49 protein-coding genes and 3 pseudogenes are annotated in these 57,671 nt (G+C 60.6%); 22 read left to right on the forward strand and 30 right to left on the reverse strand.

Going from position 1 to position 57,671, the window contains the following annotated elements:
- Positions 1 to 297 precede the first annotated feature (297 nt).
- The 7 genes from hslV to DK871_RS04750 all read left to right on the forward strand — a co-directional run bounded on the left by hslV (position 298) and on the right by DK871_RS04750 (position 7,948).
- Complete coding sequence (hslV, locus tag DK871_RS04720) at positions 298 to 828, forward strand: ATP-dependent protease subunit HslV (RefSeq protein WP_003171209.1); 531 nt, start codon at positions 298 to 300, stop codon at positions 826 to 828.
- Between the two features lie 37 nt (positions 829 to 865).
- Entirely contained in the window at positions 866 to 2,203 is a 1,338-nt protein-coding gene (gene hslU, locus DK871_RS04725; RefSeq protein ID WP_003187898.1) for an ATP-dependent protease ATPase subunit HslU, read from the forward strand.
- 79 nt (positions 2,204 to 2,282) lie between these two features.
- Positions 2,283 to 2,660 (forward strand): gamma-butyrobetaine hydroxylase-like domain-containing protein, encoded by a 378-nt coding sequence (locus DK871_RS04730; RefSeq protein ID WP_161904166.1) that lies wholly within the window; start codon positions 2,283 to 2,285, stop codon positions 2,658 to 2,660.
- A 249-nt stretch (positions 2,661 to 2,909) separates the two neighbouring features.
- A complete protein-coding gene (gene phaC / locus DK871_RS04735) occupies positions 2,910 to 4,589 on the forward strand; it encodes a class II poly(R)-hydroxyalkanoic acid synthase (RefSeq protein ID WP_161904167.1) in 1,680 nt (559 codons plus the stop codon).
- A gap of 91 nt (positions 4,590 to 4,680) precedes the next feature.
- Positions 4,681 to 5,526 carry a poly(3-hydroxyalkanoate) depolymerase gene (gene phaZ, locus DK871_RS04740; RefSeq protein WP_003171205.1) on the forward strand — a complete coding sequence of 282 codons (846 nt, stop codon included), beginning with the start codon at positions 4,681 to 4,683 and terminating at the stop codon, positions 5,524 to 5,526.
- Positions 5,527 to 5,616: 90 nt separating this feature from the next.
- Positions 5,617 to 7,299, forward strand: coding sequence for a class II poly(R)-hydroxyalkanoic acid synthase (gene phaC / locus DK871_RS04745; protein ID WP_161904168.1), 1,683 nt, complete (start codon positions 5,617 to 5,619; stop codon positions 7,297 to 7,299).
- A gap of 28 nt (positions 7,300 to 7,327) precedes the next feature.
- Positions 7,328 to 7,948 carry a TetR/AcrR family transcriptional regulator gene (locus DK871_RS04750; protein WP_161904169.1) on the forward strand — a complete coding sequence of 207 codons (621 nt, stop codon included), beginning with the start codon at positions 7,328 to 7,330 and terminating at the stop codon, positions 7,946 to 7,948.
- A 187-nt stretch (positions 7,949 to 8,135) separates the two neighbouring features.
- On the opposite strand, the gene DK871_RS04755 is transcribed toward DK871_RS04750, so the two are convergent.
- From DK871_RS04755 to DK871_RS04765, 3 genes are all read right to left on the reverse strand, one after another.
- Positions 8,136 to 9,083 carry a phasin family protein gene (locus tag DK871_RS04755; protein WP_161904170.1) on the reverse strand — a complete coding sequence of 316 codons (948 nt, stop codon included), beginning with the start codon at positions 9,081 to 9,083 and terminating at the stop codon, positions 8,136 to 8,138.
- A 12-nt stretch (positions 9,084 to 9,095) separates the two neighbouring features.
- The gene (locus DK871_RS04760; protein WP_161904171.1) at positions 9,096 to 9,518 is read right to left on the reverse strand and encodes a phasin family protein; all 423 of its coding nucleotides are present in this window, start codon (positions 9,516 to 9,518) and stop codon (positions 9,096 to 9,098) included.
- A 104-nt stretch (positions 9,519 to 9,622) separates the two neighbouring features.
- Complete coding sequence (locus DK871_RS04765; protein ID WP_161904172.1) at positions 9,623 to 9,898, reverse strand: polyhydroxyalkanoic acid system family protein; 276 nt, start codon at positions 9,896 to 9,898, stop codon at positions 9,623 to 9,625.
- Between the two features lie 145 nt (positions 9,899 to 10,043).
- Here DK871_RS04765 and ubiE point away from each other — a divergent pair, with 145 nt between their 5' ends.
- The 12 genes and pseudogenes from ubiE (at position 10,044) to DK871_RS04820 (ending at position 20,207) form a co-directional block, all read left to right on the forward strand.
- Positions 10,044 to 10,814, forward strand: coding sequence for a bifunctional demethylmenaquinone methyltransferase/2-methoxy-6-polyprenyl-1,4-benzoquinol methylase UbiE (ubiE, locus tag DK871_RS04770; protein WP_003171186.1), 771 nt, complete (start codon positions 10,044 to 10,046; stop codon positions 10,812 to 10,814).
- Positions 10,814 to 11,437, forward strand: a complete 624-nt coding sequence (locus tag DK871_RS04775) for an SCP2 domain-containing protein (protein WP_161904173.1) — start codon at positions 10,814 to 10,816, stop codon at positions 11,435 to 11,437. Before ubiE ends, DK871_RS04775 begins: the two co-directional genes overlap by 1 nt.
- Positions 11,434 to 13,038, forward strand: a complete 1,605-nt coding sequence (gene ubiB / locus DK871_RS04780) for a ubiquinone biosynthesis regulatory protein kinase UbiB (RefSeq protein ID WP_161904174.1) — start codon at positions 11,434 to 11,436, stop codon at positions 13,036 to 13,038. The genes DK871_RS04775 and ubiB overlap by 4 nt, the downstream gene beginning before the upstream one ends.
- A 41-nt stretch (positions 13,039 to 13,079) precedes the next feature.
- The gene (gene hisI / locus DK871_RS04785; RefSeq protein WP_032893977.1) at positions 13,080 to 13,472 is read left to right on the forward strand and encodes a phosphoribosyl-AMP cyclohydrolase; all 393 of its coding nucleotides are present in this window, start codon (positions 13,080 to 13,082) and stop codon (positions 13,470 to 13,472) included.
- A 2-nt stretch (positions 13,473 to 13,474) separates the two neighbouring features.
- Positions 13,475 to 13,807, forward strand: a complete 333-nt coding sequence (locus tag DK871_RS04790) for a phosphoribosyl-ATP diphosphatase (RefSeq protein WP_003187881.1) — start codon at positions 13,475 to 13,477, stop codon at positions 13,805 to 13,807.
- Between the two features lie 26 nt (positions 13,808 to 13,833).
- Positions 13,834 to 14,112: a twin-arginine translocase TatA/TatE family subunit gene (locus DK871_RS04795; protein ID WP_056782679.1), complete on the forward strand. Its 279-nt coding sequence runs from the start codon at positions 13,834 to 13,836 to the stop codon at positions 14,110 to 14,112.
- A 10-nt stretch (positions 14,113 to 14,122) separates the two neighbouring features.
- Entirely contained in the window at positions 14,123 to 14,530 is a 408-nt protein-coding gene (gene tatB, locus DK871_RS04800) for a Sec-independent protein translocase protein TatB (protein WP_161904175.1), read from the forward strand.
- The gene (gene tatC, locus DK871_RS04805; RefSeq protein WP_003187874.1) at positions 14,527 to 15,318 is read left to right on the forward strand and encodes a twin-arginine translocase subunit TatC; all 792 of its coding nucleotides are present in this window, start codon (positions 14,527 to 14,529) and stop codon (positions 15,316 to 15,318) included. The genes tatB and tatC overlap by 4 nt, the downstream gene beginning before the upstream one ends.
- Entirely contained in the window at positions 15,315 to 16,022 is a 708-nt protein-coding gene (locus DK871_RS04810) for a 16S rRNA (uracil(1498)-N(3))-methyltransferase (protein WP_161904176.1), read from the forward strand. The genes tatC and DK871_RS04810 overlap by 4 nt, the downstream gene beginning before the upstream one ends.
- Before the next feature lie 225 nt (positions 16,023 to 16,247).
- Positions 16,248 to 17,306, forward strand: a pseudogene (locus tag DK871_RS29625) (methyl-accepting chemotaxis protein); the annotation flags it as partial.
- A gap of 144 nt (positions 17,307 to 17,450) precedes the next feature.
- Complete coding sequence (locus DK871_RS29630; protein WP_375139730.1) at positions 17,451 to 18,164, forward strand: methyl-accepting chemotaxis protein; 714 nt, start codon at positions 17,451 to 17,453, stop codon at positions 18,162 to 18,164.
- A 135-nt stretch (positions 18,165 to 18,299) separates the two neighbouring features.
- On the forward strand, positions 18,300 to 20,207 hold the full coding sequence (locus tag DK871_RS04820; protein WP_161904178.1) for a methyl-accepting chemotaxis protein: 1,908 nt from the start codon (positions 18,300 to 18,302) through the stop codon (positions 20,205 to 20,207).
- A gap of 113 nt (positions 20,208 to 20,320) precedes the next feature.
- Here DK871_RS04820 and DK871_RS04825 read toward each other — a convergent pair whose 3' ends face one another.
- From DK871_RS04825 to hutC, 21 genes and pseudogenes are all read right to left on the reverse strand, one after another.
- Entirely contained in the window at positions 20,321 to 21,055 is a 735-nt protein-coding gene (locus tag DK871_RS04825) for an amino acid ABC transporter ATP-binding protein (protein WP_116666169.1), read from the reverse strand.
- Positions 21,048 to 22,007, reverse strand: coding sequence for an amino acid ABC transporter permease (locus DK871_RS04830; RefSeq protein WP_161904179.1), 960 nt, complete (start codon positions 22,005 to 22,007; stop codon positions 21,048 to 21,050). Before DK871_RS04830 ends, DK871_RS04825 begins: the two co-directional genes overlap by 8 nt.
- A 130-nt stretch (positions 22,008 to 22,137) precedes the next feature.
- A complete protein-coding gene (locus DK871_RS04835) occupies positions 22,138 to 22,935 on the reverse strand; it encodes a transporter substrate-binding domain-containing protein (RefSeq protein ID WP_161904180.1) in 798 nt (265 codons plus the stop codon).
- Positions 22,936 to 23,154: 219 nt separating this feature from the next.
- On the reverse strand, positions 23,155 to 23,955 hold the full coding sequence (locus DK871_RS04840) for a transporter substrate-binding domain-containing protein (RefSeq protein ID WP_161904181.1): 801 nt from the start codon (positions 23,953 to 23,955) through the stop codon (positions 23,155 to 23,157).
- A gap of 179 nt (positions 23,956 to 24,134) precedes the next feature.
- A pseudogene (mdoH, locus tag DK871_RS04845) lies at positions 24,135 to 26,713 on the reverse strand (glucans biosynthesis glucosyltransferase MdoH); the annotation flags it as partial.
- Positions 26,706 to 28,442, reverse strand: a complete 1,737-nt coding sequence (locus tag DK871_RS04850) for a glucan biosynthesis protein G (protein ID WP_161904183.1) — start codon at positions 28,440 to 28,442, stop codon at positions 26,706 to 26,708. The pseudogene mdoH and the gene DK871_RS04850, both read right to left, overlap by 8 nt.
- A 267-nt stretch (positions 28,443 to 28,709) precedes the next feature.
- Positions 28,710 to 29,147: a D-aminoacyl-tRNA deacylase gene (dtd, locus tag DK871_RS04855; protein ID WP_003187854.1), complete on the reverse strand. Its 438-nt coding sequence runs from the start codon at positions 29,145 to 29,147 to the stop codon at positions 28,710 to 28,712.
- Positions 29,144 to 30,115 carry a prolyl aminopeptidase gene (pip, locus tag DK871_RS04860; RefSeq protein ID WP_014716544.1) on the reverse strand — a complete coding sequence of 324 codons (972 nt, stop codon included), beginning with the start codon at positions 30,113 to 30,115 and terminating at the stop codon, positions 29,144 to 29,146. Before pip ends, dtd begins: the two co-directional genes overlap by 4 nt.
- A gap of 103 nt (positions 30,116 to 30,218) precedes the next feature.
- Positions 30,219 to 30,323 (reverse strand): annotated as a pseudogene (locus DK871_RS28955) (alpha/beta hydrolase); the annotation flags it as partial.
- A 279-nt stretch (positions 30,324 to 30,602) separates the two neighbouring features.
- The gene (gene hutG, locus DK871_RS04865; protein ID WP_161904184.1) at positions 30,603 to 31,403 is read right to left on the reverse strand and encodes an N-formylglutamate deformylase; all 801 of its coding nucleotides are present in this window, start codon (positions 31,401 to 31,403) and stop codon (positions 30,603 to 30,605) included.
- Between the two features lie 12 nt (positions 31,404 to 31,415).
- On the reverse strand, positions 31,416 to 32,621 hold the full coding sequence (hutI, locus tag DK871_RS04870; protein ID WP_161904185.1) for an imidazolonepropionase: 1,206 nt from the start codon (positions 32,619 to 32,621) through the stop codon (positions 31,416 to 31,418).
- A 15-nt stretch (positions 32,622 to 32,636) separates the two neighbouring features.
- Entirely contained in the window at positions 32,637 to 34,046 is a 1,410-nt protein-coding gene (locus DK871_RS04875) for an amino acid permease (protein ID WP_014716540.1), read from the reverse strand.
- Between the two features lie 162 nt (positions 34,047 to 34,208).
- Positions 34,209 to 35,747, reverse strand: coding sequence for a histidine ammonia-lyase (gene hutH / locus DK871_RS04880; RefSeq protein WP_161904186.1), 1,539 nt, complete (start codon positions 35,745 to 35,747; stop codon positions 34,209 to 34,211).
- 26 nt (positions 35,748 to 35,773) lie between these two features.
- Complete coding sequence (hutH, locus tag DK871_RS04885; RefSeq protein ID WP_161904187.1) at positions 35,774 to 37,282, reverse strand: histidine ammonia-lyase; 1,509 nt, start codon at positions 37,280 to 37,282, stop codon at positions 35,774 to 35,776.
- Between the two features lie 143 nt (positions 37,283 to 37,425).
- Positions 37,426 to 38,250, reverse strand: coding sequence for a glycine betaine/L-proline ABC transporter ATP-binding protein (locus tag DK871_RS04890; protein WP_161904188.1), 825 nt, complete (start codon positions 38,248 to 38,250; stop codon positions 37,426 to 37,428).
- The gene (locus tag DK871_RS04895) at positions 38,247 to 39,098 is read right to left on the reverse strand and encodes a proline/glycine betaine ABC transporter permease (RefSeq protein ID WP_003187838.1); all 852 of its coding nucleotides are present in this window, start codon (positions 39,096 to 39,098) and stop codon (positions 38,247 to 38,249) included. The genes DK871_RS04890 and DK871_RS04895 overlap by 4 nt, the downstream gene beginning before the upstream one ends.
- Before the next feature lie 71 nt (positions 39,099 to 39,169).
- Positions 39,170 to 40,135: an ABC transporter substrate-binding protein gene (locus DK871_RS04900; RefSeq protein WP_161904189.1), complete on the reverse strand. Its 966-nt coding sequence runs from the start codon at positions 40,133 to 40,135 to the stop codon at positions 39,170 to 39,172.
- Positions 40,136 to 40,204: 69 nt separating this feature from the next.
- The gene (locus DK871_RS04905; protein ID WP_161904190.1) at positions 40,205 to 41,650 is read right to left on the reverse strand and encodes a cytosine permease; all 1,446 of its coding nucleotides are present in this window, start codon (positions 41,648 to 41,650) and stop codon (positions 40,205 to 40,207) included.
- A gap of 148 nt (positions 41,651 to 41,798) precedes the next feature.
- Positions 41,799 to 43,469 carry a urocanate hydratase gene (gene hutU, locus DK871_RS04910; RefSeq protein ID WP_014716533.1) on the reverse strand — a complete coding sequence of 557 codons (1,671 nt, stop codon included), beginning with the start codon at positions 43,467 to 43,469 and terminating at the stop codon, positions 41,799 to 41,801.
- A gap of 400 nt (positions 43,470 to 43,869) precedes the next feature.
- Positions 43,870 to 44,430: a HutD family protein gene (locus DK871_RS04915; RefSeq protein WP_161904191.1), complete on the reverse strand. Its 561-nt coding sequence runs from the start codon at positions 44,428 to 44,430 to the stop codon at positions 43,870 to 43,872.
- Complete coding sequence (gene hutC, locus DK871_RS04920) at positions 44,427 to 45,137, reverse strand: histidine utilization repressor (protein WP_224796965.1); 711 nt, start codon at positions 45,135 to 45,137, stop codon at positions 44,427 to 44,429. The genes DK871_RS04915 and hutC overlap by 4 nt, the downstream gene beginning before the upstream one ends.
- A 147-nt stretch (positions 45,138 to 45,284) precedes the next feature.
- Between hutC and DK871_RS04925 the strand changes: the two genes are divergently transcribed.
- Complete coding sequence (locus DK871_RS04925) at positions 45,285 to 46,649, forward strand: formimidoylglutamate deiminase (RefSeq protein WP_161904192.1); 1,365 nt, start codon at positions 45,285 to 45,287, stop codon at positions 46,647 to 46,649.
- A 126-nt stretch (positions 46,650 to 46,775) separates the two neighbouring features.
- Here DK871_RS04925 and DK871_RS04930 read toward each other — a convergent pair whose 3' ends face one another.
- From DK871_RS04930 to DK871_RS04945, 4 genes are all read right to left on the reverse strand, one after another.
- Positions 46,776 to 47,345 carry a lipocalin family protein gene (locus tag DK871_RS04930; protein ID WP_161904193.1) on the reverse strand — a complete coding sequence of 190 codons (570 nt, stop codon included), beginning with the start codon at positions 47,343 to 47,345 and terminating at the stop codon, positions 46,776 to 46,778.
- A gap of 30 nt (positions 47,346 to 47,375) precedes the next feature.
- Positions 47,376 to 47,630 (reverse strand): outer membrane protein assembly factor BamE, encoded by a 255-nt coding sequence (locus DK871_RS04935; RefSeq protein WP_161904194.1) that lies wholly within the window; start codon positions 47,628 to 47,630, stop codon positions 47,376 to 47,378.
- Positions 47,631 to 47,807: 177 nt separating this feature from the next.
- On the reverse strand, positions 47,808 to 48,818 hold the full coding sequence (locus DK871_RS04940; RefSeq protein ID WP_003187818.1) for a class 1 fructose-bisphosphatase: 1,011 nt from the start codon (positions 48,816 to 48,818) through the stop codon (positions 47,808 to 47,810).
- A gap of 216 nt (positions 48,819 to 49,034) precedes the next feature.
- Positions 49,035 to 51,485 (reverse strand): glycogen/starch/alpha-glucan phosphorylase, encoded by a 2,451-nt coding sequence (locus tag DK871_RS04945; RefSeq protein ID WP_161904195.1) that lies wholly within the window; start codon positions 51,483 to 51,485, stop codon positions 49,035 to 49,037.
- A gap of 237 nt (positions 51,486 to 51,722) precedes the next feature.
- Between DK871_RS04945 and DK871_RS04950 the strand changes: the two genes are divergently transcribed.
- On the forward strand, positions 51,723 to 52,157 hold the full coding sequence (locus DK871_RS04950; protein WP_003187815.1) for a YkgJ family cysteine cluster protein: 435 nt from the start codon (positions 51,723 to 51,725) through the stop codon (positions 52,155 to 52,157).
- Between the two features lie 192 nt (positions 52,158 to 52,349).
- On the opposite strand, the gene typA is transcribed toward DK871_RS04950, so the two are convergent.
- Together typA and thiI are read right to left on the reverse strand one after the other, a co-directional pair.
- Complete coding sequence (typA, locus tag DK871_RS04955; protein ID WP_003187814.1) at positions 52,350 to 54,170, reverse strand: translational GTPase TypA; 1,821 nt, start codon at positions 54,168 to 54,170, stop codon at positions 52,350 to 52,352.
- A gap of 139 nt (positions 54,171 to 54,309) precedes the next feature.
- Positions 54,310 to 55,764 (reverse strand): tRNA uracil 4-sulfurtransferase ThiI, encoded by a 1,455-nt coding sequence (thiI, locus tag DK871_RS04960; RefSeq protein WP_161904196.1) that lies wholly within the window; start codon positions 55,762 to 55,764, stop codon positions 54,310 to 54,312.
- Positions 55,765 to 56,099: 335 nt separating this feature from the next.
- On the opposite strand from thiI, the gene glnA reads away from it, so the two are divergent.
- Complete coding sequence (glnA, locus tag DK871_RS04965; RefSeq protein WP_003187811.1) at positions 56,100 to 57,506, forward strand: type I glutamate--ammonia ligase; 1,407 nt, start codon at positions 56,100 to 56,102, stop codon at positions 57,504 to 57,506.
- Positions 57,507 to 57,671: the final 165 nt, after the last annotated feature.

A 57,671-nucleotide genomic window follows, 5' to 3' on the forward strand; every position in this document is an offset into this window, starting at 1 on the left:
GTGGGGCAAGAGCGTTTTGCTTACTTTTGCGCTTTTCAAAAGTGAGCCGCTGTCAGAGCGGAACCCTAAGTGGCCGTAACCTAAATAACGGATATGTACCCGGTCCAACTGTGTTGACTATCAGGCCGCTTTCGCAGGCAAGCCAGCTCCCACATTGGTTTGCAGTGTGCTCAAGCAGGTGTCGAAGCCATAAACACCACTCGTCCGCCCTGTCTTCCTACGGTTGAAATCCCCCTCGCCACCCCCATATGAGTTTCCATCAGGGCATTTTCGCCCCGCTGCGTGGAGACTCTCCCCTTGACCACCATCGTTTCAGTACGTCGCCACGGCAAAGTTGTCATGGGCGGCGACGGCCAGGTTTCCCTGGGCAACACCGTGATGAAAGGCAACGCCAAGAAAGTGCGCCGCCTGTACCACGGCCAGGTGCTTGCCGGCTTCGCAGGCGCTACCGCCGACGCCTTTACCCTGTTCGAGCGTTTCGAAGGCCAGCTTGAGAAACACCAGGGCCACCTGGTGCGCGCCGCTGTGGAGCTTGCCAAAGAATGGCGCACCGACCGCTCCCTCAGCCGCCTGGAGGCCATGCTCGCGGTTGCGAACAAAGACGCTTCCTTGATCATCACTGGCAACGGCGACGTGGTTGAACCCGAGCATGGCCTGATCGCCATGGGTTCCGGCGGCGGCTACGCCCAGGCTGCGGCCAGCGCGCTGTTGAAGAAAACCGACCTGTCGGCCCGTGAAATCGTCGAGACCGCCCTGGGTATCGCTGGCGATATCTGCGTGTTCACCAACCACAACCAGACCATTGAGGAGCAGGACCTCGCCGAATAAGCCCTGGGCTTATTCAGGCTTGAGGCCGCCAAACACTATGTCCATGACTCCCCGCGAAATCGTCCATGAACTCAACCGCCATATCATCGGCCAGGACGATGCCAAGCGCGCCGTTGCCATTGCGCTGCGTAACCGCTGGCGCCGGATGCAACTGCCGGAAGAACTGCGCGTTGAAGTAACGCCCAAGAACATCCTGATGATCGGCCCCACCGGCGTCGGTAAAACCGAGATCGCCCGGCGCCTGGCCAAACTGGCCAATGCACCGTTCATCAAGGTCGAAGCGACCAAGTTCACCGAAGTCGGCTATGTGGGCCGTGATGTCGAGTCGATCATTCGTGACCTGGCTGACGCCGCCCTGAAGATGCTGCGCGAACAGGAAGTGACCAAGGTCAGCCACCGCGCCGAAGACGCCGCTGAAGAGCGCATCCTCGACGCCCTGTTGCCACCGGCACGCATGGGTTTCAACGAAGACGCCGCACCGGCTACCGATTCCAACACTCGCCAGCTGTTCCGCAAGCGCCTGCGTGAAGGCCAGCTGGATGACAAGGAAATCGAGATTGAAGTGGCTGAAGTGTCCGGCGTGGACATTTCGGCCCCGCCTGGCATGGAAGAAATGACCAGCCAGTTGCAGAACCTGTTCGCCAACATGGGCAAGGGCAAGAAGAAAAGCCGCAAGCTCAAGGTCAAAGAAGCGCTCAAGCTGGTGCGCGACGAAGAAGCCGGGCGCCTGGTCAATGAGGAAGAACTCAAGGCCAAGGCCCTGGAAGCGGTCGAGCAACATGGCATTGTGTTTATCGACGAGATCGACAAGGTGGCCAAGCGCGGCAACTCCGGCGGCGTGGATGTCTCCCGCGAAGGCGTGCAGCGCGACCTGTTGCCGCTGATCGAAGGCTGCACGGTTAACACCAAGCTGGGCATGGTCAAGACTGACCACATCCTGTTTATCGCCTCCGGTGCCTTCCACCTGAGCAAGCCCAGCGACCTGGTGCCCGAGCTGCAAGGCCGCTTGCCGATTCGGGTGGAACTCAAGGCGCTGACGCCGGGCGACTTCGAACGCATCCTCAGCGAGCCGCATGCCTCGCTCACCGAGCAGTACCGCGAGCTGTTGAAAACCGAAGGGCTGGGTATCGAATTCCAGGCAGACGGGATCAAGCGCCTGGCGGAGATCGCCTGGCAGGTCAACGAGAAGACCGAGAACATCGGTGCCCGTCGCCTGCATACCTTGCTTGAGCGCCTGCTGGAGGAAGTATCGTTCAGTGCCGGCGACATGGCCGGTGCGCAGAATGGCGAAGCGATCAAGATCGATGCTGATTACGTCAACAGCCACCTGGGCGAATTGGCGCAGAACGAAGATCTGTCTCGGTACATTCTGTAAGCCCCAAGCTGTAAGCTACAAGCCGCAAGTTGAGCACATTCAACTTGCAGCTTGTAGCTTGCAGCCCAAGGTGTCCCCAATGCCAAAATTCCCCACTGCTGTTAATTTGCACAAAACCTCCAACACCCTCGGCCTGACCTACGGGCCGGACGAAACCTATCAGTTGCCCGCCGAATTCCTGCGGGTGCACTCCCCTTCCGCCGAGGTCCAGGGCCACGGCAAACCCATCCTGCAATTCGGCAAACTCAATGTCCGGTTGAGCAAGCTGGAACCGGCCGGCCAGTACGCACTGAAATTGACCTTCGATGACGGCCATGACAGCGGGCTGTTCACCTGGGACTACCTCTACCAGTTGGCCGTACGTCAGGACGCTTTGTGGGCGGACTACCTGGCCGAGCTCAAAGCCGCTGGGAAAACCCGCGATCCGAGTGAGTCGGTCGTGCGGCTGATGCTCTAGTCCAAGGGTCTTGCTGTTTAGAGCGCATTTTCTAATTTCATCTGCTTGAATGCCCTGTCGCGTGGCCAACGATTGGCCCGCTTGCGAAAAAAAATAAACTCGGGTAACCAATGGAACTGGCAAGTTCCCTGCATTTGACGATGCGGTATCAACGGTCACCCGAGTCGCAGTACCAGGCTGGTGTCGTGTATCGAAATTGGGTGCGCAGCAATCGCCGGTACTCGTCTTTCGGACAATGGAGCGTCGTAGATGAGTAACAAGAATAACGATGACTTGAAACGCCAGGCCTCGGAAAACACCCTGGGGTTGAACCCGATCATCGCGTTACGCAAAAAGGATTTACTGGCCTCGGCCAAGATGGTGCTGACCCAAGCCATCAAGCAACCGTTGCACAGCGTCAAGCACGTCGCCCACTTTGGCGTTGAATTGAAGAACGTGATGTTCGGCAAATCCGCACTGGCGCCCGAGGGCGACGACCGTCGCTTCAACGACCCGGCCTGGAGCCAGAACCCGCTCTACAAACGTTATTTGCAGACTTACCTGGCGTGGCGCAAGGAACTTCACGACTGGATCGACGACAGCAACCTGTCGGCACAAGACATCAGCCGTGGCCATTTCGTGATCAACCTGATGACCGAAGCCATGGCCCCCACCAACAGCGCGGCCAACCCGGCGGCGGTCAAACGCTTCTTTGAAACCGGCGGCAAAAGTTTGCTCGACGGCCTGTCCCACCTGGCCAAGGACATGGTGCACAACGGCGGCATGCCCAGCCAGGTCAACATGGGCGCCTTTGAAGTCGGCAAGACCCTGGGCACCAGCGAAGGCGCGGTGGTGTTTCGCAACGACGTGCTGGAGCTGATCCAGTACAAGCCCATTACCGAACAGGTACACGAACGCCCGCTGCTGGTGGTACCGCCGCAGATCAACAAGTTCTACGTCTTCGACCTGTGCCCGGATAAAAGCCTGGCGCGCTTCTGCCTGCGCAATGGCCAGCAGACCTTTATCGTCAGCTGGCGCAACCCCACCAAGGCCCAGCGCGAATGGGGGCTGTCCACCTATATCGAGGCGCTCAAGGAAGCGGTGGATGTGGTCACGGCGATTACCGGCAGCAAAGACGTGAATATGCTCGGCGCCTGCTCCGGCGGCATCACCTGCACGGCGCTGTTGGGCCACTATGCGGCGCTGGGGCAGAAGAAGGTCAACGCCCTGACCCTGCTGGTGAGCGTGCTGGATACCACCCTGGACACCCAGGTGGCGCTGTTTGTGGATGAGCAGACCCTGGAAGCGGCCAAGCGCCACTCCTACCAGGCCGGCGTGCTGGAAGGCCGCGACATGGCCAAGGTCTTTGCCTGGATGCGCCCCAACGACCTGATCTGGAACTATTGGGTCAACAACTACCTGCTGGGCAACGAGCCGCCGGTGTTCGACATCCTGTTCTGGAACAACGACACCACACGCTTGCCGGCCGCGTTCCATGGCGACCTGATCGAACTGTTCAAGAACAACCCACTGGTACGCCCCAACGCCCTGGAAGTGTGCGGCACGCCCATCGACCTCAAGCAGGTCACCGCCGATATCTATTCCCTGGCCGGCACCAACGACCACATCACGCCGTGGCAGTCCTGCTACAAGTCAGCACAGTTGTTCGGCGGCAAGGTCGAGTTTGTGCTGTCCAGCAGCGGGCATATCCAGAGCATCCTCAACCCGCCGGGCAACCCCAAGGCGCGCTACCAGACCAGCGAGGGCCTGGCCGGCAGTGCGCTGGAGTGGCAGGAGGATGCGACCAAGCACACTGATTCGTGGTGGCTGCATTGGCAGGTGTGGCAGGCGGAGCGGGCGGGGAAACTGAAAAAAGCCCCGACGACATTAGGCAATAAGACCTATGCCGCTGCCGAAGCGGCGCCGGGGACCTATGTACATGAACGCTAGACACAAGCTGCAAGCCACAAGCTACAAGTTGATCGCACCCAACTTGCAGCTTGTGGCTTAAAGCTACCCCTCCAACCCGAAGGGTTTCCCCATGCCGCAACCGTTCATCTTCCGTACCATCGACCTGGATGGCCAGACCATCCGCACGGCGGTGCGCCCGGGCAAGCCGCACTTGACGCCGCTGCTGATCTTCAACGGCATCGGCGCCAACCTTGAGCTGGTGTTTCCGTTCGTCCAGGCCCTGGACCCGGACCTGGAAGTGATCGCCTTCGACGTGCCCGGCGTGGGCGGTTCCTCGACGCCGAACCGGCCCTATCGGTTCCCCGGCCTGGCCAAGCTCACCGCGCGCATGCTCGACTACCTGGACTACGGCCAAGTGAACGCCGTGGGCGTGTCCTGGGGCGGAGCGCTGGCCCAGCAATTTGCCTATGACTACCCCGAGCGCTGCAAGAAATTGATCCTGGCGGCCACGGCGGCCGGTGCCTTCATGGTGCCGGGCAAACCGAAAGTCTTGTGGCTGATGGCAAGCCCCAGGCGCTATATCCAACCGTCCCATGTGGTGCGCATTGCACCGATGATTTATGGCGGCTCGTTCCGCCGTGACTCCAAACTGGCCGCCGAGCACGCCAGCAAAGTGCGCTCGGCCGGCAAGCTGGGCTACTACTGGCAGCTGTTTGCCGGGTTGGGCTGGACCAGCATTCATTGGCTGCACAAGATCCGCCAGCCCACCCTGGTGCTGGCCGGGGACGATGACCCGCTGATCCCGCTGGTCAACATGCGCATGCTCGCCTGGCGCATCCCCAATGCACAGTTGCACATCATTGATGATGGCCACCTGTTCCTGATCACCCGGGCCGAAGCCGTGGCGCCGATCATCATGAAGTTTCTGGAGGAGGAGCGCCTGCGCGCCGTGATACATCCGCGACCGGCGGTGTGAAGGAACACACCACCGCGCAACTTGCCAGGAACCGACTATGGTTCTGGATTGGCGTGCCTGCTTGATGTCTTGACGAAGGAGTGTTGGCTCATGCGAGAAAGACCCGTGACGAACCCGGCGCCCACCCCCGCTACGTTCATCAACGCACAAAATGCGATCACCGGCCTGCGTGGCCGGGACTTGCTGTCGACCCTGCGTACCGTCGCCGCGCACGGCCTGCGCAACCCGGTGCACACCGCCCGCCACGCCCTGGCCCTGGGCGGCCAGCTGGGCCGCGTGCTGCTGGGTGAGACCGTGCACGAACCCAACCCCAGGGACCATCGCTTCAGCGACCCCACCTGGAAGCTCAACCCGCTGTACCGGCGCAGCTTGCAAGCCTATCTGAGCTGGCAAAAACAGACACGGCAGTGGATCGATGACAGCGCCCTCAGTGACGATGATCGCGCCCGCGCGCAGTTCGCCCTCGCCCTGCTCAACGATGCCGTGTCCCCTTCCAACACCCTGCTCAACCCGCTGGCGATCAAGGAGCTGCTCAACTCCGGCGGCAATAGCGTGGTGCGCGGCGTGAGCAACTTGTTCGAAGACCTGCTGCACAACAACGGTTTGCCGCGCCAGGTCAGCAAGCACGCTTTCGAAGTGGGCAAGACCGTGGCGACCACGCCCGGTTCGGTGGTGTTTCGCAATGAGCTGCTGGAGCTGATCCAATACAAGCCCATGAGCGAAAAACAGTACGCCAAGCCACTGCTGGTGGTGCCGCCGCAAATCAACAAGTACTACATCTTCGACCTGAGCCCGGCCAACAGCTTTGTGCAATACGCGCTCAAAAACGGCCTGCAGACCTTTATGGTCAGCTGGCGTAACCCGGACGTGCGGCATCGCGAATGGGGCCTGTCCACCTACGTGGCGGCGCTGGAGGAAGCGCTCAACGTGTGCCGGGCCATCACTGGCGCCCGCGAGGTCAACCTGATGGGCGCCTGCGCCGGGGGCCTGACCATCGCCGCGCTGCAAGGCCACCTGCAAGCCAAGCGCCAGTTGCGACGCATCTCCAGCGCCAGTTACCTGGTAAGCCTGCTGGACAGCCAGATCGACAGCCCCGCAACCTTGTTCGCCGATGAGCAAACCCTGGAAGCCGCCAAGCGCCGCTCCTACCAGCAAGGCGTGCTGGATGGTCGCGACATGGCCAAGGTGTTTGCCTGGATGCGCCCCAACGACCTGATCTGGAATTACTGGATCAACAATTACCTGCTGGGCAAGGAACCGCCGGCGTTCGACATCCTGTACTGGAACAACGACAACACGCGCCTGCCCGCCGCCTTGCACGGCGACCTGCTGGACTTCTTCAAGCACAACCCCCTGAGCCACCCTGGCGGCCTGGAGGTATGCGGCACGCCCATCGACTTGCGCAAGGTGGCGGTGGACAGCTTCAGCGTGGCCGGCATCAACGACCACATCACCCCGTGGGACGCGGTGTACCGCTCCACGCAACTGCTGGGCGGCGAGCGGCGCTTTGTGCTGTCCAACAGCGGGCATATCCAGAGCATCCTCAACCCACCGGGCAACCCCAAGGCCAACTACGTCGAGAACCCCAAGCTGAGCAGCGACCCGCGCGCCTGGTATTACGACGCCCAGCACGTCGAAGGCAGTTGGTGGCCGCAGTGGCTGGAGTGGGTGCAAAAACGCTCCGGTGTACAACGCGAAACCCTCACCGCCCTGGGCAACCAGAATTACCCACCGATGGAAGCGGCGCCGGGCACTTACGTGCGGGTGCGCTGAGCTCAGCGATCAACTTTAAGAAGACTGGATGAAGACGCGCGACCGTATCCTTGAATGTGCCCTGCAGTTGTTCAACCACAAGGGCGAACCGAACGTGTCGACCATGGAGGTGGCCAATGAAATGGGGATCAGCCCCGGCAACCTCTACTACCACTTCCATGGCAAGGAGCCCTTGGTGCTCGGGCTGTTCGAGCGTTTTCAATGTGAGCTGGCGCCACTGCTGGACCCTCCCGCCGATGCGCAACTGGAGGCCGAGGATTACTGGCTGTTCCTGCACCTGATTGTCGAGCGCATGGCCCACTACCGGTTCCTGTTCCAGGACCTGTCGAACCTGGCCGGGCGCTTGCCCAAGCTGGCCAAGGGGATCCGTCACCTGCTCACGGCGCTCAAGCGCACATTGGCGTCATTGCTTGCGCGGTTGAAGGCGGCTGGGCAGCTGGTCAGTGATACCCAGGCGTTGGGGCAACTGGTGGAGCAGATCACCCTGACGTTGCTGTTTTCCCTGGATTACCAGCGGATCCTGGATCGTGAGGGTGAGGTGCGGGTGGTGGTGTACCAGATCATGATGCTGGTGGCGCCCCATCTGCTGCCGACGGCGCGGCAGGCGACCGAGAAGTTCGCCTTGAAGTACCTGGATGACATCGATTAAACATGTAGGAGCGAGCTTGCTCGCGAAAAAGGTCAACGATAACGGGGGCTTCGTGAATAAACGCGGCGTCTTTGAGTTTTTCGCGAGCAAGCTCGCTCCTACAAAAATGGGGCATGCGGCGTTTCTTAGATCTTCATAAAAAACGCCCGATCTTCGCAGACCGGGCGTTTTTTGTGTCCCGTAGAAATCAGGACTGACTGGATGGCGTCGGGGTGGCCGGCGTTGCAGTCGGGATAGCAGCCGCGTGCGTCGGTGCGGACACCGAATTGGCGGTAGAAGCGGCCGGTGCTGGCGCCGTGGCTGGCTTGGCCGTCGAGGCGGGCTTTGCAGCTGCCGGTTTTTTCGCCACCGCAGGCTTTTTGGCCGCGGCAGGTTTGGCCGCTGGTTTCGCAGCGGCGGGTTTGGCAGCAGGTTTAGCGGCAGCGGTTTTAGCGGCAGGTTTGGCAGCCGGTTTAGCCGCAGGTTTGGCCGCAGGTTTGGCGGCGGTTTTAGCGGCCACTGGCTTAGCGGCAGGCTTGGTAGCCGGTTTGGCCGCAGCGGTTTTAGCCGCTGGCTTGGCCGCAGGTTTCGCAGCGGCTTTGGCTGGCGCTTTTGCAGCGGGTTTTGCAGCCGGCTTGGCGGCGGCTTTAACCAGCGGCTTGGCGGCAGTTTTGGCGGCAGGTTTTGCAGCAGCGGTTTTAGCCGCAGGCTTGGCTGCTGGTTTTGCAGCAGGCTTGGCCGTGGCCGTCTTGGCGGGAGCCGCCTTGGCGCCGGTGAGTTTTTCGATTTGCTTGGTCAAGGTATCGACCTTGCCATGCAGCGCTTTCAACTCAGCCTTGCTCGGTACGCCCAGTCGCGAAATAGCACTGTTGAGGCGTTTGTCGAAAGTCTCTTCCAACTTGCCCCAGGTATCCGAAATGCTCGACTTGGCGGAACCCGCGCTCGCCTTGGCAGCGTCGACTTTTTTACCAACCGTGCTCTTGGTCAACTTCTCGGCCTTCTCGCCGTCTTTAACCAGGGTCTCGAAGAGTTTGCTGCCGTCACTGTCGATCTTCGAGTACACGCCTAAACCAGCGAGCCAGATTTTGCGGGAATATTCTTCAACTTTCCCGACCCACGAGCTGCCTTCTTTCTGAGTAGTCTTTTTAACAGCCATCCCGATGTCTCCTTAGTGTTTACGCGCGACACGTTCGAGCAATGCCGTCAGCTCTTCGAGCTTAGCAGAGAGTGTCTCCACGTCATGTTTAGACGCAATGCCGATCCGATTCAAGGCACTGGCGACACGAGTATCAAAAGCTTTTTCAACTTTATCCAGTTGAACTTCAACCAGGCCTTTGACGCCGGAGACGTTACTCCTTACTTGGTCAATCTGACTGTTGGCGGCATCAAGTTGTTCAACTACAACTTTTTTACCTTTACTTTCAACACGTTGACCGCTTCTAACGAGTTCCTTGAAGTACTCGCCGCCCTCGCTGCCGACCTTGGCGTAGGCACCAAGACCCGCCAGCCAGATCTTGCGGGCATAGCTTTTAACCTCATTCAGGGGGGTGGTCTGAACGTCGATTTTTTTCTTCAAAATAACTTTGGCCATGGTGCACCTCACTCAGGATTGGGTGGCGGACGGCCCGCAAGAGTTGAGGGCTTGGGCACAAAGTAGGGTTTAAAATTAGAATCGGCACCCTAAGCACAGCGATATCAGGCCAGGGCCCTGTCCAGGGCTTTTTCGATTTCGGACTTGATCGTGCCACTCATGGCCGACATCAACAGGCCAAGTTCCACATCAATGCGCAGCGAATCATTGGCCACCCACACCGTGCCTTTAACCCCGGAGCGCTTGAGCTTCAGGGTGTCGCCAGCCCACGAAGACTCCACCCCATATTTATCCTCGAGTTTGCGCGCCAGTTGCTCAGCCTTGGCCCGCGCCTGTTCTTTTCCCAGGGTATGTTCACGCTCAACGGTAATGCGGGCCATTGCAATGACTCCTCTTTATAACGACTCAGAACACCCGCCATGCGGCAAAAGGTCTCGATGAGCGCCTATCTTACCTGCAGCCTTGCCAAGACAAAGCAGGCCTTGGGGATTATCATGTCCCGCATTCTCTTTTGGTGACAGCGATATGACTGATCAGCGCAAAGGCAGCGATGCCGAACCCACCACTCACTTCGGCTTCAAGAACGTCCCGGAAAGCCAAAAGGCGGAAAAAGTCGCTGAGGTGTTCCACTCCGTGGCGGCCAAGTACGACCTGATGAACGACGTGCTCTCCGGCGGCATGCACCGCCTGTGGAAGCGCTTCACCATCGAGTTGTCCGGCGTACGCACCGGCAACCGGGTACTGGACATCGCCGGTGGCACCGGCGACTTGGCGGCCAAGTTCTCCAAGCTGGTTGGCCCCACCGGCCAAGTGGTATTGGCCGATATCAACGGCTCGATGCTCAAGGTTGGCCGCGACCGCCTGCTCGACAAAGGCGTGGCCGGCAATATCGAATTCGTCCAGGCCGACGCTGAGAAGCTGCCGTTCCCCGACAACCATTTCGACTGCGTGACCATCGCCTTCGGCCTGCGTAACGTGACCCACAAGGAAGACGCGATCCGCTCGATGCTGCGCGTGCTCAAGCCAGGTGGCCGCCTGTTGGTGCTGGAGTTCTCCAAGCCGACCAACGCGCTGATGTCCAAGGTCTACGACACGTACTCCTTCGCCTTCATGCCGTTGATGGGCAAGCTGATCACCAACGATGCCGAGAGCTACCGCTACCTGGCCGAGTCGATCCGCATGCACCCGGACCAGGAAACCCTGAAGTCGATGATGGTGGAGGCCGGTTTCGACCGCGTGACCTACCACAACATGACGTCCGGCATCGTCGCCCTGCACCGCGGCATCAAGCCCTGATGCTGCTGCAAGGTCTTCTCGCCAGCGTCGAGCACGGCCTCAACCGTGTACTGCGCCTGGACAGCACCGCCCTGGCGCGGCTCGCGCACCTGACCGGCAAAGTCATTGCCGTCGACTGCCGCAGCCCCGCCTTGCAGCTGTTTATCCTGCCCAGCGATGAAGGCCTGCTGCTCGCCACCCAATGGGCCGCCCAAGCCGATTGCACTTTGCGTGCGCCGGCCTCCAGCCTGTTGCACCTGGCGCTGAGCCGCAACAAGACGGCCATCCTCCACAGCCCCGAGGTGGAACTGGAAGGCGACAGCGCGGTGCTGATGGACCTGGCCGCCGTGCTGCAAGACCTGGAGCTGGACTGGGAATACGAACTGTCGCGCTGGATCGGCCCCGTCGCCACCCAGTTGATCAGCGGACACCTGCGCAGCCGCTCGCGCTGGTACCAGCAAGGGTTCGTCAGCCTCAATCAGAACCTCGCCGAATACCTGAGCGAAGAATCGCGCACCCTGGTCGGGCAACGGGAAGCGCAAGCGCGCTTTCGCGAACTCGACAAGGCCAAAATCGACCTGGAACGCCTCGAGGCCCGCTTCGAGCGCTTGAGCCGTTCCCTTGATCCAAGCGATAACGCATGAAGCTGCTCGCCGTCCGCCGTTTGTTTCGTATCCAGCGCGTCGTAATCCGCTACCGTCTCGATGACCTGCTGTTTGCCCTGCCTTTGCCGTGGTTCCTGCTGGCGGTGCGTTATGTGCTGCCATGGCGCTGGTTCCCGCGCAAACCGTCGCCGTTGAGCCGTGGTGCGAGCCTGCGCCTGGCGTTGCAGGATCTGGGGCCTATCTTCATCAAGTTCGGGCAGATCCTCTCCACCCGCCGCGACCTGTTGCCCGAAGACATCGCCGACGAGCTGATGCTGCTGCAAGACCGCGTGCCGCCGTTCGATTCGCAGCAATCGATGGCGCTGATCGAAGAACAGCTGGGCCAGAAGATCAGCGAGGTGTTCAGCCGCTTCGACGTCGAGCCCCTGGCCTCGGCGTCTGTAGCGCAAGTACACGCCGCACAGCTCAAGACCGGCGAAGAAGTGGTGGTGAAAGTCATTCGCCCAGGCCTCAAGCCGATCATCGGCCAGGACCTGGCGTGGCTGTTTGTCCTTGCCCGCGCGGCCGAACGCTTCTCTGCCGATGCGCGCCTGCTGCACCCGGTGGATGTGGTCGCCGACTACGAAAAAACCATCTACGACGAACTCGACCTGCTGCGCGAAGCGGCCAACGCCAGCCAGTTGCGACGCAACTTCGAAGGCTCGCAACTGCTGTATGTGCCGCAAGTGTATTGGGACTGGTGCCGGCCAAAAGTGCTGGTGATGGAGCGCATCTACGGCGTGCAGGTCACCGACCTTGCGACCCTGGCCGACCAGCGCACCGACATGAAGATGCTGGCCGAGCGCGGTGTGGAGATCTTCTTCACCCAAGTGTTCCGCGACAGTTTCTTCCACGCCGACATGCACCCGGGCAACATCTTCGTCAGCACCGTCAACCCGTGGAGCCCGCAGTACATCGCCATCGATTGCGGCATCGTCGGCAGCCTCACCCCCGAAGACCAGGATTACCTGGCGCGCAACCTGTTCGCCTTCTTCAAGCGCGACTATCGCCGTGTGGCGCAGTTGCACATTGATTCGGGTTGGGTGCCCGCGGAAACCAAACTCAACGAATTCGAAGCGGCGATCCGTACCGTCTGCGAGCCGATCTTTGAAAAACCGTTAAAAGATATTTCCTTCGGCCAGGTGCTGATGCGCCTGTTCCAGACCGCGCGGCGCTTCAATATGGAAGTGCAGCCGCAACTGGTGCTGCTACAAAAGACCCTGCTCAACATCGAAGGCCTGGGCCGCCAGCTGTACCCGGACCTGGACTTGTGGAACACCGCGCAACCCTTCCTGGAACGCTGGATGCGCGAGCGCATGAGCCCCAAAACCATGCTGGGCAACCTGCACAGCCAGTTCGAACAGCTGCCGCACCTGGCCAACATGACCCGCGACCTGCTGGAGCGCATGTCCCAGCCCCATGCCAAGGACCCTGAGCCACCGTGGCGCAAGCGCAAGGACGGTTGGTTCCTGCGCCTGCTCGGCGCCGCGCACCTGGTGGGCGGCGTGATGCTGGCGATCGGTGGGCCCTTGAACCAACTGGGCCACTGGCCAGCCGGCATCATGGTCGCCGTGGGTGTTTATCTGATCGTGCGTCGATAGCCAATCCGGTTATACACTGTCGCAAATTGCCGGAGCCGAACATGAAAGACTGGCTGGATGAGATCAAGTGGGACAGTGACGGCCTGGTGCCGGCCATTGCCCAGGACTACAAGACCGGGCGCGTGCTGATGATGGCCTGGATGAACCGCGAGGCCCTGAGCCTCACCGCCGCTGAGCAGCGCGCCATCTACTGGTCACGTTCGCGTGGCAAACTGTGGCGCAAGGGCGAAGAGTCCGGGCACGTGCAGACCCTGCACGAGCTGCGCCTGGACTGCGATGCCGACGTGGTGATCCTCAAGGTCGAACAGATCGGCGGCATCGCCTGCCACACTGGCCGCCACAGTTGCTTCTATCGCGTGTTCGAGAATGGCGAATGGAAGATTGTGGAGCCGGTGCTCAAAGACCCGCACGCCATCTACCCAGCAGGACACTGAACATGAGCGATACCCTGAACCGTGTGGCCCAGGTGCTGGAAGACCGCAAAGGCGCGGACGCCGACAGCTCCTATGTCGCCAGCCTGTACCACAAGGGTCTGAACAAGATTCTGGAAAAACTCGGCGAAGAATCCGTCGAGACCATCATTGCGGCCAAGGACGCGCAAATCAGCGGTGATTACAGCGATGTAATCTATGAGACCGCAGACTTGTGGTTCCATAGCCTGGTGATGCTCGCCCAACTGGGGCAGCACCCACAGGCCGTGCTGGATGAACTGGACCGTCGCTTCGGCTTGTCCGGGCACGCCGAGAAGGCCTCGCGCCCGTCCGCCTGAATAACTAAGACTTGAGGATTTGAAGCATGGGCATTTTTGACTGGAAACACTGGATCGTCATTCTGGTGGTGGTGGTATTGGTGTTCGGTACCAAGAAACTCAAGAACCTGGGCACCGATGTGGGCGAGTCGATCAAGGGCTTTCGCAAAGCCATGAACGATGATGAAAAGCCAGCCGAGCCAAGCGTCAACCCGGTGCCACCGGCCCAGCCTGTTCACCCGCAGGCCACCCAGCCGATCACCGAGCGCCGTACCTTCGACGTTCAGGCTGAAAAGGTCCAAGAGCCGACCCGCAAAGACTCGTGAGCACTGACTAATGTTTGGTATCAGCTTCTCTGAACTGCTGCTCGTCGGCCTGGTGGCCCTGCTGGTACTGGGGCCGGAACGCCTGCCCGGTGCCGCACGCACCGCCGGCTTGTGGATCGGGCGCCTAAAACGCAGTTTCAACGCGATCAAACAGGAAGTTGAACGGGAAATCGGTGCCGACGAAATCCGCCGGCAATTGCACAACGAACATATCCTCTCGTTGGAGCAGGAAGCCCGCAAGATTCTGTCCCCGGTGCAAGAGCCGGCCAAGCCGGTAACGCCGGTGGCCGAGCACAGCATCGCGCCAGCCCCTGTGGCCGACGTCGCACCGGCTGCGCCCGCCCCTACAACGCCTGCGCCGACGCCCGTTGCGTCGCCCGCGCCCCATGACCCTACATTGCCGCCGCGAGCCCCATGAGCGCTGATAAACCGGAAAACGACCAGCATATGCCGCTGGTCTCGCACCTCACCGAGCTGCGTACCCGCCTGCTGCGTTGCGTGGCGGCGATCTTCATCATCTTTGCCGGGCTGTTCGCCTTTACCCAGCAGATCTACACCTTCGTCTCGACGCCGCTGCGCCAGTACCTGCCGGCTGGCGCGACGATGATCGCCACCGATGTGTCGTCGCCGTTCCTGACGCCCTTGAAGCTGACCATGATGGTCTCGCTGTTCCTGGCGATCCCGGTGATCCTGCATCAGATCTGGGGCTTTATCGCGCCGGGCCTGTACAAGCACGAGAAGCGCATCGCCGTGCCGTTGCTGGTGTCGAGCATCCTGCTGTTCTACACCGGCATGGCCTTCGCCTACTTCCTGGTGTTCCCGCTGATCTTCAAGTTCTTCGCCGCCGCCACCCCGGCCGGCGTGGAAATGATGACCGATATCACCAGCTACCTCGATTTCGTGATGACGCTGTTCTTCGCCTTCGGCGTGGCGTTCGAAATCCCGGTGGCGGTGGTGCTGCTGGTGTGGATCGGCGTGGTCGACGTCAAGTACCTGAAGAAGATCCGCCCGTACGTGATCATCGGCTGCTTCGTCGTCGGCATGATCCTCACGCCGCCGGACATCTTCTCCCAGACCTTGTTGGCGGTGCCGATGTGGATGCTGTTCGAAGTGGGCATCCTGTTCAGCGGCTTGATCAGCAAGCGTGGCGAACACCCGGATGACGCGCCTGTCGACGACGACCAGCCGCCAGCGACCCAGCCGTGAACCTGCTGCTGCTCGAAGAGGTCGACTTTATCGCGGCCGACCGCGTAGTGCTGCGTGATCGGCGCCTGGTGCATATGCAGGAGGTTCACCGTGCCGCCGTCGGTGATTCCCTGCGCGTGGGCCGCATTGGCGGGCTGATGGGCAACGCCCAACTGCTGCGCCTGGAAGCCGCTGAAGCCGAACTGCAAGTGAGCTTCGACCAACCGCCACCGAGCAAACTGCCCCTGACCTTGCTGCTGGCCCTGCCCCGCCCGAAGATGCTGCGCCGGGTGCTGCAAACGGTAGCTGCCATGGGCGTGCCCAAGGTGGTACTGGTCAACAGCTACCGGGTGGAAAAAAGCTTCTGGCAAACCCCGTTCCTGGAGCCGGAAGCGGTGCGCGAGCAACTGATCCTCGGCCTGGAGCAGGCACGGGACACGGTGCTGCCCGAGATCATTATCGAGAAACGCTTCAAGCCGTTTGTCGAAGACCGGCTGCCAGCCATGGCGGCAGGCACCCTGGGCCTGATCGGCCATCCGGGCGATTACCCGGCCTGCCCCCGAGCCCTGGAAGAACCGGTGACCCTGGCGATCGGCCCGGAAGGCGGCTGGATTCCCTATGAAGTGGACCTGCTGGCCAAGACCGGGTTGCAGCCGGTGCAATTGGGTGCACGCATCCTGCGCGTCGAAACCGCCGTAACGGCCCTGCTCGCCCGCCTGTTCTAACCCCTGCAGATCAAACGGTCATCTCGCCTTCTGTAGGAGCGAGCTTGCTCGCGAAAAACTCACAAACGCCGCGTTCATTCAGGAAGCCCTCGTGATCGTTGACGTTTTTCGCGAGCAAGCTCGCTCCTACAGCATTAGCGTTTAGATGTGCATGGCTACAGAAACCCGCGCCCATGCCGATAGCCTTTGAATAAGTCCAAGCCTTGTTCCAGGGGAGTTCGCAGCATGTATCGTTGGTTAGCCGAGAAGTTGGGGAATGTAAGCGTCAACCGCAAGCTGAGTGTGGGCTTTGGCCTGGTGTTGCTCCTGACGCTGTTGATCACCTTTACCGGCTGGACCGGCCTGGGGGAGGTGATCAATCGCGGTGACAAGCTGGGCTTCATTTCCAGCCTCAATGGCCTGAGCAAAGACCTGCGCCTGGCACGCCTTGACTTCGACATGCGCCGTGGCGAGCAAGGCACGAGCACGGTCGACGGCCTGCTCGCCCACCTCGACAGTGGCCTGAAGACCGCCGCCGAGCTAATCGAGCAACCTGACGACAAAGCCCTGGTCGAGCAACAGCAGGAAGCCTTGAACCAATACAAAAAGGCCTTCGCCGCCATGGTCCAGGCGGGCCTCAAGCGTGAGGGCGCGCGCAGCAAACTCGGCGATACTGCCGACAATGCCGTCGCCAAGATCAACGAAATCGAAAAAGCCCTGCTGCAAGGTGACAGCGTCGCCCAGTTCAACAGCGTGGTCGAGCAGAGCAAGCTGATCCAGCAATCGCGCTTCCAGGTACGCGGCTACACCTACAGCGGCAAGGTCGAAGCCGAGCAACCGGCCCTGGATGCCATCGACAACGCCCTGAAGAAAATCACCGAGCTGCAAGGCCAGTTGCCTGCGCAATACCAGGCCAACCTGCAAGAAGCCGGGGCTTCACTGCAAGCCTATCGCGCCGCCGTCAGCCAGTATCGCGATTCCCAGGTGGCCAGCGCGCAAGCGCTGAAAACCATGACCGCCCAAGGCGACATCCTGCTGGGCCACAGTGAAAAACTCACCGTCTCCCAGACCGCCGTGCGTGACGCAGATGCCGCGCAGGCCAAATACCTGTTGCTGCTTGCTACCGTGCTGGCGTTGATCGTCGGCGTCTTCGCGGCCTGGGCCATTACCCGCCAGATCGTCATCCCGCTGAACCAGACCCTCAAGGTCGCCGAGCGCGTGGCCTCCGGCGACCTGAGCCACAACCTGGAATCGGGCCGCCAGGACGAACTGGGCCAATTGCAGCGTGCCATGCAAAGCATGACCGTGGGCCTGCGCGAGTTGATCGGCGGTATCAGCGACGGCGTCACCCAGATCGCCAGCGCCGCCGAACAGTTGTCGGCCGTGACCGAACAAACCAGCGCCGGGGTCAACAGCCAAAAGGTCGAGACCGACCAGGTGGCCACGGCCATGAACGAGATGGCGGCCACCGTGCAAGAAGTGGCGCGCAACGCCGAAGAGGCCTCGGAAGCCGCCGTGGCTGCCGACCAGCAAGCCCGTGAAGGCGACCAGGTGGTGGGTGAAGCCATCGCCCAGATCGGGCGCCTGGCCACCGAAGTGGGTAATTCCACGGTGGCCATGGGTGAACTCAAGCGCGAAAGCGACAAGATCGGCAGTGTGCTCGACGTGATCAAATCCGTGGCCCAGCAAACCAACCTGCTGGCCCTTAACGCCGCCATTGAGGCCGCGCGTGCCGGTGAGGCCGGGCGCGGCTTTGCGGTGGTGGCCGACGAGGTGCGCAGCCTGGCCCAGCGCACGCAGAAGTCCACTGAAGAGATCGAAGAGCTGATCGTCGGCCTGCAAAGTGGTACCCAGCAGGTGGCAACCATCATGGACAACAGCCGCGGGCTCACCGAGAGCAGTGTTGAGCTGACGCGCCGCGCCGGCCACGCGCTAGGCAATATCACCCGCACCGTCTCGACCATCCAGGCGATGAACTCGCAGATCGCCACCGCCGCCGAGCAGCAAAGCGCCGTGGCTGAAGAGATCAACCGCAGCGTGTTGAATGTGCGGGATATCTCCGAGCAAACCTCGTCGGCCAGCGAAGAAACCGCGTCCTCCAGCGCCGAACTGGCGCGCCTGGGGATCTACCTGCAGACCCTGGTCGGGCGCTTTCGAGTCTGAATTACCCTACGCGGCGGCTTACCAAAGCCACCGCATCTTGTGAAATTTCCTACGCAGTTATCAGCCCTCCACGGGCCCGAATCGAATTAGCGTTTCAGGTGTCGCGAAACGCTTTTTCTGATTCGGAGGTTCACCATGTTTCCTCGGCTGACCCGCATGCTGGTCAATGCCAGCGTCCGCCTCAAGCTCGCCCTGGGTTTTGGCCAAGTGCTGATCCTCAGTTTCCTGATCGCCGCCACCGGCTGGCAAGCCTTGAACGCCGTGCTTTATCGATCCAATAGCCTGACGACCCTGGGGCAACTGGCCGTCGACGCCGAGGCCATGCGCGCCGACCGCATCGTGTACCGCACGCTCACAGACAGCGACAGCCTGGGCAAAATGGCCGCGAAAATCGAGCGGATCGACCAGCACCTGGCCGACCTTTCAAACCGCCTGAAAGACCCGGCAGACCTGCAGCGACTTGAAGAGGCCAAGCGCCTTGCAAGCAACTTCAAGGCGGCACTGGCACAACTGCCGCCCTTGATCGAACAGCGCGAGCGCATCCGCCCGGCGCTGAAAAAAATCGCCCTGCAAGCCAGCGATACCCTCGCCCAATTTGCCAGTGACCTGCCTGACCAGAACGACGAAAAGGCCCTTGATGCCATTGAGCAACTGCGCCAGGCCATGGAGCTGGCCGAAGATCGCGCCCAGAGCCCCGCCTGGGCCGCGCAATCGCTGGCGATGTATGCAGAGGCCATCGGCAAGGCGCTTGACGCTCTGGAGATCGCGCAGCTGGCCGTCACAGCACTGCCGGTGGATTCAGCACTGCTCAAGACCGACCTGGCCGCCTACCGCGAGCAGTTGATCAAGCTCAAGGAAGCCCAGCTCAACGTGGAGACCGTGCAAAACCGCTTCGAACAGCAACTCAATGACCTGCGCGACAACAGTAACCAGTTGAGCCAGAGCCAGAACACCAAGCGCAATAGCGAGGCAGACCACACCCGTACCTTGCTGATCAGCGTGACAGTGGCCGCCCTGGCACTGGGCGCGCTGGCAGCCTGGTGGATCGCCCGGCAGATTGCGGTGCCACTGCGGCAAATCCTGGGCGCTGCCCACCGTGTTGCCGAGGGCGACCTCAGCCATGACATGGCGGTCGACCGTCGTGACGAACTCGGCCAGTTGCAGCAAAGCATCGGGCAAATGACCCGCAGCCTGCGTAGCCTGATCAGCAGTATCGGTGACAGCGCCCGGCAGATCGCCGGGGCGGCCACGCAGTTATCCACGGTCACCGAGCAGACCCGCAGCGGGCTCAACGAGCAGAAAGACGAAACCGACCAGGTGGCGACGGCAATGAATGAAATGCTCGCCACTGCCCAGGAAGTGGCGCGCCACGCCGAACGCGCCTCGGTGGCAGCCAATGAAGCCGACCAGCAGGCCGGCGCTGGTGAGCAAGTGGTCACCCAGGCCGTGGAGCAGATTGGCAACCTGGCCAGTGAAATGGCGCTGTCGGGACGCGCGATGCTCGCGCTGCAACAGGAAAGCCAGAAGATCGCCAGTGTGCTGGACGTGATCAAGTCCGTGTCTCAGCAGACCAACCTGCTGGCCCTGAACGCCGCCATCGAAGCGGCGCGCGCGGGCACTGCCGGCCAAGGCTTTGCGGTGGTCGCCGACGAAGTGCGCAGCCTGGCCCAACGCACTCAGGAATCGGCCGAGGAGATCGAAGGGCTGATCCTCGGCCTGCACAACGGCACCCAGCAGGTGGCGGATATCATGGACAGCAGCCGCAACCTGACCGACAACAGCGTCGCCCTGACCCGCGACGCCGGCGACGCCCTGATCGCCATTGCCCGCACGGTGTCGATCATCCAGGAAATGAACCCGCAGATCGCCGCCGCGGCGGAACAGCAAAGCGCTGTGGCCGACGAGATCAACCGCAGTGTGTTGAAGGTACGGGACGTGTCGGAACAGACCGCCGCCGCCAGCGAGGAAACGGCGGCGGCGAGTGTTCAGTTGACGCGGTTGAGCCTGGATCTGCAGACGCTGGTCGACAAATTCAAGCTCTGAAACACCACCCCTGTAGGAGCGAGCTTGCTCGCGAAGAACTCAAGGCCGCTGCGTTCATTCAGGGTGCGTGGCGTTATCGTTGACGTTTTTCGCGAGCAAGCTCGCTCCTACAGTCATAGCACTTGGCGCAGGAAGGCTTGGGCGCGTGGGTCTTTTGGCGCATTGAAGAACTCGGCCGGGGCGGCGTCTTCCAGCAGTTTGCCGTGATCGAAAAACAACACACGGTCCGCCACCTCCCGGGCAAAGCCCATCTCGTGGGTGACGCACACCATGGTCATGCCTTCCAGGGCCAGGGTCTTCATCACGTCGAGCACTTCACCGACCATTTCCGGGTCGAGGGCCGAGGTGGGCTCGTCAAACAGCATCACCTTGGGCTCCATGGCCAGGGCTCGGGCAATGGCGACTCGCTGCTGCTGGCCGCCAGACAGGCGCGACGGGAACTCGTGGGCCTTCTGCGCGATACCAACCTTTTCCAGCAGCGCCAGGGCTTTGGCTTCGCGTTCTTGCTTGCCGCGCTTGCGCACAACCTTTTGCGCCAGGCACAGGTTTTCCAGCACGGTCATGTGGGGGAACAGGTTGAAGTGCTGGAACACCATGCCCACTTCACGGCGGTAGGCATTCACGTCGGTCTTGGGGTCGGCCAGTTGCAGGCCGTCGATGCTCACCGAACCTGAGTCGAACTCCTCCAAGCCATTCAGGCAGCGCAAGAAGGTGGACTTGCCGGAGCCCGAAGGACCGATCACTACCAACACCTCGCCCTTGGCCACTTGAGTGGTGACATGATCCACCGCGCGCACCACCTGCCCACGGGTATCGAAGACTTTTACCAGATCGCGCACTTCAATCACTTTGGGCGAGCCTCCGCTCAAGCCGGCTGGCCATCTTCGACAGCGGCAGGTTGATCAGCAGGTACAAGCCCGCCACACAGAACAGGATCTCAAACGGCGAGAACGAGGTGGTGATCACCTCGCGGCCGCTCTTGAGCAACTCGGTAATCGCGATCACCGACACCAGTGAGGTGTCCTTGACCAGACTGATAAATTGCCCGGCCAGGGGCGGCAGCACGCGCTTGAACGCCTGCGGCAGTACCACGTGGCGCATCGACTGGCTGGCGCTCAAGCCCAGGGAGCGTGCCGCTTCGTCCTGGCCACGGGTGATGGACTGCACGCCAGCGCGCACGATTTCCGCCACGTAGGCACCGGTGAACAACGACAGCGCGGCGATCCCGGCGAACTCCCGGGACAGGTTGAGCACCGTGCCGATAAAGAAATAGAAAATGAAGATCTGCACCAGCAACGGCGTGCCCCGCACCAGCTCGACGTAGATCGTCGAGAGGTCGCGCAAGGTGGGATTTTTCGACAGCCGGCACAGCCCGGTCGCCAAGCCAATCGCCAAACCCAGTATGCCGGACACCACCGACAGCCACAGTGTGGTCCACAAGCCCCACATCAACGGCCCCAATGCCCATTGCCGGGTCACACCGACCACATCGCCTTCAGCCACATCGTCGCCGCGCGCCACTTGCAGGCTATTATCGGCAACCGTGAGCTTTTGCTCGACACCGGCGTCGTTGCGCAGGGTGACTTCGGCCGTATCGCCGTTGCGCACCAACTCGACCACGGTGGAAATATCCGCGGCGCGCTGGGAGGTCTCGGCTTGATAGGCGAAGTACTGCGGGACGCGGTTCCAGCGCCACTCGTAGGACATCAACGACGTGGCGTAATACAGGGCACCCGCCAGGCCGACCAGCACGACCACCGTCAGCAGGTGCCAGGGCCATTGGGCTTTTTTATGTTTCATTTCACTTTCCGCATAGGTGTCGCCTGATAGGCCGCCATCGCGGGCAAGCCCGCTCCCACAGGTTGATGTGTGAATACAGTCAAAGGTGGGAGCTGGCTTGCCTGCGATGCAGGCAACTCGGTGTCAGGCCTTATTCCATGTCCTTGAGCCACTCGGAGCTCTTGAACCACTTGTCATGGATGCGATCGTAGGTGCCGTCGTTACGGATCTGGTGCAGGAAGTTGTTGATGAAGTTGATGCTGTCGTAATCGCCTTTCTTCAAACCGAACGCCAGGGGTTCAAAGGTGAAGGGCTCTTCCAGGAACACCAGCTTGCCGTTACCGACTTTCTTTTCGGCAACCACGTTGTACGGTGCGTCGTAGACGAACGCATCAGCCTTGCCGTTGACCACGTCGAGCACGCCTTCCTGCTCGTTGTCGTAGCCGTGGTACTTGGCTTTGGAGATCAACTTCTTGGCCACCATCTCACCAGTGGTGCCGAGCTTGGAGGTCAGCCGGTATTTCTCGTCGTTCAGGTCTTTGTAGGACTTGATGGTGCCTTCCAGCTCCTTGCGGATCAGCAGCGTCTGGCCGACCACGATGAAGGGTTCGCTGAAGTTCAGCCGCAGGTTGCGTTCCTGGGTCAGGGTCATGCCGCTGCCAATCATGTCGAACTTGCCGGTCAGGAAGGCCGGGATGATGCCGTCGTAGCCGGTGGACACCAGCTCCAGCTTGACGCCCATGGACTTGGCCATGGCCTTGAGGATGTCGACTTCAAAACCGATGATTTCACCGCGTTTGTCGGTCATTTCGAACGGCATGTAGGTGGGGTCCATGCCGACTTTCAACGTGCCGCGCTTGACCGCCTCATCAATGGCGCCGGCCTGTGCCACGGTGGCAGCGACCAGCGCGGTGACGCCAAGCATCAGCATCGAAAGATACTTTTTCATCATCAAGACCCCTGAACGATTCTTATAAGGTGGGCGCACGAGAGGGCTGCGCCATTTCGGGGAGCGATCCTAACCCACTCGTTGTCCGCCACAAAGGTTTCACCGGTAAATGTTATCGGTGTGTGTCGGAAAACCCTGACAGCGGCGCGCAGAAGCGCAGGCGCAGACGCTTCAGCGCGGCCTCTCGATCAGGGGTTGATGTGTAAGCAGTTATGACGATCAGTCGATCTCGGCGATCCAGGCCGTGTCCCTTAACCACTTGTCATGCAGGCGATCGTAGGTGCCGTCCTGGGCGATCTGATTGAGAAAGTGGTTGATCCAATTGAGGCTGTCGTAATCACCTTTTTTCAGGCCAAACGCCAAGGGTTCAAAGGTAAAGGGTTGCTCCAGTGCCAACAATGCACTGTTCTGTGGCCGACTCATCGCGATCAGGTTGTAGGGCGCATCATGGATAAAAGCATCGGCCTTGCCTTCCACCACCTGCCGCACGCCCTCTTCCGGGTCAGTCACACTGCTGAGCCGTGCGGATACGAGAAAGCGCTGCGCAGCGGCTTCGCCGGTGGTGCCTTGGGTGGTAACGACGCGGTAACTGGCGTCGTCCAGCTCTTCAATACTGGACACCTTCGCGCCCAGGCGCGGATGCAGCAGCACCGTCTGGCCCACCACGATAAACGAGTCACTGAAGTTGAGCTTGAGGTTGCGCTCTTGGGTGACCGTCATGCCGCTGCCAATCAGATCAAATTTGTTTGCCGTCAGCCCTGGCAGCAACTCCGTGTAGGGCACCGCCACCAACTCAAGCTCTACACCCAGCGCGCGACTCATGGCGTGGAGCAAGTCAATTTCAAAGCCGACGATGCGCCCCTGCTTATCGAGCATTTCGAACGGCACATTATTGGGGGTGGTGCCGACTTTTAGTACGCCACGGCGCACAGCGTTATCCAGCGCGCCCGCGTAAAGCAGGCCTGCGTGTCCCCCCAGGACAAAGCCCATCAGCAATGCCAAACAATACCTTTTGATCATGAATGCCCCCGTGGCGAGTCCAATGTGGGGGGCGATCCTAACCCAGCTGCAGGCACGGCAATACGCTTCGAACAAAGGTCTTTTGTTTCGAAATAACAAGGAGTTAGGAATAAAAAGGAAGGGGCTAAAAACGCTGTAGGACCAACGTTTGAAACACCCCCGAAGTGAGCCTTCGGGGGTGCCTGAATCAGGCCGGTTGGGCCTGGGGCGACTGTGGTTGCAGGGGCAGCAATGGCGCGTGCGGATCAGCCTTGATCGAGGCACGCCAAGCGCCGAGCCACTCGGCATGGCCTTCGCTCCACACCTGCTCATGCAGGCGAGCCAGGGCCACCGGGTCGCTGAGCAGCGCCAGGCGTTCGCTGTTGTTGAGGCCGGCCGGGCCGACTTTCAACGCGTGGCGAACACGCTCCGTGCGCAGGTACTCGATGGGCTCGGCCTCACGGTGCCGCGAGGTCGCCAAAGCACAGGCCAGGGCGTTCTGCTGCGGGTCGACCACCGAACGCACAAAGCCGTCGTTGAGGGCGTGCCAACGGTTTTCGTGGGTGTACTTCTCGGTCGACAGCAGGGCTTGCGGCGGATTGTATTCCTCAGGGATCAGGAACAGGCTCTCGTCGCGAGACTTGAGGCCCAGCTTGACCCTGCTGGAAATCACCGACACCGGGATCGACAGCATCAGCGAGCCGACGATCGGCACCAGCCACCACAGGAAGCTTGGGTTCAGCCACACCACCAGCAGCGCCCACAAAAAGCCCAGCACGGTTTGCGGACCGTGGCGCTTGACCGCCTCGCTCCAAGGTGTGGAGTCGTCATCACGTTGCGGCGAGTTCCAGGTAGCGGCCCAGCCGAGGAACGCGGCGAGCACGAAACGGGTGTGGAAGATCATCCGCACCGGCGCCAGCAGCATGGAGAACAACATCTCCAACAGCATCGACAGGGTCACCTTGAACTTGCCACCGAACTCTTTGGCGCCCTTGGCCCAGATCAGGATGATGCTCAGCAGTTTAGGCAGGAACAACAGCACGATGGTGGTAGAGAACAGCGCCACCGCTTTGTCCGGGTGCCATTGTGGCCACAGCGGGTACAACTGGCGCGGGGCCATGAAGTACTGCGGTTCCATCAGCGTGTTCACCGCCAGCAAGGCCGTGGACAGCACCAGGAAGAAAAACCACAACGGCGCCGAAAGGTAAGACATAACGCCGGTGAGGAACACCGCACGGTGCACCGGGTGCATGCCTTTAACCAGGAACAGGCGGAAGTTCATCAGGTTACCGTGGCACCAGCGACGGTCACGCTTGAGTTCATCCAGCAGGTTCGGCGGCAGTTCTTCGTAGCTGCCCGGCAGGTCGTAGGCAATCCACACGCCCCAGCCGGCACGGCGCATCAGCGCGGCTTCAACGAAGTCGTGGGAAAGAATCGCACCGGCAAACGCGCCTTTACCTGGCAACGGCGCCAGGGCGCAGTGCTCGATAAACGGCTTCATACGGATAATGGCGTTGTGGCCCCAGTAGTGGGATTCACCCAACTGCCAGAAGTGCAGGCCGGCAGTAAACAGCGGGCCATACACACGGGTGGCGAACTGCTGCATGCGCGCATACAGGGTGTCCATGCCCGACGCACGCGGCGCGGTCTGGATAATCCCGGCATCCGGCGTGGCTTCCATCAGGCGCACCAGGCTGGTGAGGCACTCGCCGCTCATCACGCTGTCGGCGTCGAGAACGACCATGTACTTGTAGTCACCGCCCCAACGACGGCAGAAGTCGTCGAGGTTGCCGCTCTTGCGCTTAACGCGACGGCGACGACGGCGATAGAAGATCTTGCCGAAACCACCGGCTTCGCGGCATACGTCGAGCCAGGCTTGCTGTTCGGCGATGCAGATGTCGGCGTCGTTACTGTCGCTGAGCACGAAGAAATCGAAGCGATCCAGGTCACCGGTGGCGGCTACCGATTCGAACGTTGCACGCAAACCGGCGAATACACGCGGCACGTCTTCGTTGCAGATCGGCATCACCAGGGCGGTGCGCGCATCCTTGGGAATCGGCTCGTCACCGGCACTTTTACCGGAGATGCGGTATTTATCGTGACCAGTCAGCAGTTCCAGGAAGCCCATCAGCGCGGTCCAGAAACCGGCCGACACCCAGCAGAACAGAATCCCGAACATGATCAGGATGCTGGTTTGCAGCGCGTAAGGCAGTACCTGGGTAGCGGTTTGCAGCAGGGTCTGGTTGCGAATTTCGTCGAAGTCGACCAGCGACCAGCCCTGGTACGGCATGATGCCTTTCATGTACCAGCCGGCCACGATGGTCTGGCCCAGCATCAGCACCAACAGGATGTAACGACGGATCGAGCCCACGGTACGCCAGCGCGCAGCCGGCAGTACCCGCTCGTCTTTGGGTGGCTTGGGCGGGTTGGTGCGACCGGTCATCCGGCGCCAACCGCGCACCAGGATGTTGGTGCGCCAAGGCTCGGGCACCACTTTGGTCCGACGAATCGGCGGCGTGGCCTTGAGGCACACACGACCACTGGCATCCAGCGCCAGCATCTCTGCATCCTGCAGCTCTTCGGCACTGTTGAGGGTCAAGCGGCGGCCAACCGACGCTTGGGCAGCGTCGGTCGGTGCGTCGAAGGTCTTGGACGACAAGCGCTCGTGCAACTCGCTGAAGGACGTGCAGCCCGCCAGCTCGGCGCGCTGCTCAGCCGTCATGGGTAGATGCGCCAGGTACTCGGACAGAGTCTCTGGCTTGACTTGAGAATTACTCATCGGCAGGCAACTGATAGCTCCAGGTTTCGGTCAGGACTTGCTCGGTCTTGATCGGCTCCGGTGTGGCTGGGGCAGCCTCAGGCTGTTTGGCTTCCTTGTCCTTGGCGTCTTTCTTGGCCTGTTTCTCATGCTGCTTGGCCACGACTTTGTCGGCCTTGAGCACATGGTTGGAAACCGACTCAGGCTCAGGCTGCACGATATCCTGCACCAGCGCCGCACGCATTTCGGTCGGTTTGCCCGCGTCCTTGATCTTCATACGCAGGGTCAGGCGCCAGCCTTTGGTGTGTTCGTTGTAACGCACGCTGTTTTCAACCAGTTCGGCGTTATCGCCCACGCTCACCTGGCTACGTACCGGAGCGTCCGGCAGCAGTTTCTTCAGGGACGGGCCCTCGAAGTCCACCAGGTAGGCCACGCTGCCATCGGGCTGACGGATAAGGTTGGATTGCTTCACGTCACCGGTGGAGCGCAGGGTCTGCTTGACCCAGGCACTGTCCGGCGAATGGAAGGCCGCGTCGTCCAATGTCCAGTGCAGGCGGTAGGCCACGTCCAGCGGCTTGCCGACTTCCGGCAGTTCGGCCGGGCTCCAGAAGGCCACGATGTTGTCGTTGGTCTCATCGGCGGTCGGGATCTCGACCAGGTCGACAGAGCCTTTGCCCCAATCGCCTTCAGGTTCGATCCAGGCGCTTGGGCGCTTGTCGTAGTTGTCGTCCAGGTCTTCGTAGTGGCTGAAGTTGCGACCACGCTGCAGCAGGCCGAACCCACGCGGGTTCTCGACGCTGAAGTTGCTGACCGACAGGTGTTTAGGGTTGTTCAGCGGGCGCCAGATCCACTCGCCATTGCCGGCGTGGATCGACAGGCCGCTGGAATCGTGGAGCTCGCGACGGTAGTTGAGGACCTTGGACGGCTGGTTGGCGCCGAACAGGAACATCGAGGTCAACGGCGCAACGCCCAGCTTGCTGACCTTGTCACGCAGGAACATCTGGGATTTGACGTCCACCACGGTGTCGGTGCCAGGGCGCAGGATCAGACGATAAGCGCCAGTGGCGCGTGGCGAATCCAGCAGCGCAAAGATCACCAGGTGCTTGTCACCCGGCTTTGGACGCTCGATCCAGAACTCGGTGAACCGCGGGAATTCTTCGCCAGACGGCAATGCGGTGTCGATCGCCATGCCACGGGCAGACAGGCCATAGACCTGGTCTTTACCCACGACGCGGAAATAGCTGGCGCCGAGCATGGTCATGATTTCGTCTTGCTTGTCGGCCTTGTTGATCGGGAAAAGCACACGAAAACCGGCGTAACCCAGCTGTTCGGTGGCTTTAGGATCAAATTTCACATCGCCGAAATCGAAACGCGTCGGGTCGTACTTGATTTCATGCACGCTGTCGGCGGTGACTTCGTTGATTTTCACCGGGGTGTCGAAATGCATCCCCTGGTGATAGAAGGACAGCTTGAACGGGGTGTTCTGATCGGCCCACTCGGCTTTTTCGTTGCGGAAACGAATTTTCTGGTAGTCAGCGAATTTCATTTCGCGGAATTCGTTCGGCAGATTGCTGCGCGGAGCTTCGTATTTCTGCCCGGCCAGCTCTTTCGCCTTGGCCGACACATCATCCAGACTGAACGCCCACAGTTGACCCGCGCCGAACAGGCAAAACAGGGCAGAGCCCGTCACCAGTGCGTTTCGTAACCGTTTGGCAGACAATTTTGGTGCATTACAGGGACTAACAATCACGAGCAACCCTCGCCGAAAACAGATCAAAAAACCAACTGCCAGCTATCTATATGCCAGGTTGGCGAGCAATGTTCCGACTCCTCTGGGGCAAAATGATTCCCCATGCGGTTGTCAGACAAGGCTCTACCTAAGTCAAAAATGGACCAAACAACGCTGATCCCCGTAGCGCGCGATTATCTAGTAGCCCGCGAGACAACGCATCAGGGGCAGCGAAGTATTTGTAGCGAAACCCTGCGTTTTTAGGCATTAACGTCGTTTTTCATACATTCATGTCTGTAAGAGGAAGGTCACAGGGCCATCATTGACCAAGTGCACCTGCATATCCGCGCCAAAACGCCCTGACGCCACCTTGCCATGCAATTGTTGCGCTTGTAACAACAAGTGATCAAAAAGCGCCGCTCCCAGGGCCGGTGGAGCCGCCGTGGAGAAGCTGGGCCGCAGCCCGCTTTTGGTATCCGCCGCCAAGGTGAACTGCGACACCAGCAGCAAACCGCCGCCGATGTCCTTGAGGGACAGGTTCATCTTGCCCTCCTCGTCACTGAACACCCGATAGTTAAGCAGCTTGTGCAGCAGTTTGTCGGCGCTTTCGGGCGTATCTGAAGGCTCGACGGCGACCAGCACCAGCAAACCCTGGTCGATTGAGCCTACCACCTCACCCGCGACCTCGACCCGGGCGCCACGCACCCGCTGCAACAGGCCCTTCATGCTTCTTCAGGCGGCAGGTCGAGCAAGCGCCGGGCCATTTCGCCGGTCGCGCGTACCAGCGCGTCAGTGATACCCGGCTCGGATGCCGCATGCCCGGCCTCGCGGATCACCTGCAACTCACTGTTGGGCCAGGCTTGGTGCAGCTCCCAGGCGTTATCCAGCGTGCAGATCATATCGTAGCGGCCATGGATGATGACGCCAGGCAGATGGGCGATCTTGTGCATATCGCGAATCAGCTGGTTGGGTTCCAGGAAGGAGTTGTTGGTGAAGTAATGACATTCGATACGTGCGATGGACAAGGCGCGCTGCGGCTCGGAAAACCGCTCCACATGCTGTGGGCTCGGGCACAGGCCCAGCATGCGGCCTTCCCAGCCCGACCAGGCTTTGGCCGCGTGCATCTGGGCGATCTGGTCATTGCCGGTCAGGCGCTTGTGATAAGCGGCGATCATGTCGTGGCGCTCCTCCACCGGGATCGGGGCCACGTAGTCCTGCCAGTAATCCGGGAACAGGCGGCTCGCGCCCTCCTGGTAGAACCAACGAATATCCTGGGGCCGGGCGAGGAAGATGCCGCGCACGATCAGGCCGAGCACACGCTCGGGATGGGTTTGCGCGTAGGCCAGGGCCAGGGTCGAGCCCCAGGAGCCGCCGAACAGCACCCATTTGTCGATGCCCAAGTGCTCGCGAATGCGTTCAAGGTCGGCGACCAGGTCCCAGGTGGTGTTGTTCTCCAGGCTCGCCCTTGGGGTGGAACGGCCGCAGCCACGCTGGTCGAAGGTGACAATATGGTAGAGGTTCGGGTCGAAATAGCAGCGGCTCTGGGCGTCGCAACCGGAACCGGGGCCGCCATGGATGAACACGACAGGCAAGCCTTCGGGGGAGCCACTTTCATCGACATACAGGGTGTGGGTGTCATCGACAGCCAGATCGTGCCGGGCGTAGGGTTTGATCTGCGGGTACCAAGTCTGCATTGCGTGCTCCGTAGGGTGTCGGGTTCATCCCTGGGGGGACGTCTATTATTTTGCCGTCTGGCATCATAAACCCGAATTGTGCAATGAGCATGTCCTTGAGCACTTAGACCTGTGTCAGCAGTTCGCGCCTCAGATAACCGAGCAGATAGTCATACAGCCGATCCACTTCCGGCACCTGGCCGCGCGCCCGCAAACAACCGTGGGCCAGCCTTCTGCTGGATCAGGCGCTTCGGGGCGATAGCACCTGCGGTTGTAGGTTTGGCGCAGGCCAGCCAGGGATGAGTCATCGGGGGTAGAAGCTTCGGTCTTGGCGACAGTGTGGGAGCTGGCTTGCCTGCGATGACGGTGTGTCAGTCGATAAAAGTGTTGCTGAACCACCGTTATCGCAGGCAAGCCAGCTCCCACATTTGGAGCGCATTCCATGATGGAGCGCGGTCAAGTGTGGGAGCGGGCTTGCTCGCGAAAGCTATTGCAGCAGCACCAACAATTACCGGTAGTGCTTCTGCCCCCAAGCCAACACCCCTTCCAGCAACTGCCTCAGCACCACCTGCGTCGGCTCGGCCAGATCAGGGCGATAACGGAACGGCTCGAACTCCTCCATATAGGTGCTCTGGCACAACTCCAGCTGCACCGCATGGATATCCTGCACCGGGTTGCCGTAGTGACGGGTGATATGGCCGCCCTTGAAGCGCCCATTCAGCACATGGGTGTATTGCGGATGCTGGGCGCAGATGGCTTCCAGCTGGCTGGCCAGCTGCGGGTCGCATGCAGCGCCGTTGAAGGTACCCAAATTGAAGTCCGGCAATTTGCCGTCAAACAGGTGCGGGATCACCGAACGGATCGAGTGCGCGTCGAACAGCAACGCATAACCGAACTCGGCCTTGAGGCGCGCCAGTTCTTCTTGCAGTTGGCGATGGTACGGCCCCCAGATTCTTTGCAGGTAGCTGGCCCGCTCTTCGTCGGAGGGCGTTTGCCCTTCACGGAACAACGGCACGCCGTCGAACAGCGTCTCTGGGTACAGGCCGGTAGTAGCGCCAGCATACAGCGGCGTGTTGTCGGAAGGCCGGTTGAGGTCGATGACAAACCGCGAATACTCCGCCGCCAGGGTACTGGCGCCCAGTTCTTCGGCAAAGTTATACAACAGGGGGATGTGCCAGTCGGTATCCGGCAGGCTTTGCGCCTCGGGGATCAACCCGGCCTCGACCGCAGGGGTGAGGCGCAGGCCGGCGTGGGGCATGCTGATCAGCAGCGGTACGCGGCCTTGTTTGAACGTCAGAACCTTATCCACAACTGCATCCTCTCAAACGGTGACGTCGACGCCGTGGCGCACGACGCGTTTATCCAGTTCGCCACCCAGCCAGTAGGCCAGGTCGGCGGGGCGATCGATCTGCCAGGCGACAAAATCCGCGACCTTGCCCACTTCCAGGGAACCATGGGTATCGCCCAGGCCCAACGCGGTGGCCGCGTGTTGCGTGGCGCCGGCCAGGGCTTCTTCCGGGGTCATGCGGAACAGGGTGCAGGCCATGTTCAGCATCAGCCGCACCGACAGCGCCGGTGAAGTGCCGGGGTTGAGGTCGCTGGCGATGGCGATCTTCACGCCGTGTTTGCGCAGGGCGTCCATGGGCGGCAATTGGGTTTCACGCAGGAAGTAAAAAGCGCCCGGCAGCAAAACGGCGACGGTGCCGGCAGCGGCCATGGCGATGGCGTCTTCTTCGGTCATGAATTCCAGGTGATCGGCCGACAGCGCATGGTAGCGCGCCGCCAGGCTTGACCCATGCAACGACGAGAGTTGCTCGGCGTGCAGTTTCACCGGCAGGCCAAGTTGCTGGGCGACCTTGAATACGCGCTCAACCTGCTCGGGGGAAAACGCCAGGTATTCACAGAAGGCATCGACCGCATCCACCAACCCCTCGGCGGCCAGGGCCGGCAGCATCTGGCTGCAGATGTGCTCGATGTAATCGTCGGCGCGGTCCTTGTACTCCGGCGGCAACGCGTGGGCGGCCAGGCAGGTGGCGCGCACGCTGACCGGCAGCGTTTCACCCAGGCGCCGGGCCACGCGCAGCATCTTGCGTTCGTTGGCCAAGTCCAGGCCGTAGCCGGACTTGATCTCCACGGTGGTCACGCCGTCACGCAGCAAACTGCGCAGGCGCTTTTCAGCACTGGCAAACAGTTCATCTTCCGTGGCGGCGCGGGTTGCACGCACAGTGCTGGCAATGCCGCCGCCTTTGGCAGCGATCTCGGCGTAGCTGACACCTTCGAGGCGCTGCTCGAATTCGCCGCTGCGATTGCCACCAAACACCGTATGGGTGTGGCAGTCGATCAGCCCGGGGGTGACCCACGCGCCTTGCAGGTCATGCACCTGGGCGTAATCCGCCGTCGGCGCCTGGCTGCGGGGGCCGACCCACTCGATGAGCGAGCCGGCAGTCACCATGGCGGCATCCTCGATGATCGAGTATTTGCCATTGGCCATGGTTGCGACGTGGCAGTGTTGCCAAAGCGTTTTCATCAACGCCTCCCTAAGTTATCGATGAGACAAAACCGGGTCGTAATCGACCTTGGCCGTTTGCCCGGCGGCAGGCTTGACCCACAGCCAGTAGGCGATGATCAGCAGCACGATCCACACGGCGCCCACCATCAACGCCGCCTGGGTGTCCGGGAAGTAACCGAGTACACCAAACACAAACAGCATGAACACAATGGCCGCTGCCGGCGCATAGGGCCAGAACGGCACCGGGAATTTGAGTTCGGCGACCTGCGCCTTGGTCATTGAGCGGCGCATGGCGACCTGGGTAAACAGGATCATCAGCCAGACCCACACGGTGGCGAAGGTGGCAATCGAGGCGATCAGCAGGAACACGTTTTCCGGGATCAGGTAATTGAGCACCACGCCGCCGAGCAAGGCCGCGCCCATGACTACAACGGTCATCCAAGGCACGCCTTGTTTGGACAATTGCGCGAAGCCCTTGGGCGCCTGCCCTTGTTGAGCCAGGCCGTACATCATGCGGCCGGCGCCGAAGATGTCGCTGTTGATCGCCGACACTGCCGCCGAGATCACCACGATATTGAGGATAGTCGCCGCCGAGCCAATCCCCAGGTTGCTGAAGATCTGCACGAACGGGCTGCCCTGGCTGCCGATCTGCGGCCACGGGTAGATCGCCATCAACACGAACAGGGTCAGCACGTAGAACAGCAATATACGCAGCGGCACCGCGTTGATCGCCTTGGGGATCACGCGCTGCGGGTCCTTGGCTTCACCGGCCGTGATGCCGATGATCTCGATGCCGCCGAAGGCAAACATCACTACCGCAAACGAAGCAATCAACCCGCCGATGCCGTTGGGCATGAAGCCGCCGTGGGCCCACAGGTTGCTCAGGCCACTGGCCTGGGTTTCGCCCGCCGAGTGAATGCCAAACAGCATGATGCCAAAACCGCCGAGGATCATCGCCACAATGGCGCCGACCTTGAGCAGCGACAGCCAGAACTCCATCTCGCCAAAGACTTTGACGTTGCACAGGTTCAGGCCGCCGATCAAAAACACGATGCCAAGCACCCAGACCCAACGGGCCACTTCGGGAAACCAGAAGCCCATGTAGATGCCGAACGCGGTGACGTCGGCGAGGCAGACGATGATCATTTCAAAGGCGTAGGTCCAGCCGAGGATAAACCCGGCCATGGGCCCCAGGTAGGTGCTGGCGTAATGGCCGAAGGAGCCGGACACCGGGTTGTGTACGGCCATCTCACCGAGGGCGCGCATCACCATAAAGACGGCGGCGCCGCCGATCAGGTAGGCCAGCAGCACGGCCGGGCCGGCCATCTGGATGGCGGAGGCAGAGCCATAGAACAGCCCGGTGCCGATCGCGGACCCCAGGGCCATGAAGCGAATATGTCGGGCGTTGAGCCCGCGTTTCAAACCTTTTTCTGGCTGGTGCATTTCTCTTCCCTAATTATTCTTATCCGAGAAAAACGTGCCCTCACCTGTAGGAGCGAGCTTGCTCGCGAAAAACCTGAGAGCGCAGAGGGGTGTCAGGTTCGTCGCGTTATCGTTAACGATTTTCGCGAGCAAGCTCGCTCCTACAGTGGGGGCGGCGGCGTGTTAGAGGCTTGGCAGCAACTTGGCCGGCACCAGCTCGTTCAGGCAGCGGCTGGCGAGCAGTTCGCTGGCGGCGTTGATGTCCGGGGCGAAGAAACGGTCCTTGTTATAGAACGCTACTTTGCCGCGCAGGATGCCACGGGCTTTTTCCAGCTTGGGCGAGGTCTTCAGGCCGTCGCGCAGGTCCAGGCCCTGGCACGCCGCGAGCCATTCCACCGCGAGGATGCCCCGGGTGTTCTCGGCCATTTCCCACAAACGCTTGCCCGCAGCCGGAGCCATGGACACGTGGTCTTCCTGGTTGGCGGAGGTCGGCAAGCTGTCGACGCTATGGGGATGGGCCAGCGCCTTGTTCTCGCTGGCGAGCGCGGCAGCGGTCACCTGGGCGATCATGAAGCCCGAGTTCACCCCGCCATTGCCCACCAGAAACGGCGGCAGTTGCGACATGTGCTTGTCCATCATCAACGAAATCCGGCGCTCGCTCAGGGAGCCGATTTCGGCAATGGCCAGCGCCATATTGTCGGCCGCCATGGCCACCGGTTCGGCGTGGAAGTTGCCACCGGAAATCACGTCACCCTCGGCGGCAAAGACCAGCGGGTTATCCGACACTGCGTTGGCTTCTACCACCAGCACCTCGGCGGCCTGGCGCAACTGGGTCAGGCACGCACCCATGACCTGTGGCTGGCAACGCAGGGAATACGGGTCTTGCACCTTGTCGCAGTTCTGGTGCGATTGGGACACCTGGCTGCTCTCACCGAGCAGGTCGCGATAGGCCGCTGCCGAGTCGATCTGGCCACGCTGGCCACGCGCTGCATGAATACGCGCATCGAACGGCGAACGCGAACCCAGTACCGCTTCCACCGTGAGGCCGCCGCATGCGAGGGCGCCGGCGAACAGGTCTTCGCCTTCGAACAGGCCACGCAGGGCATAGGCCGTGGACACCTGGGTGCCGTTGAGCAGGGCCAGGCCTTCTTTGGCGGCCAGGGTCAGCGGCGTGAGGCCGGCGATTTTCAACGCTTCGGTGGCTTCCAGCCATTCGCCCTTGTGACGTGCCTTGCCTTCGCCAAGCAGTACCAGAGACATATGCGCCAAGGGCGCCAGGTCACCGGAGGCGCCGACCGAACCCTTGAGCGGAATGTGCGGGTACACCTGGGCATTGATCAGCGCGATCAACGCGTCGATCACCTGGCGACGAATCCCGGAGAAGCCACGGCTCAGGCTGTTGACCTTGAGCACCATGACCAGGCGCACCAGCGCATCGCTGATCGGCTCACCGACGCCAGCAGCGTGGGACAACACCAGAGAGCGCTGGAGGTTTTCCAGGTCTTCGCTGGCAATGCGGGTCGAGGCCAACAGGCCAAAACCGGTGTTGATGCCATAGGCGGTGCGGTTCTCGGCGAGAATCTGCTCCACGCAGGCAACACTGGCTTCGATCTGGGCCGAGGCGCTGTCATCCAGGCTGAGGGTTACTGGCTGCTGGTAGATGGCACGCAGTTGGGCGAGGCTCAGTTGGCCTGGAATCAGGTTTAGCGCAGTCACATTCATTCTCCTTGTGAATTGTTCTTAGGTGTTCAGTGCAAATTCGGTAAAGCAGTGTCTTTAAGCAATTGAGCAGCGGCGGCAATATCCGGCGCCAGCCAACGGTCCTGTTCATACGCGGGGACCACCTCGCGCAGCTGACGCCAGGCGCGGTCGGTACCGGCGCCGAAGCGCTGGTCCTTGAGAAACTCGAAAGCCTGGGCGGCCAGCAGGTACTCGATGGCAAGAATCTGGGTGACGTTGGCCAGCACCTGGTGCAGCTTGAGCGCGGCGTTGGTGCCCATGCTCAAGTGGTCTTCCTGCAGGCCCGAGGTGACGAAATTGTCCAGCACCGCCGGTTGCGCCAACTGGCGGTTTTGCCCGCACAAGGACGCGGCGACGTATTGCACGATCATCATTCCGGAATTGACGCCCGGGTTGCTCACCAGAAAGGCTGGCAGGCCGCTGACATGCGGGTTGACCAGGCGGTCCAGGCGGCGCTCGGCCACCGAGCCGATCTCGGCCATGGCGATGGCGAGCATATCGGCCGCCATCGCGACGGACTGCCCGTGGGGGTTGGCCTGGGACACCACGCGGTAATTGTCCGGCGTGCCCAGCACCAGCGGGTTGTCGGTGGCGCTGTTGAGTTCGGTCTCGATCTGGCGCGTGGCGTGTTCCACCTGGTCGCGGGCCGCGCCGTGAATCTGCGGGATCGAGCGAATGCTCAAGGCGTCCTGAGTGCGGATGCCTTTGCTGCTGGCAATCACCTCACTGCCGTCGAGCAGGGCACGCAGGTTGATACCTACATGCTGCATGCCCGGGTGCGGCTTGAGGGCAATGATGGCCTCGTCGAAGGCGTCGATCTGGCCGCGCTGGGCTTCGAAACTCATGGCGCCGATCACGTCGGCCCATTGCAGCAAGTGATGCGCATCGGCCAGGGCCAGGCAGCTCAGGCCGGTCATGCACGGCGTGCCATTGACCAGGCACAGGCCGTCCTTGGCGCCGAGTACCACGGGCTGCAAACCTTCTTCGCTGAGGGCTTGTTGCGCCGGGACGATGCGGCCGCGGTAGCTCACATTGCCGACGCCCAGCAGGGCCACGCCGATATGGGCCATGTGGGTCAGATACCCCACCGAGCCTTGGGACGGCACCTGCGGGGTGATGCCATGGTTGAGCAGCGCCAGCAGCGCGTGCACCACCTGCGGATGCAGGCCGGATTTGCCATGGCTGTAGTTGATGATCGCCGCGCAGATGATCGCGCGGGTCTGCTCATCGCTGAGCACCGGGCCGACACCGCAGGCGTGGCTCAGCAGCGTGTTGCGCGACAGTTGGCTCAGTTGCTCGGTCTTGAGCGAGACGTTGCACAGCGCGCCCAGGCCGGTGTTCACGCCATAGGCGCGCTCGCCGCTGGTGACGATGCGTTGCACGATGGCTTGGGCATTGTCGATGCGCGCCCAGGCGTGGCCGGAGAGTTCGAGCATGGCGCCGTGACGGGCAACGGCGGTGACGTCCTGCCAGCGCATTGGGGTGTCGGCGATAATGATTGTTGTTGCCTGGGACATCGTTGACCTCTTCATAATCTCTACAGCATTGCCGGCCTCATCGCGGGCAAGCCCGGCTCCCACATTTGACCTATGTGAACCCAATCAAGTGTGGGAGCTGGCTTGCCTGCGATGGCGCCAACCGATTCACCACACAGCCCGGATCAGACCACCGCCGCCCGCCGCTGAACAAAGCGGTCCACATACTCATCCGCCGGCGAGTGCAGAATCTCTCGCGGGGTGCCGACCTGGATCAGCTTGCCGTCCTTGAGGATCGCAATGCGGTTGCCGATGCGCACGGCCTCGTCGAGGTCGTGGGTGATGAACACGATGGTCTTGTGCAGGGTCTTTTGCAGCTCCAGCAACTGGTCTTGCATCTCGGCACGTATCAACGGGTCGAGAGCGCTGAAGGCTTCGTCCATCAGGATGATGTCGGTGTCGGCCGCCAAGGCGCGAGCCAGGCCCACGCGCTGGCGCATGCCGCCGGACAGCTGGTGCGGGTATTTGTTTTCGTAGCCCTTGAGGCCCACGGTTTCGATCCAGTGCAACGCACGGTCGGCGCAGACCTGCTTGGTTTCGCCACGCACTTTAAGGCCGTAGGCAACGTTGTCGAGCACGCTCTTGTGGGGCAGCAGGCCGAAGCTCTGGAACACCATGCTGATCTTGTGCCGACGGAATTGGCGCAGGGCGTCCATGTCCAGTTGCAGGATGTCTTCGCCGTCCACCAGGATCGCGCCGCTGGTGGGGTCGATCAGGCGGTTGAAGTGGCGCACCAGAGTGGATTTGCCCGAACCCGACAAGCCCATGATCACAAAGATCTCACCGGTGCCGATGCTCAGGGACAGGTCATTCACACCGACCACGCAACCGGTCTCGGCCAGTACCTGGTCTTTGGTCTTGCCCTGGCCGACCATGGCCAGCGCATCCTGGGCGCGCGCGCCGAAAATCTTGAAGACGTTTTTGACTTCGATTTTGCTGACAGTCGTCATTTGCTCGCCTCATGCCGTGGACGGCCATAAGCCTGGGTAATGCGGTCGATGACCACTGCGAGAATCACGATCGCCAGCCCGGCTTCAAGGCCACGGCCGACGTTGAGGGTCTGGATGCCGACGAGCACGTCTTCACCCAAGCCACGGGCACCGATCATCGAGGCGATCACCACCATCGACAGCGCCATCATGGTGGTCTGGTTGATCCCGGCCATGATGCTTGGCAGCGCCAGCGGCAATTGCACGCCGAACAGTTGCTGCCAGCGGTTGGCGCCGAAGGCGTTGATGGCTTCCATGACTTCGCCATCGACCTGGCGAATACCCAGGTCTGTCAGGCGAATCAGCGGCGGCGCGGCGTAGATCACCGTGGCGAAAATCGCCGGGACTTTGCCCAGGCCGAACAGCATCAGCACCGGGATCAGGTACACGAAGCTGGGCATGGTTTGCATGATGTCCAGCAGCGGCATCAGCACCGAACGCAGGCGATTACTGCGCGCCGACAGGATACCCAGGGGGATGCCGATCAACACCGAGATCACCGTGGCCACCATCATCAACGCCAGGGTCTGCATCAGCTTGTCCCACAGGCCAACCGCGCCCACCAGGAACAGCAAGCCGACAATCACCGCCGTGGTCACCACCTTGCGGGTGGCGTGCCAGGCAATACCGCCGACGATGGCGAGCATCAGCCACCAGGGCGCTGCGCGCAGCAGGCCTTCCAGGTTGACGATGGCCCACAGCAGCGTATCGGAGATGTGCCGGAACACATCGCCGTAGTTGGTGACCAGTGCGTCCACCCAACCGTTGACCCAGTCGGCGATGGAAAAGGTAAAACTCTCAGGAAACATATCGTGCTCTCGATCCAGTGGGTTGTGGCCAGCCGCCCGGCCACCCTTGAGGGTAGCCGTGCACCCTTGACCTACAAGGCCGCGTCGATTTTCTTGGCTGCGTCTTCGCTCACCCAGGCGTGCCAGACTTCAGGATGTTCCTTGAGGAATATTTTCGCCAGTTTCGGCGACTCGATCCGCTCCTTGGCCATGCGGCCCAGGTTCTGGTTCAGCAGGTCGATGGGCAGGTTGACCTTTTCCAGCACGGCCACCAGTTCCGGGGCTTGCTCGTGGAAAGTCTTGGACAGGCCGACTTTGATGCTCACGGTTTTATCCACGCCGGGCTTTTCTTCCAGCTTGACCAAGTCGACCTGGCCCATCAGCGGCGTCGGTGACCAGTAGTAGAACAGGATCGGCTCGCCGCGCTTGTAGCTCGACAGCACGGCCGCATCCAGCGCCGGGCCGGTGCCCGGGCGGAAGTTGGTGTAGGTGCTTTCCAGGCCGTAGCTCTTGAGCATTTCGCTGTTGTCCAGCTCGCAGGTCCAGCCGGCCGGGCAGTTGTAGAAGCGGCCCTTGGACGGCTCTTCCTGGTCCTTGAACACCGAGGCGTATTTGGCCAGGTCGGCGATGTTTTTCAGGTCCGGCGCCTTGGGTTCGAGCTTGCGCTTGGCGTCGCCTTCGATCACATAGCGCGGCACGTACCAGCCTTCGACCGCGCCGACCACCGGAGCCCCGACGCCGACGACTTTGCCGGCCTTCTCGGCTTTGTTCCAGACTTCGCTGCGGCCTACCCACTCCTCGGCGAACACTTGGATGTCGTTACTGCCCAGGGCGTTTTCCATGGTGATGGAGTTGCCCGGCAGGCTGTCGGTTTTACAGTCGTAGCCTTTTTCCAGCACGGTTTGCAGGATGTCGGTGAGCAACATGCCGCTTTCCCAATTCAGGCCGGCGAATTTCACCGGCTTGCCGGATTCACACCAGCCGGCCGCCTGGGCGCCGGCACTTGCCAGCACGCCAGCGGCGAACAAAGTAGCCAGCAAGGTCTTATTCATAGTCATTGTTGTGACGCTCCCAATCATGAAATGGATTACGGCAGTCAGTAGGCGTCCTGCCCTGTCCACGTCCCATCAGGCTTGTGCAGCCAGCCCGTTTGTTGTGGGTGAAGCGCCCTGCTCTTTTGGCAGGATCAGGTGATCGGGTACCGTGCCGTGCCATTTTTTTGCACACACGTAATACAGGGCCGCCGGCAGTACCAGGCCGATGATCCAGGAGATATCCACATCCCCCAGCGCGGCCACCAGGGGGCCGGTGTAGAACTTGGTGGAGATGAACGGCAACTGCACCAGCACGCCGAATACGTAGACGCTGATGCCCAGCAGGTTCCAACGGCCGTAGCGACCGTTCGGGTCGGCCAGCGCCGGCACGTCATAACGTTCGCGGGTGATGCAGTAGTAATCCACCAGGTTGATCGCGCTCCAGGGCGTAAAGAACGCCAGCAGGAACAAGATGAACGACTTGAATGCACCGAGGAACGAATGCTGGCCGAGCAACGCGATCAGCGTGGCCGTGCCGACGATCAGCAGCACGAACACCAGACGCTGCAGACGCGTAACCTCCAGGCGCCCGCGAAAGCCGCTGATGATAGTGGCGATGCACATGAAGCTGCCGTAGGAGTTGAGCGTCGAGATGGTGACCTTGCCAAAGGCGATGCTGAAGTACAGCAACGCAGCGGTGGCCCCCGTGCCGCTCAAGCCCACGATGTACGCCACCTCGTGGCCGGCAAACTGCCCGTTGGATATGGCCGCGGCAAACACGCCGAGGACCATCGCCACTTGGGCCCCGATGACCGAACCTGCGCCCGCCGCGAGGAAGGTTTTCACCGATGACGTGTGGCTCGGCAGGTAACGTGAGTAGTCCGCCACGTAAGGGCCGAAGGCGATCTGCCAGGAGGCCGCGAGTGACACGGCCAAAAGGAAGCTGCTCCAACTGAAGTGGCGGATTTGCAGGAGTGCGCCAACGTCGGTCTGGCTCATCAAGCGACTGAACAGGTACACAAAGGCAACCACGCCAATCAGGCTGGCAACCCGGCCGATGAAGTGGATCACGCGGTAACCCAGCACCGTAACCAGCACGATGACACTGGCAAAAATCAGGATGCCGACGCTGTCGCTGACCCCGAACAATTGGCCCAGCGCCTGGCCCGACAGCACCGTGCCGGTGGCGGTAAAGCCCAGGTACATCAGGCACACCAGCACAATCGGAATGGCCGCGCCGTAAACGCCGAACTGCACCCGGCTGGAAATCATCTGCGGCAGGCCAAGCTTGGGCCCTTGCGCCGCATGCAGCGCCATGACGCCGCCGCCGATCAGTTGACCGATGAGCAGGCCGATCAAGGACCAGAACACATCACCACCCAGCACCACGGCCAACGCCCCGGTGACAATCGCAGTGATCTGCAGGTTGGCACCCATCCACAGGGTGAACTGGCTGAATAGACGACCATGTCTTTCCGCTTCCGGGATGTAGTCGATCGAACGTTTCTCGATCAACGGGGTGGTGTCGTTTGCAGCCATGTTGTTCAACCTCTGATGGATTGTTTTGTATGCATCTTGCTCTTCTGTGGGAGCTGGCTTGCCTGCGATAGCATCACCTCGGTCTTACTGTCAGACCGCGTCGTCTGCATCGCAGGCAAGCCAGCTCCCACAGGTACTGCGCCAGCCGTTACTTGATCATCGGCAGGTTCAGGCCTTGTTCCTTGGCGCAGTCGATAGCGATCTGGTAACCCGCATCGGCATGGCGCATCACCCCGGTCGCCGGGTCGTTGTGCAGCACGCGAGCAATCCGCTCGGCCGCTTCGTCAGTACCGTCGCAGACAATCACCATCCCTGAGTGCTGGGAGAAGCCCATACCCACGCCACCACCGTGGTGCAGCGACACCCAGGTTGCGCCGCTCGCGGTATTAAGCAAGGCGTTGAGCAGTGGCCAGTCGGACACAGCGTCGGAGCCGTCCTGCATGGCTTCGGTTTCGCGGTTCGGGCTGGCGACCGAGCCGGAGTCCAGGTGGTCACGGCCGATCACGACCGGCGCGGACAGCTCACCGCTGCGCACCATTTCGTTGAACGCCAGGCCCAACTTGGCGCGCTGGCCCAGGCCGACCCAGCAGATACGTGCCGGCAAACCCTGGAAGCTGATGCGCTCGCGAGCCATGTCCAGCCAGTTGTGCAGGTGGGCGTCGTCCGGGATCAGTTCTTTGACTTTGGCGTCGGTCTTGTAGATGTCCTGCGGGTCACCGGACAGCGCCGCCCAACGGAACGGGCCGATGCCACGGCAGAACAGCGGGCGGATGTAGGCCGGTACGAAACCTGGGAAGTCGAACGCGTTTTCCACGCCTTCTTCCTGAGCCATCTGGCGGATGTTGTTGCCGTAGTCGAAGGTCGGGATGCCTTGCTTCTGGAATTCGAGCATGGCTTTGACGTGTACGGCCATCGACTGCTTGGCGGCCTTGATCACGGCGGCCGGCTCGGTCTTGGCGCGAGCGCGGTATTCGTCCCAGGTCCAGCCGGCCGGCAGGTAACCGTTGAGTGGGTCGTGGGCGCTGGTCTGGTCGGTGACCATATCCGGGCGCACGCCACGCTTGACCAGTTCTGGCAGGATCTCTGCGGCGTTGCCCAGCAGCGCGATGGAGATGGCCTTGCCTTCCTTGGTGTACTTGGCGATGCGCGCCAGGGCGTCGTCGAGGTCGGTGGCTTGCTCGTCGACGTAACGGCTGTTCAGGCGGAAGTCGATGCTGACTTGTTGGCATTCGATGTTCAGCGAGCAGGCGCCGGCCAGGGTCGCGGCCAATGGCTGCGCGCCGCCCATGCCGCCGAGGCCGGCGGTGAGCACCCAGCGACCGGTCAGGTCGCTGTTGTAGTGCTGGCGGCCGGCTTCGACGAAGGTTTCATAGGTGCCTTGGACAATGCCCTGGCTGCCGATATAGATCCAACTGCCGGCGGTCATCTGGCCGTACATGGCCAGGCCCTTGGCATCCAGTTCGTTGAAATGCTCCCAGCTGGCCCAGTGCGGTACCAGGTTGGAGTTGGCGATCAGCACGCGCGGGGCGTTGCTGTGGGTCTTGAACACGCCGACCGGCTTACCGGATTGCACCAGCAGGGTTTCGTCGTCGTTCAGATTGGTGAGGCTCTCGACGATCTGGTCGTAGCACTCCCAGTTGCGCGCCGCGCGACCGATACCGCCGTACACCACCAGTTCCTTGGGGTTCTCGGCCACTTGCGGGTCGAGGTTGTTCATCAGCATGCGCAGCGGCGCTTCGGTCAGCCAGCTTTTGGCGGTGAGCTTGTTACCGCGGGCGGCGCGGATTTCGACGTCACGGTATTTTGTAGGCTTGGTCACAGCTAGGACTCCTCGGCGATCGATGCGCGGACATGGATGGTGCGAGGTCTTACGCACACATCTTTACTTGTATGTACAAGCATATGCAATCGAGCGGCCAACTTTTGAAATGAGCCCTGCAGATTTTTTTCGTAGCTGCGCGCAAGCCTTGATAATCAAGGCCTGGAGGTTTGATGAAATTTCTTACGGAGATGTTTTATGGCAAAGAGGATTTGTCACGACAACGTGGCTTTGCGTCACGCTGGGGCGTTCGGTAACAAATTGGTGCGCGGAGTGGAAACAGATTGTGTGAACAATGCAAAACAAATGTGGGAGCTGGCTTGCCTGCGATAGCGGTGTGTCAGTCAGCACATCCTAGGCTGATACACCGCTATCGCAGGCAAGCCAGCTCCCACAGTTTTTAACCGAGTGCAGTCAGTTCTATGATGCAGCAGCGGCCAGTGACGCCGATATCCAGCAGGCCCGTGTTACCGTCCACTTGCAGGCAATCATGGTGGCCGAGCTTCTCGCCCAGCACCTTCACTTCATCCGCCACGCTGAACACCAGCACTGTCTGCGCGGTGCTGAAAAACTGCTGCACGCCATCCACCCACTGCAAGCGTGCATGGTAACGCTGTGGCGAGTAGATCAGGTTGAAGTCGCGAATCGGCCCCGTGATCAAACGGCATGACACCTGGCTTTCGCCCTTGAACGCGAACGGCTGCAGCGGTAACAACCCACGTTGCTCCTCACCGTCTACGGTCAGCACCATGCCGGCGCCCTTGATTACCGTGATTACGCGTTGATAGCCCGCGAAGGTAGAGAAGCCACCCGACTCGGCGATATCGGCGATCGACAAACGCCAGCCAAAACCCTCCAGGCCAGTACCCGCATCCCGGGCGATTTCTTCAGTGCTGCCGCCGCCGTTTTTCCACGGCATGCGCACGTAGTCGGCGGCACGCCAGACGTTGATCTCACTCATTTACTGAAGCGTCCTTCGAGGCTGTGACGGGAACCGGGGTGGATCAACCGCGCCGCCGTCACCGGCTGGCGACCCGACCAGGTGCGCCGGCGAATCAACAGGCAGGGCTCGCTCGGCTCGATCTGCAACAACTTGCACTCGGCGGCATCGGCGAGGATGGCCTCAACCACATGCTCGCCCTCGGTCAACGGCGCCACCTGGTTCAAATAGGCGTAGGGGGTTTGCTGGGTGAAGTCCTGCTGCAGGTATTCCGGCGCGACCAGGGCGTTGACGAAACGGTCTTCGATCTGCACGGGAATGTCGTTCTCGTAATGCACGATCAACGAGTGGAACACCCGCCCGCCTTCGCGCATTTCCAAGGCAACGGCGCGCTCGGAACCGGCAGCCTCTTCGCCCAGGGTGATCACTTGGCAAGTGTGCCGATGCCCGCGGGAGGCGATTTCATCGGCGATGTTGTGCACTTCAAACAGGGCCGATTGGCTCTTAGGCTCGGCCACGAAGGTCCCCACGCCTTGCATACGCACTAGCAGGCCTTCGGCGGTCAGCTCGCGCAGGGCACGGTTGATGGTCATGCGGCTGAAGCCCAACTGGCTGACCAGCTCGCTTTCCGACGGCACGCGGTAATGGGGCGGCCAGTTGCCGTTGAGGATCTGCTGGCTGATCATCTGTTTGACGCGGGCATACAAGGGCGCCGGACTTTCGTCCATGTGGGCAGCCAGCGAAGAGTTGGCGGGCGGAGTCGGCACAGGGAATCCTTGCAGGGGAAAAAGATGCATAGATTGCCGGAGTTTACCGAGCAGGCAAACGTCTGTATATGTATATACAAATAAACACACGACCGGGGTGCCTTGATCATGTCCGCTTTCTTTGCCGAACGCGCACTGCTGCCTAATGGATGGGCCAACGATGTACGTCTTGAAGTCAGCGCCGATGGCCTGCTGACAAAGGTTGAGCCCAATGCCAGTGCAGAAGGCGCCGAACGGCTCAGCGGCCCGGTGTTGGCGGGCATGCCGAACCTGCACTCCCATGCCTTCCAACGCGCCATGGCGGGCTTGGCCGAAGTAGCCGGCAACCCCAATGACAGCTTCTGGACCTGGCGCGACTTGATGTACCGCATGGTCGGCAAGATCAACCCCGAGCAGTTACAGGTCATCGCCCGCCAGCTCTATATTGAAATGCTCAAGGCCGGCTACACCTCGGTGGCCGAGTTTCATTACGTGCACCACGATCTCAGCGGCCAGCCCTATGCCGACCGTACGGAGCTGTCGCGTCAGATCAGCCTGGCGGCCGCCAGCAGCGGCATCGGCCTGACCTTGCTGCCGGTGCTCTACACCCACGCAGGCTTTGGTGGCCAAGCGCCGAATGAAGGCCAGCGACGGTTTATCAACACCACCGAAAGCTACCTGGACCTACAAGCGCGCCTGCAGCCAATTCTGGCGGCACAACCGGCACAGCAACTGGGCCTGTGCTTCCACTCCCTGCGCGCCGTCACCCCCGAACAAATCCATACCGTGCTGGCCGCCAGTGACAAGGCCTGCCCGGTGCATATCCACATCGCTGAACAGCAAAAGGAAGTCGACGACTGCCTGGCCTGGAGCGGCAAGCGCCCGTTGCAGTGGCTGTATGACAATGTCGAGGTAGATGAGCGCTGGTGCCTGGTGCATGCCACCCATGCCGATGCCGACGAAGTCACACGCATGGCCAACAGCCGAGCGATTGCCGGTTTGTGCCTGACCACCGAAGCCAACCTGGGCGATGGGATTTTCCCGGCGGTGGATTTCCTCGCCCAAGGTGGGCGCATGGGTATAGGTTCCGACAGCCATGTGTCACTGAGCGTGGTGGAAGAGTTGCGTTGGTTGGAATATGGCCAGCGTTTGCGCGATCAACGGCGTAATCGGTTGTATCGCAGTGACCAACCGATGGTGGGTCGCACGCTGTTCGATGCTGCGCTGGACGGTGGCGCACAAGCGCTGGGCCAGCCGATTGGTCGACTGCAAGTGGGCGAGCGTGCGGATTGGATTGTGCTGGACGGTAGCGATCCGTACTTGGCGACGGCCAATGAGGATGGGATTCTCAACCGCTGGCTATTTGCCGGTGGGGATCGGCAAGTGCGCGATGTACTGGTCAATGGCAAGTGGGTGGTGCGAGATGGGCATCATGCTGGCGAAGAAGACAGCCGCCGGGCATTCACCCAGGTCCTGAAGGACTTGCTGAACTAACAGCCAATCCATGACAACTGTGGGAGCTGGCTTGCCTGCGATACAGACACCTCGGTGCATCAGTTACACCGGGTTGATGCTATCGCAGGCAAGCCAGCTCCCACATTTGATTGGGGGTGCAGCCAATTACTGGGACGTCTTCGCCATCTGCTTATCCGACGTACGCCAGATCAACCGCGTGGTGTCATACCCTTGCTGTCGCGCCCTGCTCAGCAGGTCTTCGCGGGTCTCGGCACTCACCGTCGGCGTGCGCGACAGGATCCACATATAGCGACGGCTCGGGCTGCCGACGATGGCGGTCTTGTAGTCATCGCTGACATACAGCACCCAGTAGTCGCCCTTGGCAACGCCCGGCAACAGTGACGTAAACCAGTTATTGAATTCCACCCACAGCTTGTCGGTCTTGCCTGGCACCTGCGGCGTGGCCGTGCCTTTGGCCTCTTGCCACTTCCACTCAGGCGTCAGGCAGCGGTTGAACACCGACATGTCACCATCAGGCAGCAAGGTATAGCGGGCTTCGGATTGCGCACAGTTGCGCTGGAAGTACATCGGCAACCGGGCCAACTCATACCAGGTGCCCTGGTAACGCTTGAGGTTGACGTTGCTCGCAGTCTTGGGTTGCAGATCATCGCCAGAATGGCTGGCACAGCCCGCCAAAAACAGGCTGGCGCAAAGGAACAAAACAAAACGCATCATTCTTCTTCTCCCGTAGGCTCGCGCCCCGGTTTACTTCAGGCCTTGCCCGGAAAACATCAGAACTTTGTCACCGGCGTACTGCACGCTGATAAAGCTGCTTTTATCGCCCCAGGTGCAGCTGGACATGCCCAGTGCGCCGGAACAATCGGTTGGCTTGCCCAGCAACGACTCCACCTCGGCCTTGGCCATGCCGGCTGAGAGCTTTTGGTAGTTTTCTTGGGTGACCTTGCTGCAAGCGGCTAAGAGCACGCAAAAAGCCAGCAGGGCGAGACGGCGTAAAGACATGGAAAAGCTCCTGGAGAGACAAAGCAGCTGGGGGTATCTGCCAGAAGCTTAGAAGGGAAAAGGGGTGTCTGGTTCCCGACGAGCGAAAACAAAAAAGCCCCGAAAACGCTGAAACGTTTCGGGGCTTCTTTAACGGTGATCCATCTCACAATACAGCGGCTCACCGCTCGTTACGGCTTACTTCTTGTGATAGGCCGTCACGCGCTCAACTTCTTCCTTCGAACCCAGGAATACCGCCACACGCTGGTGCAGGCCTTCTGGCTGGATGTCGAGGATGCGCTGGTGGCCGTCGGTGGACGCACCGCCTGCCTGTTCAACCAGGAACGACATCGGGTTGGCTTCGTACATCAGGCGCAGTTTGCCCGGCTTGGACGGCTCGCGGCTGTCGCGCGGGTACATGAACAGGCCACCGCGGGTCAGGATACGGTGCACGTCGGCAACCATCGCGGCCACCCAGCGCATGTTGAAGTTCTTCTTCAACGGGCCTTCTTCGCCTTCCATCAGCTCGTTGACGTAGCGCTTCACCGGTTCTTCCCAGTGACGCTGGTTGGACATGTTGATGGCAAATTCCTGGGTAGAAGCAGGAATCGAAATGTCTTCGTGGGTGAGTACGAAGCTGCCCATTTCACGGTCCAGGGTAAAGCCTTTGACGCCATCGCCCAGGGTCAGCACCAGCATGGTCTGTGGGCCGTAGATTGCGTAGCCGGCAGCCACTTGCTCAGTACCTGGCTGCAGGAAGGCCTTTTCGTTCAGGGCTTCGTTCTGGCTCAGGTATTCGTTGGGGCAACGCAGTACCGAGAAGATGGTGCCGACCGGTGCGTTGATATCGATGTTAGACGAACCGTCCAGTGGGTCGAATACCAAGAGGTATGCGCCCTTCGGGTATTTGCCTGGGATCTGGTAGGCATTGTCCATTTCTTCGGACGCCATGCCAGCCAGGTGGCCGCCCCATTCGTTGGCTTCGAGCAGGATTTCGTTGGACAGCACGTCCAGCTTCTTCTGCACTTCGCCCTGCACGTTTTCAGTGCCCATGCTGCCCAGGACACCGCCCAGTGCGCCTTTGGAAACGGCGTGGCTGATTTCCTTGCAAGCACGCGCCACCACTTCGATAAGGAAGCGCAGATCGGCAGGCGTGTTGTTGCTGCGGGTCTGCTCGATCAAATAGCGACTCAAGGTAACGCGGGACATGGAAGGCTCCGGAGAATGGGGGGCTAAAAACCCGCGCAGTTTAGCGCGAGTCGGGGCTGATTTCCTCTAATCAGAGGATTTAACGCCAATAGAGTTCACGACCCGGCTTGATGTGGGAGGGGGCTTGCCCCCGATTGCGGTCATTCAGTCAATGCATGAGTGACTGATCAACCGCTATCGGGGGCAAGCCCCCTCCCACATTTTTAACCGCGGCCGTTAGTCGAGGGCTTTCCAGATCTCGGTGGCGTACTCGCGGATGGTGCGGTCCGAGCTGAACCAGCCCATGCGCGCCGTGTTGAGCACCGCCGAGCGCCACCAGGCCTTGGAGTCGTGCCAATGCGCCTCGACCCGTGCCTGTGCGTCCCAGTAGGCGTCAAAGTCGGCACACACCAGGAAGCGGTCGTAGTCGATCAGCCCATCGATCAGGCCCACATAACGCCCCGGGTCATCCGGCGAAAACACCCCGCCACGGATCGCTTGCAGCACGTCGTTCAAACGATGGGACGCGGCGATGTCCGGCCCGGCGCTGAACTCGCCGGCATGCTTGCGAGCTTCCACCTGCTGGGCACTGAGACCGAAGATAAACATGTGCTCGGCGCCGACCCGCTCGTGCATCTCCACATTGGCGCCGTCCATGGTGCCGATGGTCAGCGCACCGTTGAGGCCGAACTTCATGTTGCTGGTGCCCGACGCTTCGAAGCCGGCGGTGGAAATCTGCTCCGACAAATCCGCTGCCGGAATGATGCTTTCCGCCAGGCTGACGTTGTAGTTGGGCAGGAACACCACCTTGAGCAGACCGCGTACGGTCGGGTCGTTGTTGACGGTGCGGGCGATGTCATTGGTCAGCTTGATGATCAGCTTGGCCTGGTGGTAGCTGGCCGCTGCCTTGCCGGCGAAGATCTTCACCCGAGGCACCCAGTCGATGCCCGGCTCGGCACGGATCGCCTGGTACAGCGCCACGGTGTGCAGCAGGTTGAGCAGTTGGCGCTTGTACTCGTGGATGCGCTTGACCTGCACATCAAACATCGCCGCCGGGTTGATCGCGATGCCCAGGCGCTCATGGATGATCTGCGCCAGGGCGCGCTTGCTGTGCAGGCGCTGCTCAGCAAATGCTTTGCGAAAGGCCGGTTTCTCGGCAAAGGGTTCCAACTCGATCAGGCGTTGTTCAGGCTGGTCGAGAATAGCCGGGCCCAGGGCTTCCACCAGCATATCGGTCAGCTTGGGGTTGGCCTGGTACAGCCAGCGGCGGAAGGTAATGCCGTTGGTTTTGTTGTTGATGCGTTCGGGGTAGAGCTTGTGCAGTTCGGAGAACACCGTGCTGCGCATTAGCTGGGTATGCAAACCGGACACGCCGTTGACGCTATGGGAGCCCAGGAACGCCAGATTGCCCATGCGCACGCGGCGGCCATTGTCTTCTTCGATCAGCGACACAGCGCGCAAAACATCAAAGTCGTGGATGCCTTTGGCACGCAGCGAGTCAATGTGCTGGGCGTTGATCAGGTAGATGATCTGCATGTGCCGCGGCAGCATGCGCTCCATCAAACCGACAGGCCAGGTTTCCAGCGCTTCGGGCAGCAGGGTGTGGTTGGTGTACGAAAGGGTCTCGACGGTGACATCCCACGCGGCTTCCCAGGGAATGTCATGCAGGTCCACCAACTGGCGCATCAACTCGGCCACGGCGATGGACGGGTGGGTGTCGTTGAGTTGGATGGCGGCGTGCTCGCCCAGGCTGAGTACCGAACCGTGCATGTTCTTGTGGCGGCGCAACAAGTCCTGCAGCGACGCGGAGACGAAGAAATATTCCTGGCGCAGGCGCAGCTCCTGCCCTGCTTCGGTGCTGTCGGCCGGGTAAAGCACGCGGGAGATGCTTTCGGCACGGGCCACTTCGGCGACGGCGCCCAAATGGTCACCAGCGTTGAAGCGCTCCAGGTGCAGGTCTTCTACGGCCCGCGCACGCCAAAGGCGCAGGGTGTTGACGCTGGCGCCGCGCCAGCCGACGACCGGCGTGTCATAGGCAACGGCACGTACGGTTTCGTTGGGCGACCATACCTGGATCATCTTGCCGGAGGCGTCCGCGACGGTTTCGACGCTGCCGCCAAAGCCAATCGGGTAAATCACCTCGGCGCGTTCGAATTCCCAAGGGTTACCGAAATCCAGCCAGCGCTCGGTCTGTTCCTGCTGCCAACCGTCGACAATCGCTTGGCGGAACAAGCCGTGTTCATAACGGATGCCATAGCCGTGGCCAGCAATGCCGAGGGTCGACATGCTTTCCATAAAGCACGCCGCCAGACGGCCCAGGCCACCATTGCCGAGCGCCGCGTCGGGCTCCAGCAGGCGGATGCGCTCCAGGTCGACGCCCAGCTCCGACAGCGCTTCGCGAGCGATCTCCAGCACACCCAGATTGCTCAGGCTGTCATAGAGCAGACGGCCGATGAGAAATTCCAGGGACAGGTAATAAACGCGCTTCTGGCCTTTGCGATAAATACGCCGCGTGTGGTCCATCCAGTGATCGACCATCTGGTCGCGGGCGGCCAGGGCAATGGCTTCGAACCAGTCATGATCGAAGGCGTGATCCGGGTCCTTGCCCACCGCGTAGGTGAGTTTGGTCAAGACAGCATCGCGGAATGCGGCTACCTCTGCTTCTCGTGCAAGCGGTTCCTGAGACATCGGTGCGACCTCGGGCGAGATTGAAGGAGTTGCTAGAGCCTAGTCGGTCTGACAGACGGTAGACGTGCTGGTTCGGTAGTTTTTCAACTCATTGGCCTGTGGCTGAATTTGATGCAGGGGTCGTGCCCGATCAGGCCCTGGCCAAACCTTTGAGCTGAAACCTGCAAAATATTGTTCAAAAAACCACCAATCCCGGTATGATCGCGCGCCCGGATAACGCCCCACCTTGGAACCTTGATGAAGCCTCAACTGATCGCCGCCGCGGAACTCGACCGTCTAGAGACCTGGCAGAAATACTCCGCCCATATGTGCGGTGGCTGCGTGTCCAGCTGCTGCACGCTGCCGGTGGAGGTGAAGATCAAGGACCTGATCCGCATTGGCATCGTCGATGAGTTCGAGCGCGGCGATCCGCCGAAGAACATCGCCAAGCGTCTGCAGAAAGAAGGCATCGTCGAGCGCTACAACAACAAGTCCGAAATTTTTACCCTGCAGCGCATGAGCAACAACGACTGCCTGTACCTGGATCGTAAGACGCGCTTTTGCACTATTTATGACAAGCGCCCGGATACCTGCCGCAATCACCCCAAAATCGGGCCGCGGCCGGGGTATTGCGCTTATAAGCCCAAGGAAGTGGTGCGCGAGACCAACTTCAAGACCCTCGACAAGTTCTGATCACGCGTTGTGGAGCTCTTAAGGGCCTCATCGCAGGCAAGCCAGCTCCCACATTTTGATTTGTGAACACGTTCAAATGTGGGAGCTGGCTTGCCTGCGATGAGGCCAGTAAAGACAACCCACATTCTGCAGGCATAAAAAAACGCCCCCGGCCTTTCGACCGGGGGCGTTTTTCATTCAGCCTGAGTTAACTCAGTTCTTGGCTTTCTTGGCAGCGCGGGTACGCTCGCCTTCGTCCAGGATCTTCTTACGCAGACGGATCGACTTAGGCGTGACTTCGCACAGCTCGTCGTCCTGGATGAATTCCAGAGCCTGTTCCAGGGTGAAGCGAACAGGTGGAACCAGAGCGATGGTTTCGTCTTTGCCCGAAGCACGCATGTTGTCGAGCTTCTTGCCTTTGGTTGGGTTGACGCCCATGTCGTTGTCACGGCTGTTCAGACCAACGATCTGGCCGTTGTAGATCTCTTGACCGTGTTCAACGAACAGCTTGCCACGCGCCTGGAGGGTTTCCAGGGAGTAGGTCAGCGCCTTGCCGGTTTCTACCGATACCAGAACACCGTTCTGACGGCCGGACATGTCGCCGGACTTCATGGTGTCGTAGCGATCGAAGATCGAGGTCAGGATGCCAGCACCGTTGGTCAGGGTCAGGAACTGGTTACGGAAACCGATCAGACCACGAGCAGGGATGTTGTATTCCAGACGCACACGGCCTTTGCCATCCGGCACCATGTTGGTCAGGTCGCCCTTACGCAGGCCCATCTCTTCCATGACCTTGCCCTGGGATTCTTCAGGGGTGTCGATGGTGACGTTTTCGAACGGTTCCTGCTTCACGCCGTCAACCTGACGGATGATCACTTCCGGACGACCAACACCCATTTCGAAGCCTTCGCGACGCATGGTTTCGATCAGTACCGAGAGGTGCAGCTCACCACGGCCGGAGACCTTGAACTTGTCAGCCGAGTCGCCTTCTTCAACACGCAGAGCAACGTTGTACAGCAGCTCCTTGTCCAGACGCTCCTTGATGTTACGGGAGGTCACGAACTTGCCTTCTTTACCGCAGAAAGGCGAGTCGTTTACCTGGAACGTCATGGAAACGGTTGGCTCGTCAACGGTCAGAGGCTTCATCGCCTCGACGTTGTCCGGCTGGCACAGGGTGTCGGAGATGAACAGCGAGTCCATACCGCTCACGCATACGATGTCGCCAGCGAAAGCTTCTTCAACGTCTACACGGTGCAGACCGTGGTGACCCATCAGCTTCAGGATACGACCGTTACGCTTCTTGCCGTCAGCGCCGATAGCGACAACCGGGGTGTTCGGCTTGACGCTACCACGAGCGATACGGCCAACGCCGATAACACCCAGGAAGCTGTTGTAGTCCAGTGCCGAGATTTGCATCTGGAACGGGCCTTCACGGTCAACTTTCGGTGCTGGTACGTTGTCGACGATCGACTGGTACAGCGGAGTCATGTCTTCAGCCATGTCGGTGTGGTCAAGACCAGCAATACCGTTCAGGGCCGAGGCGTAGATGACTTGGAAGTCCAGCTGTTCTTCGGTAGCACCCAGGTTGTCGAACAGGTCGAAGATCTGGTCCAGAACCCAGTCCGGACGCGCGCCTGGACGGTCAACCTTGTTGATGCACACGATCGGACGCAGGCCGGCTTCGAAAGCCTTCTTGGTCACAAAACGGGTTTGCGGCATAGGGCCGTCTTGAGCGTCAACCAGCAGCAGAACGGAGTCAACCATCGACATTACGCGTTCTACTTCGCCGCCGAAGTCGGCGTGGCCCGGGGTATCCACGATGTTGATGTGGTAGCCGTTCCAGTTGATAGCGGTGTTTTTTGCCAGGATGGTAATACCGCGCTCTTTTTCCTGGTCGTTGGAGTCCATCACGCGCTCGTCGTTGAGCTCGTTGCGCTCCAGGGTGCCGGATTGACGCAGGAGTTTGTCTACCAGGGTGGTTTTACCATGGTCAACGTGAGCAATGATGGCGATGTTACGTAGATTTTCGATCACTTGTGTATCTCGATCAGAGGATTCGGTGTGCTGACAGGTCGTGGCAGCGATTAACAGTAGAGTCAGGCCTTGCCGTTACAGCTTGACGGCAGAGTCGGGGGGCCGGTGACGCAGGCCACAGGCAAACAGCCCCGGGCTCTTAGCTCGGTCGATAAACGCGCACATTGGCATGCCCCTCACTGAGCAAATGGTGGGCATGCAGGCGACTCATCACGCCTTTGTCGCAATACAACAGGTACTGACGGCTGTTATCCAGTTCCTTGAAACGCGCGTTCAGTGCGTAGAACGGCAGCGTTTGCACGTCGATGCCAGCGATTTCCAGCGGCTCGTCTTCAGCGGCATCCGGGTGACGGATGTCGATGACGATCTGGCCGGCCAGGGCTTCGCTGACTTCTTCGATCTGCACATCCTGGCCCAATTCGTCGATCACCCGATCGATTGGCACCAGCTTGGCGTTCTCGAGCGCACGCTCCAGAATCGCCATGTCGAATTCTTTCTCTTCATGCTCCACGCGGTGACGCTTGGCGTGGGTCTTGGGGTTCACCGAAATGACCCCGCAGTATTCAGGCATATGCTTGGCAAAGTCGGCGGTGCCGATTTGCTCTGCCAGGTCGATGATGTCCTGCTTGTGGCTGGCGATCAGCGGTCGCAGCACCAGCTTCTCGGTCACGCAATCAATGATCGACAGGTTCGGCAGCGTCTGGCTGGAGACCTGGGAGATCGCTTCGCCGGTTACCAGGGCGTCGATCTGCAATTGATCGGCGATTCGGGACGCAGCGCGCAACATCATACGCTTCAATACTACGCCCATATGACTGTTATCGACTTTGCCGAGAATTTCGCCCAGCACTTCCTCGAACGGCACGCTTACAAATAGCACGCGTTGGGAGCTGCCGTATTTCTTCCAGATAAAGTGCGCGACTTCCATCACGCCCAATTCATGTGCACGCCCGCCCAGGTTGAAGAAGCAGAAATGGCTCATCAGGCCGCGACGCATGATCTGGTAGGCCGCCACCGTGGAATCGAAACCGCCGGACATCAATACCAGGGTCTGTTCCAGGGCGCCCAGCGGGTAGCCGCCGATGCTGTTGTGCTGGCTGTGGATCACAAACAACCGTTGGTCGCGAATTTCCATGCGCACTTCAATTTGTGGCGCCTTAAGGGAAATTCCAGCGGCACCGCACTCGCGACGCAGCTTGCTGCCGACGTATTTCTCGACGTCCATGGAGCTGAACGGATGCTTGCCGGCACGCTTGCAGCGCACCGAAAAAATCTTGCCTTCAAGCGCACTGCCGTAGTGCTGCTTGCACTTTTCGGTGATGTCGTCGAAGTCGCCCAGCGGGTACTCATCCACCTGCAGGAAATGCGCGATGCCCGGCATGCAGCTCAGGCGCTCGGTCATGTCCTTCAAGGCTTTGGCGTCGGTTATGCGGGTTTCCAGCTCGAGGTTGTCCCACACGCCGTTCACCACCACAGCCGGGTCCAGGTCGCGGAGCACGGCACGGATGTTCTTGGCCAACTGACGGATGAAACGCGTCCGTACCGGTCGGCTCTTGATGGTGATCTCGGGGAAGACTTTAACGATTAATTTCATGGAAACAGCGCGCGCCGGGCCTGCTGAAAAAGGGGGGCGCGGATTATAGCGGAAATCGCTCAAGGTTTAACCAGTTAATATGCATTGCCTACGCAATGCACCAAAACGGGTCATTTGCGCAAATAAACGCTACATTGCAGTGCGCGATTTATGCCGTTTTTGCCGATTGCACCGTTATAGGGGCTATTTTGAGGCAAAACGGCCATGTTGGCGCACTGGCATGCAATTTGCTCTCTTGTGAGGCAGGTTGCCTTGGCGGAGTATCCGCGCCGGCATCACCCAAATTCTAAGGGCTAACTCCACTACCCCAAGCCCGAAGCCACCCGGAGGACACCATGTCGAAGTCGGTTCAACTCATCAAAGATCATGACGTTAAATGGATTGATCTGCGCTTCACGGACACAAAAGGCACTCAGCACCACGTGACCATGCCGGCTCGCGATGCGCTGGAAGATGACTTCTTCGAAGTCGGCAAGATGTTCGACGGTTCCTCCATCGCCGGCTGGAAAGGCATCGAAGCCTCCGACATGATCCTGCTGCCAGACGACAGCACCGCCGTACTCGACCCGTTCACCGAAGAGCCAACCCTGATCCTGGTGTGCGACATCATCGAGCCTTCGACCATGCAAGGCTATGACCGCGACCCACGCGCCATCGCCCACCGCGCCGAGGAATACCTGAAGTCCACCGGTATCGGCGACACCGCATTCTTCGGCCCTGAGCCAGAGTTCTTCATCTTCGACTCGGTGAAGTTCAAATCCGACATCTCCGGCTCCATGTTCAAGATTTTCTCCGAGCAAGGCTCGTGGATGTCCGACCAGGACGTGGAAGGCGGCAACAAAGGCCACCGTCCAGGCGTGAAAGGCGGCTACTTCCCAGTACCACCGTTCGACTTCGACCACGAAATCCGTACCTCCATGTGCAACGCACTGGAAGAAATGGGCCAGACCGTTGAAGTTCACCACCACGAAGTGGCGACTGCCGGCCAGAACGAAATCGGCGTGAAATTCAACACGCTGGTGAAGAAGGCTGACGAAGTTCAAACCCTGAAATACTGCGTGCACAACGTTGCCGATGCCTATGGCCGCACCGCTACGTTCATGCCTAAGCCGCTGTACGGCGATAACGGCTCGGGCATGCACGTTCACGTATCGATTTCCAAAGATGGCAAGAACACCTTCGCCGGTGAAGGCTATGCCGGCCTGTCCGATACCGCCCTGTACTTCATCGGCGGCATCATCAAGCACGGCAAGGCCCTGAACGGCTTCACCAACCCGTCGACCAACTCCTACAAGCGTCTGGTCCCAGGCTTTGAAGCGCCGGTGATGCTGGCCTACTCGGCACGCAACCGCTCCGCCTCGATCCGTATTCCTTACGTCAACAGCCCTAAAGGCCGTCGTATCGAAGCACGCTTCCCGGACCCGGCTGCCAACCCTTACCTGGCCTTCGCCGCCCTGATGATGGCCGGCCTGGACGGTATCCAGAACAAGATCCACCCTGGCGACGCCGCCGACAAAAACTTGTACGACCTGCCGCCTGAAGAGGCCAAAGAGATCCCACAAGTGTGCGGCAGCCTGAAAGAAGCCCTGGAAGAGCTGGACAAGGGCCGTGCGTTCCTGACCAAAGGCGGCGTTTTCAGCGACGACTTCATCGACGCTTACATCGCCCTGAAAAGCGAAGAAGAAATCAAAGTACGCACCTTCGTACACCCACTGGAATACGAGCTGTACTACAGCTGCTGATCCGGTAGCGCTGCTTGAGGCAGCGTGATGAAAAAGACCTCCTTCGGGAGGTCTTTTTTTTGCCTGGGCGTTACGCTACGCCAACTCTGCAAACCCAATCAACGTGTGGGAGCTGGCTTGCCTGCGATAGCGCACTGCCGGCCACCTGCTGTATCACTGACACAC

It is taken from the genome of Pseudomonas sp. L13 (assembly GCF_009935965.1).
Taxonomy (GTDB): Bacteria; Pseudomonadota; Gammaproteobacteria; order Pseudomonadales; family Pseudomonadaceae; genus Aquipseudomonas; species Aquipseudomonas lactis.

What these genes read in the sequence shown, in the direction of transcription:
- DK871_RS04790 (WP_003187881.1), top strand. Translation starts at nt 13,475, where the DNA reads ATGAGCGATACCCTGAACCGTGTGGCCCAGGTGCTGGAAGACCGCAAA.
- ubiB (WP_161904174.1), top strand. Translation starts at nt 11,434, where the DNA reads ATGAAGCTGCTCGCCGTCCGCCGTTTGTTTCGTATCCAGCGCGTCGTA.
- DK871_RS04935 (WP_161904194.1), bottom strand. Translation starts at nt 47,630, where the DNA reads ATGTCTTTACGCCGTCTCGCCCTGCTGGCTTTTTGCGTGCTCTTAGCC.
- DK871_RS04900 (WP_161904189.1), bottom strand. Translation starts at nt 40,135, where the DNA reads ATGACTATGAATAAGACCTTGCTGGCTACTTTGTTCGCCGCTGGCGTG.
- hutI (WP_161904185.1), bottom strand. Translation starts at nt 32,621, where the DNA reads ATGAAAACGCTTTGGCAACACTGCCACGTCGCAACCATGGCCAATGGC.
- tatC (WP_003187874.1), top strand. Translation starts at nt 14,527, where the DNA reads ATGAGCGCTGATAAACCGGAAAACGACCAGCATATGCCGCTGGTCTCG.
- tatB (WP_161904175.1), top strand. Translation starts at nt 14,123, where the DNA reads ATGTTTGGTATCAGCTTCTCTGAACTGCTGCTCGTCGGCCTGGTGGCC.
- hutC (WP_224796965.1), bottom strand. Translation starts at nt 45,137, where the DNA reads ATGGACGAAAGTCCGGCGCCCTTGTATGCCCGCGTCAAACAGATGATC.
- DK871_RS04775 (WP_161904173.1), top strand. Translation starts at nt 10,814, where the DNA reads ATGCTGCTGCAAGGTCTTCTCGCCAGCGTCGAGCACGGCCTCAACCGT.
- hutH (WP_161904186.1), bottom strand. Translation starts at nt 35,747, where the DNA reads ATGAATGTGACTGCGCTAAACCTGATTCCAGGCCAACTGAGCCTCGCC.
- hisI (WP_032893977.1), top strand. Translation starts at nt 13,080, where the DNA reads ATGAAAGACTGGCTGGATGAGATCAAGTGGGACAGTGACGGCCTGGTG.
- DK871_RS04915 (WP_161904191.1), bottom strand. Translation starts at nt 44,430, where the DNA reads ATGAGTGAGATCAACGTCTGGCGTGCCGCCGACTACGTGCGCATGCCG.
- DK871_RS04940 (WP_003187818.1), bottom strand. Translation starts at nt 48,818, where the DNA reads ATGTCCCGCGTTACCTTGAGTCGCTATTTGATCGAGCAGACCCGCAGC.
- DK871_RS04755 (WP_161904170.1), bottom strand. Translation starts at nt 9,083, where the DNA reads ATGGCTGTTAAAAAGACTACTCAGAAAGAAGGCAGCTCGTGGGTCGGG.
- DK871_RS04895 (WP_003187838.1), bottom strand. Translation starts at nt 39,098, where the DNA reads ATGTTTCCTGAGAGTTTTACCTTTTCCATCGCCGACTGGGTCAACGGT.
- DK871_RS29630 (WP_375139730.1), top strand. Translation starts at nt 17,451, where the DNA reads ATGAACGAGATGGCGGCCACCGTGCAAGAAGTGGCGCGCAACGCCGAA.
- DK871_RS04925 (WP_161904192.1), top strand. Translation starts at nt 45,285, where the DNA reads ATGTCCGCTTTCTTTGCCGAACGCGCACTGCTGCCTAATGGATGGGCC.
- glnA (WP_003187811.1), top strand. Translation starts at nt 56,100, where the DNA reads ATGTCGAAGTCGGTTCAACTCATCAAAGATCATGACGTTAAATGGATT.
- DK871_RS04820 (WP_161904178.1), top strand. Translation starts at nt 18,300, where the DNA reads ATGTTTCCTCGGCTGACCCGCATGCTGGTCAATGCCAGCGTCCGCCTC.
- DK871_RS04835 (WP_161904180.1), bottom strand. Translation starts at nt 22,935, where the DNA reads ATGAAAAAGTATCTTTCGATGCTGATGCTTGGCGTCACCGCGCTGGTC.
- DK871_RS04890 (WP_161904188.1), bottom strand. Translation starts at nt 38,250, where the DNA reads ATGACGACTGTCAGCAAAATCGAAGTCAAAAACGTCTTCAAGATTTTC.
- DK871_RS04840 (WP_161904181.1), bottom strand. Translation starts at nt 23,955, where the DNA reads ATGATCAAAAGGTATTGTTTGGCATTGCTGATGGGCTTTGTCCTGGGG.
- phaZ (WP_003171205.1), top strand. Translation starts at nt 4,681, where the DNA reads ATGCCGCAACCGTTCATCTTCCGTACCATCGACCTGGATGGCCAGACC.
- phaC (WP_161904167.1), top strand. Translation starts at nt 2,910, where the DNA reads ATGAGTAACAAGAATAACGATGACTTGAAACGCCAGGCCTCGGAAAAC.
- DK871_RS04760 (WP_161904171.1), bottom strand. Translation starts at nt 9,518, where the DNA reads ATGGCCAAAGTTATTTTGAAGAAAAAAATCGACGTTCAGACCACCCCC.
- DK871_RS04750 (WP_161904169.1), top strand. Translation starts at nt 7,328, where the DNA reads ATGAAGACGCGCGACCGTATCCTTGAATGTGCCCTGCAGTTGTTCAAC.
- DK871_RS04795 (WP_056782679.1), top strand. Translation starts at nt 13,834, where the DNA reads ATGGGCATTTTTGACTGGAAACACTGGATCGTCATTCTGGTGGTGGTG.
- thiI (WP_161904196.1), bottom strand. Translation starts at nt 55,764, where the DNA reads ATGAAATTAATCGTTAAAGTCTTCCCCGAGATCACCATCAAGAGCCGA.
- ubiE (WP_003171186.1), top strand. Translation starts at nt 10,044, where the DNA reads ATGACTGATCAGCGCAAAGGCAGCGATGCCGAACCCACCACTCACTTC.
- DK871_RS04930 (WP_161904193.1), bottom strand. Translation starts at nt 47,345, where the DNA reads ATGATGCGTTTTGTTTTGTTCCTTTGCGCCAGCCTGTTTTTGGCGGGC.
- DK871_RS04945 (WP_161904195.1), bottom strand. Translation starts at nt 51,485, where the DNA reads ATGTCTCAGGAACCGCTTGCACGAGAAGCAGAGGTAGCCGCATTCCGC.
- DK871_RS04765 (WP_161904172.1), bottom strand. Translation starts at nt 9,898, where the DNA reads ATGGCCCGCATTACCGTTGAGCGTGAACATACCCTGGGAAAAGAACAG.
- DK871_RS04875 (WP_014716540.1), bottom strand. Translation starts at nt 34,046, where the DNA reads ATGCACCAGCCAGAAAAAGGTTTGAAACGCGGGCTCAACGCCCGACAT.
- DK871_RS04730 (WP_161904166.1), top strand. Translation starts at nt 2,283, where the DNA reads ATGCCAAAATTCCCCACTGCTGTTAATTTGCACAAAACCTCCAACACC.
- hutH (WP_161904187.1), bottom strand. Translation starts at nt 37,282, where the DNA reads ATGTCCCAGGCAACAACAATCATTATCGCCGACACCCCAATGCGCTGG.
- DK871_RS04905 (WP_161904190.1), bottom strand. Translation starts at nt 41,650, where the DNA reads ATGGCTGCAAACGACACCACCCCGTTGATCGAGAAACGTTCGATCGAC.
- DK871_RS04830 (WP_161904179.1), bottom strand. Translation starts at nt 22,007, where the DNA reads ATGAAACATAAAAAAGCCCAATGGCCCTGGCACCTGCTGACGGTGGTC.
- DK871_RS04950 (WP_003187815.1), top strand. Translation starts at nt 51,723, where the DNA reads ATGAAGCCTCAACTGATCGCCGCCGCGGAACTCGACCGTCTAGAGACC.
- phaC (WP_161904168.1), top strand. Translation starts at nt 5,617, where the DNA reads ATGCGAGAAAGACCCGTGACGAACCCGGCGCCCACCCCCGCTACGTTC.
- pip (WP_014716544.1), bottom strand. Translation starts at nt 30,115, where the DNA reads ATGCAGACTTGGTACCCGCAGATCAAACCCTACGCCCGGCACGATCTG.
- dtd (WP_003187854.1), bottom strand. Translation starts at nt 29,147, where the DNA reads ATGAAGGGCCTGTTGCAGCGGGTGCGTGGCGCCCGGGTCGAGGTCGCG.
- hslU (WP_003187898.1), top strand. Translation starts at nt 866, where the DNA reads ATGTCCATGACTCCCCGCGAAATCGTCCATGAACTCAACCGCCATATC.